This window comes from Winslowiella iniecta, assembly GCF_001267535.1.
GTDB classification, from domain to species: Bacteria; Pseudomonadota; Gammaproteobacteria; order Enterobacterales; family Enterobacteriaceae; genus Erwinia; species Erwinia iniecta.
Genome location: NZ_JRXE01000011.1, coordinates 86,456 through 127,519 on the forward strand (window position 1 = coordinate 86,456; position 41,064 = coordinate 127,519).

Below are 41,064 nucleotides of genomic sequence, written 5' to 3' on the forward strand. Positions count from 1 at the left end.
GTTTCCCAGCCCATTCCCCATTTCTCCAGCGTACCCGGCCGGAAATTTTCAATTAACACGTCCGCACTTTTTAGCAGCGACAGCGCAATCTGCTGGCCCTCTTCATCGCGCAGGTCGAGAGTAACCGAACGTTTGTTGCGCGACTGTGCGGCCCACCAGACAGAGTTATCATCATGCAGCATCCGCCATTTACGTAAGGGATCGCCCTTACCAGGAGGCTCGATTTTAATCACGTCGGCACCAAACTCCGCCAGCATTCTTCCCGCCATCGGACCGGCAATCAGTTGCCCCATCTCAATCACACGCAACCCTTCAAGTGGTAGTGGCATAACTCCTCCTTTCACATTTCTGTTACAGGAAGCATTACGCTGAACCGGGATAATGAGAATTTCATTTTTCTCACTAACCCTTTCCATTTGGGAAAGTCGCTCTCACACTCACGAAAGAGTTATGGGTAATAATTATTTTAAATTAGTCAGTTACATAAAACCCTGACTGTCAGGTGTAAAAATTCAGGAAAGTTCACCCGACGGCCTCGTGGTGAAAACTGAGGCATTCATCAAATAATCCAGTAACTTTTGGGCTTCTGGCTGGAGAGGATTTTTTGCATGAATGCCGAGGCGAAGCGTTCTTAAAGCCCAGTTGTCGTTAAGCGGTATGGCTTTTAACGATGAACCTAGTAATGCCGGCGTTATCGCTTTTAATGGCAGGATGCCAATACCTAATCCTGCCTGAATCATCCTGCACACCGCATCAAAGCTGGTGACCTGTATATTGATTTTCAGCACCCGGCCTGCGCTTAATGCAGCATCCGTGATACGCCTCAGCAGGGAACTTCCGTGATTAAGCGCAACGTAATCCCAAACCAGCGTGTCGGCAAAATCGATATTGTCCCTCTCCGCCACGGGATGCCCAAGTGGCACTAACAGCACCAACTGGTCTGTTCGCCAGGCAAAGGTGGTAAGCGCAGTGGCATCGACGTTATCGGCAAAAATCCCGATATCCACTCTTCCGGTATCCACTGACTCAATAATCGCTTCACTGAGCGCTTCTTCAAGACAGATTCGCAGGCGCGGATTTAACTGTAAAAAGTGCGCCAGCTCCTCCGGCAAGAACTGCGTGACGGCAGAAACATTGGCAGCTAAGCGGACGTGGCCCAGCGCCCCTTTTGCATAGTCACCCAATTCACTTGCCATGGTATTGACGTTATCGAGCACTTTACGCGCATGACGCAGCAGGCCGTGGCCCGCGGTGGTCAGCTCAAGCCCGCGAGGCAGGCGAATAAAAAGCGGGCAATTAAGGTTTCTCTCCAGTTCAGCAATCCGCTTACTGACAGCAGATAAGGTGATATTGGCGGCGGCGGCGGCCCGGGTCAGGCTTCCGCATTCAGCGGCAATGATAAAGATACGCAGGGTATTTAAATCGAAGTGGCTGATGCTCATCTTAAGAGTCCTTATGCATTTTCGTTCTCCGGATGGCTTTGTTAACCATAATGAATTTGAGTCGCGTCAACGCTGAGCGCAGCGGTTTATAGTGTATAATTACCGCCCCGCACATCAGTGCAACCCTTGCGCAAATCGCGTCACTTCCTGCGAGAAAGCGTTAATCATCGCCGCATAGTTGGGTTTCGGGTAACGGTGTGTCACCTGATAGCAGACGAAAGGCGGTGGCGGAGACTGAAGTGTATACCAGGCCAGATTCTGCTTATGCCGCAGCAAGCGGATACAACTCATGGGAACAATGCTCCAGCGCCCCGGCACATTCAGATAATGTTCGAGCATCGATCCGGTATTCACGCGCATCAGTGGTCGTTGATTAGCCCAGTAACGATCGTGCCAGATCTCAAAGTCGGCTCCCCAACGTATAAAAATCTCCTGCGCAGGCGACAGCTGTTCCGGTGACATTCCGTCATGAAAATCACTGTCAGCATGACACAACAAATACATCTCCTCACTGAATACCGGTGTTGAGGAGATATCCGGGTAACGCTTTATGCCAAACACAAAACCGATATCAATGGTGCGGTTCTCAAGCAGGCTGTAAATCTCTCCGGAATGATGAGTACGAATATCAAGACGTAGATGGGGAGAATTGACCAGCAGCTGTTGGTAAAACGGCACAAAGGTAGAGTTATTAATAATATCGACGCTGCCAACGGTTAAAACATGATAATCAGCTTTTTCCTTTAGCCGTTGCGTATCGCGCCACAGCGCAAGCCAGCGATGCGCGATCGGTAAAAACGCCTGACCGTATGCGGTCAGAGAAATATGTCTCAATCCACGCTGGCGCAGGAACAGACGATTTTCCAGCTCCTGCTCCAGCAGTTGCAACCTGTGACTGACGGTACTTTGGCCGAGATAGAGCTTCTGCGCCGCCAGTGAAATACTCTGATACTCAACCACTGCAAGAAACGTTTCTACCTGCTCCAGCCTCATGCTGTCCCACCTTAATATCTATGATCATGATTTTTCATATCGGTATATATCATTTTATGACATATCTTTACTGGGTTATATCTCGCTTATCACACTATCAGGAGAGATATGATGAAGTTCGACAATGAACGTTTTAACCGGGGTTATCAGGGTCATTTTCCGGAAGATTTTTTATGGGGTGGCGCGGTCGCGGCGAATCAATGTGAAGGCTCATGGCTGGCAGAGGGTAAAGGTCTCGATCTCGCCAGCTGCTTCCCTGACGGCATTCATCATCAGTACCGCGGTCATCCGCAGCCGGGCCGTTACTATGCACTGGAAAATGCCATCGACTTTTATCGGCGCTATAAAAGTGACATTCAGCTTTTCCGCGAAATGGGGTTTAAAGTCTTCCGCACCTCAATTAACTGGACACGCATTTTCCCGCAGGGCGATGAACAACAGCCGAATGAAGCCGGGCTGCAATTTTACGACGATCTGTTCGATGAATTACTGAAAAATGGTATTCAGCCGCTGATTACCCTCTCCCATTATGAAACGCCGATGGGACTGGTGGAAAAGTACGGTAGCTGGCGGAATCGCAAGTTAATTGAGTTTTACACCCGTTATTGTGAAGTGGTTTTTACCCGCTATCGTGAAAAGGTAAAGCTGTGGATCACATTCAATGAAATTAACAATATGCGAAGAAATCCGGATTATGTCGCCGGGATTCTCTTTCGTGAAGATGAGACCAATCGTGCACAGGTGGTCTATCAGGCCAATCACCATATGTTTGTGGCGAATGCGAAAGCGGTGCAGCTGTGTCGTGAAATCATCCCGGACGCAAAAATTGGCTGCATGCTGGCATCCAGTAACGTCTATCCCAACAACTGTGATCCCGTCGCGGTGTTTGAAACCCAGGATCTGCGTCGTCGTTCGCTCTATTTTGCTGATGTGATGCTGCGCGGTTACTATCCCGGCTATATTTATCGCCAGTGGCATGACAATCACTGCCATATTGAGATGGCTGAGGGTGATCTGCCGCTGATTAAGCAGTACACCAACGATTTTCTGGCATTCAGCTATTACAAAACCACCACTCACGAAGCCGGCCAGCCTTTCTTCGGCGACACCGGTGGCGATATTGGCACGCCGAATCCCTGGCTGAAAACCTCTGACTGGGGATGGCAAATCGACCCGCTGGGATTCCGGTATACCCTGAACGAGCTTTGGGATCGTTATCAGGTTCCCCTTTTCCCGGTAGAAAACGGTCTTGGTGCAGCAGATAAGGTTGAAGATGGCAAAATCCACGACCCTTACCGGGTCGACTATCTGCGTGCGCATCTGCAATGTCTTAAAGAAGCGATTCGTGACGGTGTGGAGGTGATGGGATATGCCTATTGGGGGCCGATAGATATCGTCAGTGCCGGAACCGGCGAAATGAAAAAACGTTACGGGTTTATTTATGTAGATAAAGACAATGCCGGACAGGGAACGCTTCAGCGCATCAAAAAAGATTCTTTTGAGTGGTATCGCCGGGTTATTGCCACCAACGGCGCAGAATTATAATAAAGGATAATAATAATGAATTATAAGAACATCGCCGATCAGATCGTTGCCGCCGCCGGCGGCAACGACAATATCACCTCTGTCACCCACTGCATGACACGCCTGCGTTTTGTGATTAAAAACAAGAGCAAAGTCGATGAACCAACCTTGCGCGCGGTGGAAGGCGTGCTGGGAGTGGTGGATGCCACGGGACAGCTGCAAATTGTACTGGGGAAAACGCTGCTGCCCATCTATTCAGAAGTGGAAAAAGCGCACCAGCGTAACAGCGGCGGCGTCAGTGACATGCCGACAGCAGATGAGGAAGAACCGGCAAAGAAATTCAGCATCATGGGCATGCTTAACGATGCCATCGGTTTTATCGCCAGCGCAGTCACCCCGGCGGTACCGGGCTTTATCGCTGGCGGTATGATAATGGTGGGATTACTGCTGGCGACGCTGATATGGCCGACGTTTAAGCAGAGCTCAACCTACACCATGCTGTTCTTCCTCTCGCAGTGCGCCTTCTATTTTATGCCCATTTATGTGGCCTATGGCGCTGCGAAAAAGTTGGGCAGCACGCCAATTTTTGCCATGGTCTCCGCTGCTGCGCTGATTTATCCCGGCTTTATTGAGCGGGTGGCCAGCGGTCACCCAACCACCCTGTTTGGCCTGCCGGTACTGCTGGATAATTATGCCAGTACTTTATTGCCCGCATTATTAATCGCCCTGGTCGCGGCAAAACTGGAAGTGTTCTTCAATAAAATTATTCCCGGCATTTTCAAAGCGGTATTTGTGGGTGCATTTACCGTTGCGTTAACAGGCACGCTGGGCTTTGTCGTTCTGGGCCCGCTCGGTACCTGGCTTGGGAACTATATTGTCGCATTTTTAGTGATGATTCACAGTACGATTGGTCCTTTCGCGCTGGCTGTACTGACCGGGGCAATGCCATTTTTAATTATTGCCGGTATACATCATCTGTTCAGCCCGATTATGTTGCAAAGCCTCTCTTCATCGGGATACGACAGCTTCTTCCGCCCGGCCTTAATCCTGCACAATATGGCTGAAGGGGGTGCCTGTTTTGGTGTGGCAATGCGTACCCAATATCGTGATTTACGCTCAGAAGCTTTCAGCTGTGGTATTGGCTGTATTTTCGCCGGTGTGACTGAGCCGGCCATCTACGGGATCACCATGCGCCTGAAACGACCGGTGTATGGCGTGATGGCAGGCGGTGCCGTCGGAGGGTTAGTTGCCGGATTAATGGGTGCCAAAGCGTTTATGATGGGTTATTCAAATTTACTGTCGATTCCGGTCTTCCAGGACACCCTTCTGGCGATAATCTCAGGCGTGGTGGCAACGATTGTAACCTCCTGTATGGTGACCCTGATTTTAGGTTTTGAAGATATTGAGCGGTAAATGCATTAATCCAGTTAACCGTTAACCATTCTGACCATTATCTCCCGAGATGGCATTCATCTGCCGTTCGGGAGATGAGAGAACCTGTAGGCTTATTTCGTCGCGTGTTACATCATCTGATAAGGCAGTAGCTTTAACTTCGCTACAGACTGGAATATTGGGAAAATAACACTGTCCCCTCTTTCACCACAACGACCGGCTCAGCATGACTTGCGCTATTGCCGACAGAATGAAAGGAAAAAAACAGCGCCAATGCTGCTGCAAATACCATTACGATGCCACCGAACCATTGGATATTTTTCATAGCCGACAAATCTCAGTAATTGAGTGATGAAAATTGACGATGCGGCGCGATGCCGTAACCTGGAGTGAAGTATAAAGAAGCGCTGGAACAGCGGATATCTGACTAGTCAGAAAAGCAATTCGTCACAGAAACTGGAGAATGGTTATTAATGTTTACCGCAAAGATGATAAGGGGTTTGAGGGTCAAAAATATATAAAAAACGCGCCGGGAGATAATTCATTTTTTCCCTGAAATTTATTTTTCTCAATTCTCCCTCATAATTTTCTCCGTTAACGTCGACGTATAATGCCCCAGCCTGATGGTCGCCAGGCGCTGTAATGGCTGGAGCAATTCCGTAGTAATCATACCAATACATCTTAGCTGACCAGATTAATGCGGCCCGCCGCTGAAATCGTCTTTTTGCTGCACAGCGTCATTATCAGCATGGTGATACTACTGCCCGTGAGCTCTGTCGCAAGCACGCCATTTCAGACGCCACGTCTTACATCTTGCGTAAGTACCACAACAGGAGTGATTTTAACGCAACTAAAATGGTTGACGGTAAAAGACGGTTACTGGTTACTGAGGTTAAAGGCAGTGTCATAGGGAGCTTTATATTGCCGCTTCCGCTCAGCTGTAAGGCAGGTGCTCAATTCGCCCCGATGATGAACAACAGTGAGTTTTCATTTTTTTGGTTTGGAAAATATGAGTCAGTCGCTGATGTCAGACCCTGCTGATATCCGCGATGATGTATCGTGACGTCGGGCTCATTCACCGCCCGCTGGACAATCTGGATGATCAGGTAAGGCACATTTCGCAATAAATCATCATGCTGGCCAGGCGTGATCGGCGTGGCCACATCCTGTAGCCCCCCGGATTAGCCCCAGCCATTTTGGATAGCCGTGGTTATTTCATCAACGAATACACGGGTTTTGGTGGGGGTAAGCTGTCCCGGTGGCATCACCGCATAAACTTCACCCTCGTCAGCCCCCTGCCATTCCTTCATCACGACCTCCAGCTTACCGTCTTTGATGGCAGAGCTGACAAGCCAGTCAGGTAATAACGCGATGCCGGCAGAATGGATGGCTGCGATCAGCAATGACTCTGAGTTGTCAGCGGCTAACTGTCCCTGAGGAGTGACCGTCGCTTTCTCCTTTTCCTTTTTTAAGATCCAGTCAGAAGACGAGTAGGTTCGCACGAAAGCCAGACAGGCGTGCCCTTCAAGGTCAGCTGGCGTTTCGGGTGTGCCGTGCGTGGCGAGATAGTTCGGAGAAGCCACGAGGATATTTTTGAAAGAGGCTATCTTTCGCGCCCGTAGCGTACTGTCACTTAGTTTTCCCACGCGAATAGCCATATCGAAACCTTCTGCCACAACATCGACAAATCGATCGATATATCTCGCGTCAAAACGCATTTGTGGGTATGCGGCCATGATAGACGGCAGCAAAGGAGCAACCCAAAGGCGACCAAAAGCAATCGGTACAGATATCCGCAGCAATCCCTGAGCACTGGCAGCAAAGTTGCTTGCTTCTCTGCTGGCACTGTCCAGTTCATCAAGTAAAGCCCTCACCCTGCGTGAATAAATCACACCGACTTCAGTTAATGAAACACGTCGCGTTGTTCTGGAAAGCAGCTGAACACCCAGCTGGCTCTCAAGATGGCTGACTCTGCGTGAAAGAATTGTCGCATCACGTCCAATCCGCAGCGCCGCATTTCTGAAGCTGCCGGTCTCGGCAACAGCAATAAACGCGGATAAATCATCGAAACTCATCCTGCCAATTGATTCGTGCATATTTCGCATCTCTGAATTGCTTTTTCGGTTAATTGTTTTCCCATAGTGCACTAATTAAAATTTCAGTGTCAAAAATATCAGAGGAACCAAAAATGAAAAATTTCCTGAGTATCGGTACCGGCCCCGGCATGGGTTATGAAACTGCCGCACGCTTCGCCCGTGAAGGTTTCCGTATCATTCTGAGCGCCCGTAACGCTGAAAAGAGTGAAGAACTGTCGCGTAAGCTCAAAGATCAAGGCTTCAGCGTTGAGTGTCGTCGTGTCGATGCAAGCAGCGCAGAAAGTATTGCTGACCTGATGTCAGAAGTGCAGCAACAGTTTGGCGACATTGACGTCATTCATTACAACGCTGCCGCCATGCGTCAGGACACGATTGACTCTCAACCGGCGAAAAGTTTCAACGAAGATTTAGCGGTAAATATTGGCGGAGCGCTCGCTGCAACAAAAATGGCAGCGGCTGAGATGAGCACGCGTAAAAACGGCACAATCCTCTTAACTGGCGGTGGATTTGCTCTGGCTCCCCATCCGGAGTTTATATCTTTAAGCATCGGTAAGGCCGGTATTCGCTCACTGGTTATGGGACTGTTTGAACCGCTGAAAAAAGACAACGTGCACATTGCCACTGTAACGGTATCAGCATCAGTCACTGCGGACTCGAAAGAAGCCAGGGATGTGGGTGAACTGTTCTGGCAGCTTCATAGTCAGCCAGCGGACCAATGGACATTTGAAATGAACTATTCTGCCTGAATATTGAGTTAAATAAAGCTGCTCATTTCTTTATTGGCAATTTAATTTACCGGAATTACTGGAAAAATATGAACGTTATTAAAGCTTATGCGGCGCAGTCACATGATGCGCCTTTACGTCCTTTTTCAATCCCTGCAAAAGAGGTTGGAAAAAGCGATGTTGCGATAGAAATTCTGTTCTGTGGTGTCTGCCACTCAGACTTACACGCCGCTCGTGGTGAATGGCCGGGCATTCGTTTTCCAATTGTGCCCGGACATGAAATTGTTGGTCGTGTAAAAGCGGTCGGCGAAGGCGTATCTGAACATAAAGTCGGTGATATCGTTGGTGTCGGCTGTATGGTTGGCAGCTGCCGCCATTGCGATTCGTGTGAAGATGGCCTTGAGCAATACTGCGAAGGCCCTCACGGCTGGCAGCAAACTTACAACGGTTGGCTTGATGGCACCGGCGAAAACACCTACGGTGGCTATGCAGCAGCTATCACCGTTGATGAGCATTTCGTACTGAAGATCTCTCATACTGAAAACCAGCTTGCAGCCGTCGCGCCCCTACTTTGTGCCGGTGTTACTACCTGGTCTCCGCTACGTCACTGGAACGTGGGCCCCGGTAAAAAAGTGGGTATCGTTGGTATCGGCGGACTGGGTCACATGGGGATTAAGCTGGCAAAAGCTCTGGGCGCACATGTGGTTGCTTTCACCACCTCGGAATCCAAAGTTCAGGCAGCAAAAGACCTGGGCGCTGATGAAGTGGTTATTTCCCGTCATCCTGACGAGATGGACGCTCACAATAAGTCTTTCGACTTTATCCTGAATACGGTCGCGGCTCCTCATAACCTTGATGCCTTCATGACGTTGCTGAAAAGAGATGGCGCGATGACGATGGTCGGTATTCCTGACAGTCCCCATCCATCACCTTCCGTCGGTAATCTGGTTTTCCAGCGCCGTTCACTGGGTGGATCCCTGATTGGAGGCATCGCCGAAACGCAGGAGATGCTCGACTTCTGTGCGGAAAAAGGCATTACTTCTGATATTGAAATGATTCAGATGGCCGAGATTGAAGTCGCGTTTGAACGCATGAAAAAAAGTGATGTTAAATATCGTTTCGTGATTGATATGGCAACTATTTAATATGTTTTGATTAGCATGGAAACACGTTAAAGCACTATCAATTTTAAGCGCGGCTTTTTGGTTGCGCTTATTTCATGGCATGGATTATGGCGTGCTGACTCAATCTTTCTTTAAATAAAGCCGGTCAAGCCGTTGTAAATTTTCACGTTTAATTCAGGCGCTTTAATAATCTGTGTACTGTAAACAAAACGTCCGCTTCACGCCCTGAGGCATTCGACAAGTTTTGTATGAATGGCTTTTATCTTTTGGGAATAGCGTAGCATTAACTCTAATGCTGACTCGGCATCTTGCGGGTGAAATTGTCAGCGCATTCACCGGAGGATGGAAACCTCCGCAACGTTAAGCCATCACTCTCCCACCTGATAAACCGTCCCTATCGCACACCGCTGAACGCCCTCCCGGGAGACAGCGGCGTCAGGACATATCCAATTTTATGTTGACACATTCCTTAGTGACCACTATAAATTGCAATTAAATAGTGATCACTACATATTTATCTTCACTGCTGACGGTTGACATGGCCACGATAAATGATTCACGGCAGGACAGGAACTGAATGGATCCAACAATCTCAGAGGAACTGATCGCCTGGCTACAGGCGATGGGGTCACTCGGGCCGGCTTTGTTTGCCGGTGTTTTTATCCTTGCCACGTTGTTGTTGTTTCCGGCTTCACCGCTGGCGATGTTGGCAGGGTATTTGTACGGTTCGCTGACCGGTTCGGTGGCAACTTCATTTGCCGGACTGACAGGGCCCTTAATCAGAAAGTAACCCGTAAATCATCATTCAGATGCGAGGATTTAAGCATGACCAAGCCAGTGTATGTAAAGGAATACAACGAGATCGTTAAGGTACTGAATCAGTACAATGAAGGTGGCAAACAAGCTGACAGCAGTATCATGAAACCGGCTTTCAGCAAGGAAGCAACCATTTACGGCGTTGACGGTGACGACAAACTGACCGGCGGGCCTATCCAGGGATTATTTGACACCATTGACTCAGCCTTCCGCCCATCGCCGAAAGCACAGGGCGTTATCGTAAACATCGATATTGTGGGTACCGCTGCCAGCGCGCGTATTGATACTAACGATATCTCTGGTTTCTGCTTTACCGACTTTTTCAATCTGCTCAAGGTCGATGGCAAATGGACGGTGATCAGCAAAATCTATCATACCCACGTTGCCCCCTGATTAACTGACCGTCGGGATCTCATCCCCTGATGCCTGCCCTCCAGCCTCGACTCAGGAGCGACAGGCATCGCTTTTTATTGTTCCGTCATCAGCCATCCCGTTGCGGCGGAAAACATCGCCCGGGCCATGCTTGATGCCGCGCTGGATCCTGTTCCGGGTAAGAATGTGGTGCAGTCGGAGCAGATGCTCTGAGTTCTCTGGCTGATGTTAACTTTGAAAAGAAATGAACTATGGCAACGGCAACTATTACCCCAGTTGATTTATCAAAGGCTTTTCGTCTGATAAACCACGGCCCCACGACGCTGGTATCGGCCCGGCATGAGGGTGTGGATAATGTGATGGCGGCATCATGGGTTTGCGCCCTGGATTATGCCCCGCCAAAGCTGACCGTGGTGCTGGACAAGATGGCTCGTACGCGCGAGCTTATTGAAAAAAGCGGACAATTTGTTATTCAGGTTCCGACTGTTGCACAGATAGCGTTGACACACCATGCAGGAACCCACAGCCTCCACACCGATCCGGAAAAAATGACGCATCCTGCCATCCGGGTGTTTAAAATGCCCGGTACGGATATGCCTTTTATTGAAGGCTGTGCCGGATGGCTCGCCTGCAAGGTTATCCCGGAGCCGCATAATCAAAGCACTTATGATCTGTTTATCGGAGAAATCACGGGAGCCTGGGCAGATTCGCGAATCTTCAGCAACGGCCGCTGGAAGTTTGATTCCGCTGATCCAGCCTGGCGAAGCCTGCACTACATTGCCGGAGGACAGTTTTATGCCACCGGTGAGGGAATGACTATTGGTGGTCAGGAAATGCCATGATTACCCCGCCCAGCCCGGGCGGGATCAAAGTGCCGGGTGTCTTATAATTGCGGCAGGAGCCGAACGGCCTGGGCTGCGATGCGCTTTAGTTCAGCCTGCGAGATACCATCCTGAGCGGGTATCGACATGCCTTCCAGCAGCGTATTCAACGTCAGGGCAAGGCCATCCACATCGGTATCAGCCGGCAAATGACCGGTCTGCTTACCCGCCTGCAAGCGTTCCCTGAAGTAAATCCTGCCTTCCTCTCGCAATGCCTTAACCGCATCGTAGACATCTTTTGAATCCGGTGAAACGTTGATGGCCGCCAGAACGACCAGGCAGCCACAGGGTGCCTCCTGACTGGTGAGAATCACGGCGGCTGCTGCAAAAAAGTTATGGATAGCGTCATACACGTTTTCTTCCTGACGCATTCTTTCCCATGGCTCATCCCAGAACGTTCTTTCGTAGTAGTCCACCGCCTCCAGAAAAAGCTCCGCCTTGCTGCCAAAGGCCGCGTACAAGCTGGGCGGATTGATATCCATCACCCGGCAAAGTTCACCGACAGAGGCGGGTTCGTATCCGCAGCGCCAGAAAACACCCAGTGCGCGAACCAGAGCCTTGTCCCGGTCAAAATTACGGGGACGCCCTCTTCGTGAGGGAGTACTGTGCGTCAAATCTGTCATATTCCTGCCTGATGAAAAAGTAAAAATGATGACTCACTATACAAGATTTTGAGCTCATGTGTCGTCGATGGGCCGTGTTAACCCCGCCCACTCAGTCCCCTCCTTCAGCGAGGAGAAGGCACGCAGCGCGTTATAACCGCTCCGGATCATCTGACACAGCAGCGCCTCATTTTCAGCGTCCTTTCCCGACTCCCGGGCGTCAAGCCGTCGCAGTCCAGGATAACCCGCAATAGCGACAACACTACCTCCTGAATCAGCAGCGATGGTCAGGGAAAGCAAAAAATATGCTTGCCTTTTTATTTAGTGGTCGCTATAAATATCAGTATATATTTAGTGACTACTACATAAATATAGCATCAAGAATATGACACAGGAAACAGAATGAACCCGAAATTTGCACCTTTATTTGAACCCTATGCGCTTAATAATGGCGTCATCATTAAAAACCGTTTTACCGTTGCGCCAATGACACATTTTGCCTCCCACGAAGACGGCAGCATCAGTGATGAAGAGCGTAACTTTCTGACCAATCGCTTTGACGGATTTGGCCTTTTTATCGCTGCTGCAACTCTGGTTTCCCCGGAAGGTAAGGCGTTTGTCGGCCAGCCAGAAGCTATTGGTGAGAAAGACTTACCCAGCCTGCGTGAAGTCGTGCGAATTGCTAAAAAACAGAGCGCCACGGCCATTCTTCAGATCCACCACGGTGGTCACCTTAGCATCCCTGAACTGTTAAACGGCCGGGATAGGGTGGCTCCTTCCGCAGATGAGCAATCGGGAGCCCGGGCTCTCACCGGCCAGGAAATTCACGATCTGATTGCAGCATTTGCTAATGCGGCGCATTTGGCCATTCAGGCAGGGTTTGATGGCGTTGAGATACACGGAGCCAATAACTATCTGATCCAGCAGTTTGTATCAGGAGAAAGCAACCGTCGTACCGATGAATGGGGCGGCACCATTGAGCAGCGTCTACGGTTCCCGCTAGCTATTGTTGATGCAGTCATGGAAGTGAAGCAAAAGTATGCCAGCGAAAAATTTATCGTCGGTTATCGTTTCTCTCCGGAAGAACCGGGTGCGCATGGTCTGACGATGAAAGACACTTTTGCCCTGATTGATGCACTGGTACAGAAACCCCTGCAGTATCTGCACGTTTCGCTGTGGGACTTCTACAAGAATGCTCGTCGCGGTGCAGATACCTCACTGACCCGTATGCAGCTTTTGCACCAACGTATTAACGGCAAACTGCCGCTGATTGGCGTCGGTAACCTCTTTACTGCAGACCAGATCCTCGAAGCCTACATGACGGGGTGGGCAGAATTTATTGCTCTGGGTAAAACCGTAATGATGAACCCGGATCTTATCAGCCTGATCACGTCAGGTCAGGAAGACCGGATTGTGACGGCTATCAATCCGCATAAGGAAGACCGTTACCGCATTCCGGATAATCTGTGGAACCAGAATATGCAGCGTCTTTCCTACCTGCCTCCGGTGAAAGACGACACGAACTGGCAGTCGCCGGATATTTAACCCACGGGTAATAAAGGAAAAGTTTTCCTTTTATTCGCATGACTTCCGCAGCTGACATGTGCGTCAGCTAAAATGCCCAAACAGAAATACAACATGAATCACATTCAGAACAAAACCGCCGTTGTGACAGGAGCTTCCTCAGGTATTGGTGCCGCCACGGTAAAAGCACTGCTCGATAAAAACGTTAATGTGGTCGCGGTCGCGCAAAATATCGAACGTCTTAATGCGTTCGTGGAGCCCCTGAAGCAGGCTGGGCATAATATTTCTGGCTATGCTGCCAGCGTGGCGGAGCTGGATTCAATGAAATCCGTTGCTGACTTTGCGGTGAAAACCTATGGCTCGGTTGATATTCTGGTGAACAACGCCGGTCTGATGCTGTTCTCATACTGGGAAGACGTGGCCATTGATGACTGGAACAAGATGGTTGACGTCAATATCAAGGGTTACCTGAACGGGATTGCCGCCGTGCTGCCGCAGATGATAAAGCAGAAGTCAGGCCACATCCTGAATATGGCCTCCGTAGCCGGCCACCAGGTTGACGCCGCTGCGGGTGTCTACAGCGCCACCAAGTTCTTTGTTCAGGCGATGACTGAATCCATGCGTAAGGATCTTGGCGTCAATCATGGCATCCGCGCCAATACCGTGAGTCCGGGCGTAATCAATACCGGCTGGGCGGATAAAGTCAGCGATCCTGAAGGTCGCAAGGCTGCTCAGGAACTGAACAAGATTGCCATCAGTTCAGAAGATGTGGCCAATGCCGTGATTTATGCGCTGAACCAGCCGGATAACGTCACAGTAAACGATCTGATCATTTCTCCTACCCGTCAGAACTGGTAATAATTCTGCATTATCACTGCGTTATTGAAAATGCCCTGGCTTACCGAAAGGTAGAAAATGCTGAGGCATTTTTTTTGTACAACCTGAAGTGCCAGTGATAACCCGAAAGTTGAAGAAACCCTCTTTCTGATTACGCCAGGGATTTTCAAACGTTATGTAAAAGAAACCACGGGTGAAACTGATGAAAAATGGAAGCAGGTTCACAAGAAATTTCAGAAACTGACGGCACGAATCGTAACCTTCTGTAATCCATGCGTGAAATTGCTGCCTGCGTTCCCTTGCTTGTGACAGTGATATAGAAGGATAATCGCCTGTACTGAGTTTGGTATCTGTAAGCAATGTGTACACAAAAGCGACAAATTAATGCTATTCATACTAAGCCACCCTTAAGCGTGATAAAAAGCAGTTTAAACTCAAGGCATTGATATGAATAAAATAGTTGAAGAGAACTCAACCATCTTAAATGGTTATCCAGTGACAGCCTATGCCATCCGATAATATTTACGCAGAGAAGCGTCTGCCAAGCCCATTCCGCCATACCTGGCGGCTGTTCTATCGCGATACCACCGCGATGATCGGCTTTTATGGCTTTATCGCCCTGCTGCTGCTGTGTGTATTGGGCGGACTGCTGGCACCTTACGGTCTCGATCAACAGTTTCTTGGCTATCAGTTACTGCCGCCGTCATGGTCGCGTTATGGCGATGTCTCCTTCTTTCTTGGTACCGATGATTTAGGGCGTGATGTATTAAGCCGCCTGTTAAGCGGTGCCGCGCCGACCGTCGGTTCCGCCATACTGGTCACGGTGTTTGCCGCACTGTGCGCCATGGTGCTTGGGGTGCTGGCCGGATTAACCCACGGACTGCGCTCAGCGGTAATGAACCACGTGCTCGACACCCTGCTGTCAATTCCCTCCCTGTTACTGGCGATTGTGGTGGTGGCATTTTTAGGGCCACGGCTGGAACATGCCCTGCTGGCAGTCTGGCTGGCGGTGTTGCCGCGTCTGGTTCGCGCCATTTACAGCGCGGTCCATGACGAGCTGGAAAAAGATTACGTGATTGCGGCGCGCCTTGATGGTGCCAGCAGTTTCAATATTCTGCGCCACGCGATTCTGCCCAATATTTTATCGATTCTGGTTACCGAATTTACCCGCGCACTGTCGATGGCGATACTGGATATCGCAGCGCTCGGTTTCCTCGACCTCGGCGCACAGTTGCCCTCGCCGGAATGGGGCGCGATGCTGGGTGACTCGCTGGAGCTGATCTATGTTGCCCCGTGGACCGTAATGCTGCCGGGTGCGGCAATTATGATTAGCGTATTGATCATTAACCTGCTGGGCGACGGTATCCGCCGCGCCATTGAAGCGGGAGTGGAATAATGCCGTTACTCGATATTCGCAATCTGACAATTGAATTTATGACCGCCGATGGCCCGGTTAAAGCGGTCGATCGCGTCAGTATTACCATGAGCGCCGGTGAAGTTCGTGGGCTGGTTGGCGAGTCAGGCTCGGGTAAAAGCCTGATTGCAAAAGCGATTTGTGGCGTCACTAAAGACAACTGGCGCGTCACCGCCGACCGTATGCGTTTTGATGATGTCGATCTGCTGCAACTTTCGCCACGCGAGCGCCGCCGTATCGTCGGCCATAACGTGTCGATGATTTTTCAGGAACCGCAATCCTGTCTCGACCCGTCGGAAAGTATTGGCCGGCAAATTATGCAGGCGATTCCGGGCTGGACCTATAAAGGTCGCTGGTATCAGCGTTTTCGCTGGCGTCACCGCCGCGCCATTGAGCTGCTGCACCGCGTCGGCATCAAAGATCACCGCGATATTATGCGCAGCTTCCCCTATGAGCTGACCGATGGCGAGTGTCAGAAGGTGATGATCGCCATTGCGCTGGCTAATCAGCCGCGCCTGTTGATCGCAGATGAACCGACCAACGCCATGGAGCCGACCACCCAGGCGCAAATCTTCCGCCTGCTGTCGCGACTGAATCAGAACAATAACACCACCATTCTGCTGATCAGTCATGACCTGCAAATGATGAGCCACTGGGCTGACCGAATTAATGTGATGTACTGCGGTCAGACGGTGGAAACTGCCCAAAGTGAGGATCTGATCTCTTCTCCACATCATCCTTATACTCAGGCGTTAATTCGCGCGATGCCCGATTTTGGTCGCGCACTGCCGCATAAAAGCCGTCTGAATACCTTGCCCGGTGCCATTCCGTCGCTGGAGCATCTGCCGGTCGGCTGCCGACTTGGGCCGCGCTGCCCGTATGCGCAGAAAAAGTGCATTGATACGCCGCGTCTGACCGGCACCCGATCGCATCTGTATGCCTGTCATTTCCCGCTCAATATGGAGGGGCAGTGATGGTCGAGACGCTGCTTGAAGTGCGTAACCTGAGTAAAACCTACCGCTATCGCACCGGATTGTTTCGCCGTCAGCACGTTGAGGCGGTGAAAGATGTCAGCTTCACCCTGCGCGAAAAGCAGACGCTGGCGATTATTGGCGAGAATGGTTCGGGAAAATCGACGCTGGCTAAGATGCTCAGCGGCATGATCGCGCCCACCGCCGGTGAGATGCTGATTGACGATCATCCATTGCAGTATGGTGATTATGGCTATCGCAGCCAGCGCATCCGCATGATTTTTCAGGATCCCTCCACGTCACTGAACCCGCGTAAGCGCATTGGTCAGATGCTGGATTTTCCGCTACGACTGAACACCGATCTTGACGCCGCCGCGCGTGAAAAGCGCATTATTGCCACGCTGCGTCAGGTTGGCTTGCTGCGCGATCATGCAGCTTACTATCCGCATATGCTGGCTCCCGGTCAGAAGCAGCGTATCGGTCTGGCACGCGCGCTGATCCTGCAACCGAAAGTGATTGTCGCCGATGAAGCGCTGGCGTCGCTGGATATGTCGATGCGCTCACAGCTGATTAACCTGATGCTTGAACTGCAGGAGAAACACGGTATCTCTTATATTTATGTGACCCAGCACCTCGGCATGATGAAACATATCAGCGATCAGGTGATGGTAATGCATCAGGGTGAAGTGGTAGAGCGCGGCAGCACCGCCGAGGTGCTGGCCTGTCCGCTGAATGATTTGACCAAACGACTGATTACCAGTCATTTCGGCGAAGCATTAACCGCCGATGCCTGGCGACGCGATCGCTAAGCCACAGAACTTGACGGGCCACAGGCATGCGACTCTACGCTAGTGTAAAGACTCGTGCTAGAATGCCGGGTCGATTCACGTCGGTCGCTCATTTATTGTCCAAAGCGGCCGCCAACAACAATGACCATAAGGATTACAGCTATGGGTTTTCTTTCCGGTAAGCGCATTCTGATTACTGGCGTTGCCAGTAAACTCTCTATCGCATACGGTATTGCGCAAGCGATGCACAAACAGGGCGCTGAACTGGCTTTCACCTACCAAAACGACAAATTGAAAGGTCGTGTGGAGGAGTTTGCTAAAGATCTGGGCTCTGACATCGTTCTGCCTTGTGACGTTGCTGAAGATGAGAGCATCAAAGCGCTGTTTACTGAACTGGCAAAAACCTGGCCAAAATTTGATGGATTCGTTCACTCCATCGGCTTCGCGCCTGCTGACCAGCTGGATGGCGACTATGTTAACGCTGTGACCCGCGAAGGCTTTAAAATCGCGCACGACATCAGCGCATACAGCTTCGTGGCAATGGCCAAAGAGTGCCGCGCGATGCTGAACCCGAACGCCGCCCTGCTGACCCTGTCTTACCTGGGTGCCGAGCGCGCAATCCCTAACTACAACGTGATGGGTCTGGCTAAAGCGTCTCTGGAAGCGAACGTGCGCTATATGGCGAACGCGATGGGCCCGGACAGCGTCCGTGTGAACGCCATCTCTGCCGGTCCAATCCGTACGCTGGCCGCATCCGGCATCAAAGATTTCCGTAAAATGCTGTCCCACTGCGAAGCGGTCACCCCGATTCGTCGCACTGTGACCACTGAAGACGTGGGTAACTCTGCGGCCTTCCTGTGCTCCGATCTCTCTGCCGGTGTGACCGGTGAAGTTCTGCACGTTGACGGCGGCTTCAGCATCGCTGCCATGAACGAGCTGGAACTGAAATAAGTTCGACGGGCGAGGCTTGCCTCGCCCTGCTGTTCCCGTCAATCGTCCCGCTCCCTTTCTGTTATACCTTTCTGATATTAATTATCACCCAACAATCTTTTGTGCATTCCGCGGCTTACGCCAGGATAGTTATGCCATCCAGGCCCGACGTAACCGCATTTTTCTCTCCCTTAACCAGTCGAACGTCCGGGTCAGTTAACTTGAAAAGGAATGACCATGGAGCAACGCCGTTATTCCGGCAACAATCACTGGTATCACGAAACGCAATCCAGTGTGGGTGCTGAGCAGGAGTCTCCGCTGGTGCCTGAAGCCGCGGAAGTGGAAGATCGTTTCCTGCTGGGTCTGACGCAACAAGCGAGCGCTACGTTGCTGTCGACATTAAACTGCCAGCATGACGCGTTACAGGCCGCACGTCATATTAGTGTGATCCTGCTACCGGAGGCGCTGAATACTTCGCTGACCCATACATTAACCCTGTATGACCGCCTCTGTACCGCGCTGACCGTCGCGCAAGTGACCGGCCTTCAGCGCCTGTGTAATCACTATGCTGCACGACTGAATCCGCTGCCAGGGCCAGACTCTTCGCGGGAAAGTAATAATCGTCTGACGCAAATCACCCAATATTCACGCCAGCTGGCCAGCCAGCCGACGCTGATTGACCGCGCCGCGCTGCGCCGGCTGGAAGAGGTCGGCCTGACCGAACCGGATATTATTACCTTCAGTCAGCTGATTGGTTACGTCAGTTATCAGGCACGCGTGGTCGCCGGGATTCAGGCAATGATGGCGCTGCCGGTGCGCTGGATTCCGGGCATCACCACCCCGCCGGATGCCGACAGCACCCGCTTCAGCCAGCAAACTGAGTGGCAACCGCAACTGCCGTCGGTTGAGCTGCGCTACGCCAGTGCTGAACAGCTGGAAGCGCTGACCTTTTGTCAGCCGCAGCAGACATTGCAGCACAGTGCCTGGCTGTTAGCGCACGACGCTAAAGCGCTGTACGGCTGGGCGCAGCTGCTCAACGCGCAGCAGGAGCAACAGAGCGAGCATGATGCGCTGGCCAGCGCGGTCAGTGCGCGAATTAATGGCAGCAACAGCTGCTTTTATCGCTATCAGGGAGAGTGGCGGGAAGCGTTAATTCAGGGTATTGATGACGCGCTGACGGCAAGTAAGACGCAACCCGCCGCGCAGGCGGTCATGCAGGCGGCAGCCCAGCTCACCCGCTCACCGGAGCGCTTCAGCGCGGCGCATTTACAACCGTTAGTGGCAAACGGTTTCTCAACCACCGCGCTGTTTAAGCTGATTCAGAGTGTGGCGCTGGCTAACTGGAATAACCGCCTGATGCAGACGCTGGGCGGCTGAGCGACTCTTCACTTAACCAGCGACGAACCTCGTCAAAAAAGTGCTGAGCCAGCGGCGTAGCGCGTCCCGGCTCGGCGATCACCACTGCCGCGTGACGCGTCATCGGCGCGATTAACAACTGACGACTTTTCAGTTCCGGCGTCATCGCCGGTAGTAAATGACCGCCGGGCGTAATCAGGCAACCCAGACCGACCTGCACTGCCTGTAACAGCTGGAACACCGACGTGGTTTCCATAATCACCCGTAGCGGCAAGCCTGCTTCGCGGAAATGGCCGTCAATGTAGCGACGAAAATAACGGGTTGGCTCCGCCAGACACAGCGGCAGTGCCGCAATCTGGCTGAGCGTCAGCGGCTCACTGTCGTCAAGCTGTGGAAAATGTTGCGGGTGGTACAGCAATTCAACGCCGTTGTCCGCCAGCGGTTCCGCCTGAAAATGCAGCTCGCGCAGCGTGGCCAGTTCAAAGAACCCAATACCGACATCCACCGTATGACTGTTTAACGCATCCAGCAGTTGATCGGCGCTCAGCACCGCCACCCGATAATCCAGCTGCGGATAACGGTCGCTGATCGCTTTCAGCATCAGCGGCAACGAGATGCTGCACTGCGGTACCACGCCAATCCGCAGCGTACCGGTAACGCCATGCTTAAGTGATTCGACTTCCAGCTTCAATCCCTGGTAAACAGAGACAATTTCCCGCGCCCACGCCAGCACGCGCTCGCCTTCAGCGGTAAAACCGGCGAAGTTATTGCTGCGATTGATCAGTGACAGTCCCAGTTCGCGCTCAAGATTTTTCAGCCGCATCGACAGCGTTGGCTGGCTGACAAAACTGGCCTCCGCCGCACGACCAAAATGACGCTCACGTTCGAGATTGCACAGATAAATAAGTTGCTTTATATCCATTATTCTTATATTTCAATTATTTACATTAAATTTAGCTGAAGCTAAACATTAAGCTGACCGCGTATTCTCAGCGGGCATCACAGTGTCAGAGTGGCATTCCGGCAAATGTCCCACGTTTCTTTGACGCGGTAAACTGGCAACCGATTGCGCCACGCTATTTTTTACAGCGCAGCCAGCCGGCGCGTCAGATGCCTGTTTTTCGTCACAAATTCAGTCACTTTTACGCCATTTCTGCGAGAGTTCTCGACAACATCGCCCTGGATTCTGGTAAGGTATGCGGCTCAAGTGCGAAAATTCTGGAACACTCTATGTTGTCAACAATCCTCTATCGCAGCCACCTTTCTGATGATGTTGCAGAAATTACTCTGGCAGAGCTGGCAGATAAAGCAAACAAAGTTAACAATGCGTTTGATGTCACGGGTATTTTGCTGTTTAACGGCACCCATTTCTTTCAGCTGCTTGAAGGCCCTGAGGATGCGGTTAATACCATTTATCAGCGTATCTGCCGCGATGCCCGCCACCATAATGTGGTCGAGCTGCTGCGCGATTATGCACCGTCACGCCGCTTCGGTAACGCCGGAATGGAACTCTTTGACCTGCGCGAATATGGTCAGGCGACGGTTTTGCAGGCGGTGCTTGATAAAGGAACCACAAAATATCAGTTGACCTATGATGATCGGGCGTTGCAGTTTCTGCGTACTTTTGTCGAGGCCAGAGAACGGGAAAACTATTTTGAAATCCCGCCGGCTGACTACTGGGATTTTGTGGTCGACGAAACGGCAACCACAGCAGAGTGTTCCCTCCCCGCTTTCGGGCCGTACCATTTTGCCTTTCAGCCGGTTATCGACCCCTTTGGTCGAAGCATTGTTTCGCTTGAGGCGCTGATTCGCAGTGCGGACGGCGGTTCGTCGCAGCACTATTTCTCGCAGTTAGCGCGGGAAGATATTTACCGCGCCGACCTTGAATCGAAGAAACAGGCTTTTGCTATGGCAAAACAGCTGGGTATCCACCAGCAAACTCTGTCCGTCAACCTGTTACCGATGTCGCTGGTAGTCATTCCTGAAGCAGTGGATTTCCTGCTGCGCGAGATAAACGCCAACCAGCTGGTGCCTGAACAGATCGTGGTGGAAGTTACGGAAAATGAAGTTATCTCCCGCCTTGACGAGTTTCAGGCCGCGATTAAGCAGTTAAAAGCCGCAGGAATCAGCTTCGCCATTAATGATTTTGGTGCCGGGTTTGCCGGACTTTCATTACTGGCGCGATTCCAGCCTGACAGAATTAAAATTGACCGTAACATCATTCGTGATGTGCATAAAAGTGGCCCAAAACAGGCAATTGTGCAGGCCATCGTCAAATGCTGTTCGGCACTTGAGATCGCGGTAATTGCTGCTGGCGTCGAGAAGGCCGAAGAGTGGATGTGGCTGGAAGCCGCCGGAATCTTTCATTTCCAGGGCGCGTTATTTGCCAAAGCTACCCTTAATGCCATCCCGCCGGTGGCGTGGCCTGAACAAAAATAAGCCTCCAGGTTCAGCCAGCTGCGAATAGCGCTTATTGCGCTGGCTGAATTGCACCGTGCGTGCGCACCAGGTTGAGAACGATATTATTGTAAGAGATAATTATTTTCATTTACCTGGAAAGCGGGATGTCAGATTACTTATTACTGTTTGTTGGAACCGTTTTAGTTAACAATTTTGTGCTGGTGCAGTTCCTCGGCCTCTGCCCGTTTATGGGGTCCTCGAAGAAAATTGAGATGGCCATCGGCATGGGGCTGGCAACCACCTTTGTCCTGACCTTAGTGGCAGTACTGGCGTGGGTTGCCAATCATCTGATCCTGGCTCCGCTGGATATGGGCTATCTGCGCATTCTGGTGTATATCACCGCCAGCGCGGTCGTGGTGCAGTTCACCGAAATGGTGATCCGTAAAACCAGTCCGTCGCTGTACCGTTTACTGGGCATCTTCCTGCCGTTAATTACCACCAACTGTGCCGTGCTGGCGGTCCCGCTGTTAAGTACGAATCGCAGCCATGGTTTTTTCGAAGCCGCATTCTATGGTTTCAGTGCCGCGGTTGGCTTCTCGGTGGTGATGGTGCTGTTTGCTGCCATGCGCGAAAGACTGGATCTGGCTAAGGTTCCGCTGCCGTTTAAAGGCTCACCGATTTCCCTGATCACCGCCGGACTGATGTCGTTATCATTTATGGGCTTTATCGGTCTGACTGAGGCATGAGCCGCTGCCGGACGGCGCTTTAGCTAATTCCCAGCGCCGTTTTCACCTCATTGGCAATTTTTTCCACCTGCGGGCCATAAATCACCTGCACATCATGCTCGTTAACCCGGTTAACGCCGTTGGCACCGGTGGTCATCAGCGTCTGATCGACCACTTCTTTCATATCTTTCACCCGCACTCGCAAACGGGTAAAGCAGCAATCGACATCCTCTATATTGCTCTCGCCGCCCAGCCCGCTGATGATCACTTTCGTGCGCTCATCGGCGGCCACCGGTGCAGCCGTGTCAACCTCTGCAGATTCACGCCCCGGCGTTTCCACCTGCATGCGTCGGATAATAAAGCGGAAGCTGTAATAATAGAGTGGTGCATACACCGCGCCCAGCGCGATACTCCACCACCACTGGGTTTTACTGCCGCCAAGAATACCAAACACCACCAGGTCGATCGCCCCACCCTGCACATTGCCAATCATCAGCTGCATCACCGACATCAGCATAAATGACAGCCCGCTCAGCAACGCATGGAGGATATACAGCAGCGGTGAGACAAAGATAAAGCAGAACTCCAGCGGCTCGGTAATGCCGGTGGTAAATGAGGTCAGCGCACCCGCCAGCACCAGCGCTTTCACCCGCTGTTTATGCTCCGGCCGCGCGCAGTGGTAAATCGCCAACGCGGCCGCCGGTAAACCAAACATCATTACCGGTATTTTACCCTGCGCGAGAAAGCGCGTGGCGCTGCGCACGATATCATCAGGAATCGATCCGGGATGCGTCAGCGCCGCATTAAAGATATTCAGCGCGCCGACAATACTCTGGTTATCAACGGTGGCAATGCCGCCAATCGGCGTAAAGCGCACGGTTTCATTAAGTATATGGTGCAGCCCGGTGGGGATCAGAATGCGCTCAAAGGTGCCATACAGAAACGCACCGTACTGGCCGCTTTTGCCAATCAGTTCGCCGACCCAGGCGATGCCCGCGCCAATGGTTGGCCAGAGGGTTGCCAGCAGCACACCGACCAGCGGCAAGACCACTACCGTGACGATCGGCACAAAACGTCGCCCGCCAAAGAAGCTGATCGCCGTCGGCAGTTGCTGAGTATAGAAACGGTTATGCAGCGCCACGGTGATCAGACCGGCAATCACCCCGCCGAGTACGCTCATATTGTAAGTAAAAATGCCGAGCATCGGGATATATTCGGCAGACGTCATCATCGCCGTGGTCTGATCCATACCGGCTTTCTGCAACGCGTCAGCGGTGGTGGTCGCCGCCGTCAACCCTTTCGCTGCCAGCGTCGCACTGACGCCGACATGCATGGCGATAAAGCCAATCACCGCAGCAAACGCGGCGGTCGGTTTCTCCGCCTTTGCCAGCCCGATAGCGCTGGCGACAGCAAAAAACAGCGGCAAATTAGCAAACAGCGCCGCCGCAATCTGACGAATAAATCCGATAATCAACTGCGGTGTTTTCAGTTGGGCAAAGGCTTCGCCGGTAATCGCCGGATTTTGCATCGCGGCGGCCACGCCTAAAAATATCCCGGCGGCGGCAATTACCGAAATCGGCATCATCAGCGCTTTCCCGAAGGCGTGAACTTTACTGCCAAAATCTTTCATAATCCGCCCCTGTGTTAGCCTGTTAAAGATTCATTATTAGCCAACAAATTAATAAACACGCTGAATTGATGATTTAATCGCCAGTAAAATTTGACCAGTATCACAGTTTTTGCCGCTGCGCGATAAACCGCAGCTATCGCACCATTAAGTCAATCAATTAGACAAAAATCAGAGTGAGTCGCAAACTTTCCCGCCATAAGAAGCAATACTTTTCTAACAACTCATAAACATAAAAGCCTGCATTCATTATGAAATTTAAATCAGAGATTAAGCCCTATCGTGCCGCGGCTGGCGGCTGGGGTTCACTGGAAGCGACCACCCGTTTCGTTTTCGACAGCAAACAAGTACTGAAAAATATGCGCAACCTGATGCGCATGAACAAAGCGAAAGGCTTTGACTGTCCGGGCTGCGCCTGGGGCGATGACAATAAAAGCACCTTCAGTTTTTGCGAAAACGGTGCCAAAGCGGTGACCTGGGAAGCGACGCGCCGTTTCGTTGATGCCGAATTCTTCGCCGCGCACAGTGTGTCTGCGCTCTACCAGCAAAGCGATTATTTCCTGGAATACCAGGGTCGCCTGACTCAACCGTTGCGCTATAACCGCGCCACCGATCACTATGAACCGATCGGCTGGGATGACGCCTTTGCGTTAATCGCCCGCCATTTGCAGGCAATGGACAACCCTGATCAGCTGGAACTGTATACCTCCGGTCGTGCCAGCAACGAAGCCTCGTGGTTGTATCAGCTGTTTGGCCGCATGTTCGGCACCAATAACTTCCCTGACTGCTCCAATATGTGCCACGAAGCCAGCGGTACCGGCCTGAAGCGCAGTATCGGCGTGGGTAAAGGCACTATCCGTCTGGACGATTTCGACCAGGCCAACGCGATTTTTGTTTTTGGTCAGAATCCGGGCACCAACCACCCACGCATGCTGCACAGCCTGCGTCACGCTGCCGATCACGGCGCTAAAATTGTCACCTTTAACACCCTGCGTGAGCGTGGGCTGGAGCGTTTTGCCGATCCGCAAAAACCGCTGGAAGTGGTGACCTCGAAAGCGGGCACCATCAGTTCTACCTATTACCAGCCAAACCTTGGCGGCGATATGGCGGCGGTGCGTGGTATGGTGAAGGTGTTAAGCGAAACCCACCAGGCGCGCATCGCTGCCGGTGAAAAAGGTCTGTTTGATGAAGCCTTTATCCAGGCCAATACCGAAGGTGTTGACGCGTATCTGGCACAGGTTGCCGCTACTGAATGGGCGCAGATTGAACAGCAGTCCGGTCTGACTGAGCAGCAGATTCGTGAGGCGGCGGCGATCTATCAGAGCGCAGAGCGCGTTATTTGCACCTGGGCGATGGGTATCACCCAGCATAAACACTCGGTTGATACCGTGCGTGAAATCGTTAACCTGCAACTGCTGTTTGGTCAGCTGGGTAAACCAGGCGCGGGCCTGTGTCCGGTGCGTGGCCACAGTAACGTGCAGGGTAACCGCACCATGGGTATCGATGAGAAACCGACCAAGGCGTTCCTCGACAGCATGGCAAACCATTTTGGTTTCGAACCCCCGCGCAATATTGGTCACAACACCGTTGAAGCGCTGGAAGCGATGCTGCGCGATGAAATTAAAGTGCTGATCGCCCTCGGCGGTAACCTCGCTGCGGCGGCACCTGACAGCCCGCGCACCGAAGAAGCTCTCAGCCGTTGTGAGCTGACGGTGCAGATCAGTACCAAGCTCAACCGCAGCCACCTGGTTCCGGGCAAACAGGATGCATTGATTCTGCCGACCCTCGGCCGCACCGAGCAGGATATTCAGGCCAGCGGCCCGCAGTTTATTACCGTTGAAGACTCTTTCAGCATGGTTCACGCCTCGGAAGGCGTCGGTAAACCGATTGCCGATACTCAGCGATCTGAGACCTGGATTGTCGCCGGTATCGCCAATGCAGTACTGGGCAGTGAAAAACTCGACTGGCTGGCGCTGGCAGGTAATTATGACCTGATTCGCGATCATATCGCCGCCACCATTCCAGGCTTTAAAGATTTCAACCAGCAGTGTGAACTGCCGGGTGGCTTCTGGCTGGGTAACGCCGCTGCCGAACTGCGCTTTAATACCCTGAATAATAAAGCCCAGTTTAGTGCCGCAGCCCTGCCCGACTCGCTGTTCCCGCAGCTGGGCGACACTAAGGTGCCGTTTACCCTGCAAACCCTGCGTTCCCATGACCAGTACAACACCACCATTTACGGCCTCGATGACCGCTATCGGGGTGTGTATGGCCAGCGTGAAGTGCTGTTTATCCACCCGGATGATATGGCGGAACTGGGCCTGCAGGCAGGTGAAAATGTCGATATTGAAACGCTGTGGAACGACGGTATCATCCGTAAAGTAAGCGGTTTCAAACTGGTGCCTTACGCCATTCCACGCGGTAACCTGGCGGCTTATTATCCGGAAACGAACCCGCTGGTTCCGCTCTCCAGCTTTGGCGATGGCAGCGGTACACCGACCTCAAAATCCGTGCCGGTGAAAATATCGCTGTCACCGGTCGTTGCCAGTCAACGTATCGCCTGACCCGCATTCTGGCGGCCACAGCAGCAGGTCAGGCTTGCCTGACCTGCTCTGAAAAGCTCAATTGACCCTTGCCCGCAGACGGTTAATCGCGTAAAACTGTCAGCCGCTCTTAGGCCACGAAAATAACTTATTATGTTCCAGGATAACCCGCTGCTCGCGCAGCTTAAAGAGAAGCTCCACTCCCAGACGCCGCGTGTTGAGGGTGTGGTTAAAGGCACTGAAAAAGGATTCGGCTTTTTAGAAGTCGATGCACAGAAAAGCTACTTCATTCCGCCACCGCAGATGAAGAAAGTGATGCACGGTGACCGTATCATCGCTGTGGTGCAGACTGACAAGGATCGTGAAATTGCCGAGCCGGAAAAACTGGTAGAGCCTTTCCTGACGCGCTTCGTTGGACGCGTGCAAAGAAAAGACGATCGCTTATCGATTGTTCCCGATCATCCACTGTTAAAAGACGCTATCCCGTGTCGCCCGGATCGTCATGTGCAGCACGATTTCCAGGCCGGTGACTGGGCGGTAGCTGAAATGCGTCGCCATCCGCTGAAAGGCGACCGCAGCTTTTACGCTGAGCTGACCCATTTTATCACCACCGCTGATGACCATCTGGCTCCGTGGTGGGTAACACTGTCGCGCCACAACCTTGAGCGTGAAGCGCCGGATGTCGCGGCACCGACCGAGATGCTCGACGAGCAGCTGGAGCGCGACGATCTGACCGCGCTGGAGTTTGTCACTATCGACAGCGCCAGCACCGAAGATATGGACGATGCGCTGTATGTCGAAGAAGCAGCCGATGGCGCATTGCGCCTGACCATCGCCATTGCCGATCCCACCGCGTATGTGCAACCGGGCAGCAAGCTGGATGCCATCGCCGCGGAACGTGCATTCACCAACTATCTGCCGGGCTTCAATATCCCGATGCTGCCGCGTCAGCTGTCGGATGATATCTGTTCGCTGCGCCCGAACGAACGTCGTCCGGTGCTGGCTTGCCGCGTCACCGTTGCCGCAGACGGTACTCTGTCTGATGACATTCACTTCTTTGCCGCCTGGATTGAGTCGAAAGCCAAACTGGTTTACGACAACGTTTCTGACTGGCTGGAGAATAGCGGTGAATGGCAGCCTGAATCTGAGGCGATTGCCAATCAGATCCGTCTGTTGCACCGTCTGTGCCTGGCACGTGGCGAATGGCGTCAGAATCATGCGCTGGTCTTTAAAGACCGTCCTGACTACCGCTTCCTGCTGGGTGAAAAAGGCGAAGTTCTCGATATCATCGCCGAACCACGCCGCATTGCTAACCGCATTGTCGAAGAAGCGATGATCACCGCCAATATCTGTGCTGCCGTGGTACTGCGTGAGAAACTGGGCTTTGGCGTGTATAACGTCCACCTCGGTTTTGACAGCACCAATGCTGAACAGGCAGCGGCTATTCTGGCGGCTAATGGCGTTACCGTTGATCCGGCCGCGATTATCACGCTGGAAGGTTTCCGTGCGCTGCGCCGTGAGCTGGATTCGCATCCGACTCAGTTCCTCGACAGCCGTATCCGTCGTTTCCAGTCGTTTGCTGAGATCAGCACCGAGCCAGGTCCGCACTTTGGCCTTGGTCTGGAAGCTTATGCCACCTGGACCTCACCGATCCGTAAGTTCGGCGATATGATCAACCATCGCCTGCTGAAAGCGATTATCAAGGGCGAAGAGATTGCGCGCCCGGTTGATGATGTGACGGTGAAAATGGGTGAACGTCGTCGTCAGAACCGCATGGCCGAACGTGATGTCGGTGACTGGCTCTACTCGCGTTACCTTGAGAAATCGGCTGGCACCGACACCCGTTTCAGCGCCGAGATTATTGATATCTCGCGCGGCGGTATGCGCGTACGTCTGCTGGATATCGGCGCAGTTGCCTTTATTCCTGCACCGTTCCTGCATGCGGTACGTGACGAAATGGTGTGTAGCCAGGAAAGCGGTACCGTGCAGATTAAGGGCGAAGTGGTTTATCGCGTGACGGATGTGATTGATGTCACCATCGCCGAAGTTCGCATGGAAACACGCAGCGTTGTCGCCCGTCCGGCAGCTTAAGCCGTCGTTTTCATTATAAGGGTGGCGTAAGGTTTATCCCTTAGGGGCGGCGTTCTTGCCGCCCGCGCCGAGGGTTAACCCCCCGTATGCCATCAGTACGGGAGCCGAAAACGGCTCCCCTACATCTTCCCGCCTGAATAATTACTTTCGCTTCAGCTCACACTTTTACCCCGATTCACTTTCATTAACAAATCATTACATTACTTTTAACTTGTTGCTTAGCCTGATCCTTTCCCTCTGGACTCAACAAGGAGTTGTGTAATGAAAAAAGTCAAAACCGGAGTTATCTGGTTAGTGGTGGCGTTAATTGGTGCCTTTGCTTTTGGCATGCTGGCTATCAGCCGCGGCGAGCATGTAAATGCCGTCTGGCTGGTAATCGCCGCCGTTGCCTGTTACAGCATTGCCTACCGCTTTTACAGTCTGTTTATTGCCCGTAATATTTTCGAGCTTGACGATCGTCGCCGCACCCCTGCCGAACGCTTAAATGACGGGCTGGATTATGTGCCGACCAATAAATGGGTGCTGTTTGGCCATCACTTTGCCGCCATCGCCGGCGCCGGTCCGCTGGTCGGGCCGATCCTCGCCGCACAAATGGGTTTCCTGCCGGGCACCATCTGGATTCTGGTCGGCGTAATGCTGGCGGGCGCGGTACAGGATTTCCTGATCCTGTTTATCTCTACCCGTCGTGACGGCCGTTCGCTGGGGGAAATGGCGAAGCAGGAACTGGGGGCGTTTGCCGGGGTCATCACCATGCTCGGCGCGCTCGGCGTGATGATTATTATCCTCTCGGCGCTGGCGCTGGTGGTGGTAAAAGCGCTGGCCGACAGTCCGTGGGGGCTGTTTACCATTGCGGCAACCATTCCCATCGCACTGTTTATGGGCGTTTATATGCGCTTCCTGCGGCCCGGTAAAATTGCTGAAGTGTCGATTATCGGTTTCGTGCTGATGATGGCGGCGATTATCTACGGCGGTGATATCGCACAGCATCCTTACTGGGGGCCGTTCTTTACCCTGAAAGGCACGTCACTCACTTGGGTATTGGTGATCTACGGTTTTATCGCCTCGGTATTACCGGTGTGGCTGCTGCTGGCTCCGCGTGACTATCTGTCGACATTCCTTAAAATTGGCGTCATTGTCGGCCTGGCCGTCGGCATTGTGTTTGCCATGCCGGAAATGAAGATGCCTGCGGTCTCGCGCTTTATCGACGGCAGCGGCCCGGTGTTCTCCGGCGCGCTGTTCCCGTTCCTGTTTATTACCATTGCCTGTGGCGCGATCTCCGGTTTCCACGCGCTGGTCTCCAGCGGCACCACACCGAAACTGGTGGAACGTGAAAGCCATATCCGCTTTATCGGTTATGGCGCGATGCTGATGGAGTCGTTTGTCGCCATTATGGCGCTGATTTGCGCATCCGTTATCGATCCGGGCGTCTACTTCGCGATGAACTCACCGGCAGCACTGATCGGTACCACAGTGGAAAGTGCCTCGCAGGTGATCAACAGCTGGGGCTTTGTGGTCACGCCGGAAATGTTGAGCGGCATTGCCCGCGACGTCGGCGAAAGCAGCGTTCTGTCGCGCGCCGGGGGGGCTCCGACCTTTGCTGTCGGTATGGCACATATCATTACCGAGGTATTTAACAGCCGCGCGATGATGGCCTTCTGGTATCACTTTGCCATTCTGTTTGAAGCGCTGTTTATCCTGACGGCGGTCGATGCCGGTACCCGCGCCTGTCGTTTTATGGTGCAGGATTTGGTCGGTACCGTCGTGCCGTCACTGGCGAATAACCGTTCGTGGCTGGGCAACCTCTCAGGAACCACCGTGGCGGTGGCGGGCTGGGGTTTCTTTGTCTATCAGGGCGTGGTCGACCCACTCGGCGGTATCAACACCCTGTGGCCGCTGTTTGGTATCGGTAACCAGATGCTGGCGTCAATGGCGCTGATCCTCGGCACGGTCGTTCTGTTTAAAATGAAGAAACAGCGCTACGCCTGGGTAACCATTCTGCCGACCATCTGGCTGTTTATCACCTCGATGACCGCTGGCTGGCAGAAAATTTTCCATGAAAAACCCAGTATTGGTTTCCTCGCACAGGCGAAGAAATTCTCCAAAGGCATTGAGGATGGCGTGATGATTGCGCCAGCCAAAACCGTGGCGGATATGCAGACCATCGTGCTGAGCAATCAGATTAACGCCGTGTTGTGTGCCTTCTTTATGCTGGTGGCCGTCACCATGCTGGTTTCTGCTTTCTTTGTGATTCGCCGGGCGCTGAACAGCAGCGTACCGACCACCCACGAAGCGGAGATTTCACTGCGTAAGGAGGGACATCGTGTCTGATGCTATCCATGCACGCCGGGCGCTAAGCGGCGTTCCCCGGCTCATTTGTTGCCATCCGTTACATGTGGCAGAAGATTCACCGCAGCGATTAACGCTGCGGCTGATTTTCAAACGACTGGCACAAAGCTTTCGTTTAATGGTCGGCGTACAGGATTATCAAAATTATCTGCGCCATATGCAGGCACATCATCCACTGTCGTCTCCCATGAGTGAACGCGACTTTCACCGTTATTGCCTGGAAGCGCGTTTCCCCAGCAAAGGCGGAAAACTGGGTAAGTGCCCTTGCTAATTGTCAGCCCCCTCTGCCAGAGGGGGCTTTATCTCTGTCTAAATCACTCCGGCAGGCGGACAAATAATGCCGTTGAATCGTCGCTCCCCCACCAACAGCACCAGCCCAAAGCGGGTATCCGCGTCATATTCCAGCGAAGTCAGGTTAACCGTCTGCCAGCCCGGTTGCTGCCCGATGATTTGGTTATTGTTGCCAAGCGCTTTGCCGTCACTGCTGATCATCATGGCATGAACCATTTCATGCTTACCGTCTGCGCGACCTGGCGGCTTTTCGGTCAATACCAGCAGGGAACCGGCAGGAGCATTGACTAATTCCTGTAAACTTCTTGCCATCTGCGGCGCATGACCAAGAAATGCCTGATATTCGTCGGGGCGAGTATTATCCAATAGCTCCCGCAATCTTGACGGGTTAATCGCACCAACCTGCTCGTACAACCTGATAATCGACACCCATGATAACTCGTCCGTTCCGCTGTTTTTCTCCTGTCGGATCGTTGGCCGTGAGGTATAATACTGGGCAAGTTCCAGCGCTCGCTGGGTATTCAGGTTAATGACGGGTTTGCTTTCAGGCTCAGTTGGGGTTAACTGACTCGGTGATTGCTGAATGGCAAGGCTAAGTTTTTGCCCGTTGACGTCCAGCACAAAACCCAGTTTTTCATCCTGAATCCAGTTAAGCGTACCCAGCCAGATTTTTTCCCAGCTCTCCTGCCCACCAATAACCTGATTATTTGCACCGATGGCCGCCCCATCACTTACCATCATCATGGCATGTGACATCGGTGGTTTGCCCGGCCCAACCCCGAGAGCAAAAATAGCGATACGCGCCCCGGCTTCCGCGTCAAGAATATCGTTGAGGCTGGTCACCGGCTTGAATTCATCACCGATAAAATCGCGGTAGTTATCGCGTCGGGTCTGTTGCCGCAATAATTGCGCCGTAGCCTCAGGGATAAACTGGCAACTGGCCTGTAGGTTGATAATCGGCATCCAGGGTTGCTGCTCATACCCCTTAAACGCCTGCAGAGCACTGTCATCCCCGGGAAAGAAAGCATAGCTGTCTGCCAGTTTTAGGGTTTTCTGTAATGATACTGAATCTTCAATTAATAAGGATCTGACCGGTATCGGCGTTTTTCGTAGCGTCAGCAAAATATCCGCTATCGCACTGTTTAAATTATCCGGTGCCATCACAAACCCAATATCCTCAGCAGAAATGGTGTTACTGACCGAATGAGACTTTCCTGCTTCCGCCCCACCGTTTAACGGCTGATTGACGGCGATAATCAGCGGAACGCGAAAGTCATTACTGCGCTGCCCGAGCCATTCAGAGCTTTTTTTCAACCCGGCATAACGCTTTTTCGGCAAGGAGATCTGCGTATCAGGTTCCTGATACATTATCAGTTCATCGATTCGGGATGCATATAAACTACTGTTGGCGGCCGCCTGCCCCGCTTCAACGATTTCGCCAGGTGGATAGGCATAAGTCTGGTCACTCAGTAATAGTGAAGCCGGTTCAGAAAAATTGATCATGGTGACATTGCCATGGTTATCACTACTCAAACCACGCAATTCAGTACTGATCAACAAATAATTCCCTTCTGGTAAAGCCACAACCTGTTTACCGATCGGTTTAGTTAATAAAATATTTACTTTTTTACTCAATGCATCAAATGCTGGCAGCGTGCCTTGCGTGAAAAGCACGCCAAGCTTCAGACTTAACGTATCCCGGCGTAAATCATTTAAATCAGGCAACGCTATTTCATTTTCTATTTTATAAATTTCCTCCAGCATGACTGCTTGCTGGGTCTCAATATCGAGCAACGCTCTACGCTTCAGCGCATAGGTATACCACTCCGGCCTGACTTCCATGACTTCAGTAAAGTGGACAATATTCATTCGGTTACTTTTTGCCATTTTTTTATATTTATCAATCGCTAGCTGGGGATTATCAAACCATTCAACACTAATAGCCTTATCTTTATTATGCGGCAAATTTTCAAAGGTATTCAGCCATTTTTCTTCGCCACTGAGCACTTCACCTTTCGCCTCGTGCTGAGCAACTCGCCCACGGCTAAAATCAATAATAATATCTTCGGTTTCTGAGAAGCCCGAGCTAATATCAGGGGTTGCCGACTTGAGCCGTACAATATAGTGAACTACCGGACTGGGATCAATAAGACTGCTCCAGCGCGCCACACCACCAAATAACACCTGAAAACCTTTGTTTTGAAAGTAAAGGTAGACGATTTCCGGCATTTTGGCAGGGTCGTTAAATAAATCCATTATATTAGGCATCTTCGCGGCCTGCGCCTTGAGAAAATTAGTGAAATTGTTAAGTTCGCCCGCAACTTCTCTTACCGGTGCGGGTGCTTTGATATCAATAAAGGGTAAATTATACTGCTCACCGACTCTCGGACTGGCAGACAATAATTCTGGAATATGTAATATGTCATTTCTGTAGTGTGAAAAGAAACTATTCTTATGATGCAATATGCGAGAAACCACGGCACCCGGCAGCTGGTTTAACGTAATTTTCACGAATTTGTTACCCTGTCTGAAGAGGCCAATGAACAGCCTGAGGCCATATTCACTCATCAACTGGCCAGCGCCTTCTCCCATCAGGCTTAATAAAACATCAGTATAGGCTTTTGCCACATCATCTGGCCGATCAGCCGTTTTAGCTTTCACCAGACCAGGAAATATAGAGAACGTCGACGCCGCTGCTAAACTGCTCTTCCAGCTGGTAACCGAAGTGAACAGTTTAGTCGCCATATAACCAGTACCGGTCGAAGTGGTAATGGCTACGGGAATGGAAAACAGGCCGATAAGAGTACCGATGGTATTGAGCACCTCTATCGCCGTGTCACGTGCATATTCCCCCGGTGACTTGACCAGATAATTCATATCTGCTTTAAGCACCGCCACAAAATTAGTTAACAAATCCTTTTCTATCCATTCGCTTTTCTTCAGCCTCATTATTGATCTTTCTGCAACAGGCATCTCCCAGTACTTCTTAATAAAGACCTTCCCTTGAAACTCAACGACATACTTTCCGGATGGATTTATTTCAAGCTGATTATCAATAATATTGGCAGCATTTGAGTTAACCCGTATAGCAATTGAGATACTTTTATTGATAACTTCCAGCATCTTCTTTGCCTCGCCATCACCATAAAATGAGATGGTACTCAGGGGGTCTATTGAAACTACCCAACCTTTATCATCCCATATCGATACAATAATGCCCTGACTTTCATTTTCTGCAGGAATAAATACCAGATTGTGCATCTTGCAGCCATTCCACTCCAGCTGATAAAAATCCCCCCGTGCAGCTGATGCCCTCAGAGTATCGACATTTATCGGGACATTTTTAACAGAATTAGATTTTAAAAAATTATCAACTGTTTTCTCCAGTACGGTTCTGAATAGCATCAGCATACCAACTTTCACATCACCTTCAGAGAGAGTTTGACCAAGTTCATTGATATAATCTGATTGTAAGTTTGATGTCTTAATTTCATTCTGCAATGCCTGGCTTATTTCAACCGGAAACTTTAACACCAGGCTTCCTTGATTAAACTGGTGATCTTTGCGTAAATACTCGCGGGTGAAAATATCTCGCAGCGTATATTTCCCCACCTGCTGCCAGCTACCATCAAACCCTGGATGCAGCATAGGCATATGGTAGACACCGTGATTGGATGGCAGTAATACCCCCGCTAACACGGTAGTATTCTCATTAAATTTATGGGTATCAACACCATGCTGCTGCAGCACGAAATTAATTTTCGTTTTTATCCACTCATTGACATCCCAGACTGGCGAGGTCATCTTATTGATAATATCGACAACTTGCTCAATTCCCTTATTTGCCAGACCTTTTCCTATTAACCAGGCTGCCTGCTTATTATCCGGGCTATCCCACTCCATTGGTTTATTCATATCGAAATTATTGACAAACTTTCCTAAAATAAAATCTCTCACATCAATATTGAAGGAGTGACTCCATTCAGGATTTGGATTCAGCGATAACTTCATGCCACTTTCCGTTTCCTGCATCAGACTCAGCGCGGCTTCTAATGTCATCTCTTTATCCATGACGTCTGCTGTCTGATTTATCGACATCGTTACTTTTGGAGATTGGTCCAGTTGCTGCGGGTATTTGAAATGCATTGAGTCAATAAATGCCTCAAGTGGAACTGCGCCGGCTACCCCCTGTTGCGGAAGTAAGATTGCTGATGAAGGCTTAACCGGACTGCCTTGTACCCCAGCAAATGGCCATGCAGAAACCGGCTCTGCGGAGGAGGGATACACCGATTCTCTCTGCTGAATGCCTCTGTGGAGTAAATGATTAAATAATCCCCGGCTGAGTGGCATCTCCACCTGCATTTCTCCAGGACGCATTAACAGCGAATCATAAGGCTTTTCCCCGGTCCTGGAATTGTTTAATGGTGCCACAGCGACCGGCTCCACTTTCAGCGGTTGCCCGCTAAAGCGCAGTGGGGAACTCAGCAGATCGAGGCTGCGGTTCAGCACCGAAAACACCAGCCGCTGCCGTTCTTGCTCCGGCAAACTCATTTCACTGTCCGGGAATGACATCAACCTGTCACCGGCTTCGGCGAGCGGATCCGTCGCCAGCGGCCGCCTCTGCTCGCCCGAAATCGCCGCGCCGGAAAGAGAAAACGGCAACTCCCCGCTTTCAATTTGCAGACGTGAATGCAGTTCGCCCACGGGATCCCTCACCAGCGAGCGACTAAACTGCACCGCACGAAAGTCGGGTTGTACCATGGTGCTGTTCTCACTGCGCACAGCACAGGCGACGGCAAAATTAGCCGGCTGCATCTCCCGCTTCAGCAGCTCGTAACAGGTGCGGACTTTCATCAACAGACTGGCGCTTTGTTCGGCCGGGCTGTTCAGCACACTGTTGTGGCGCCAGCCTTCGGCAGAGAGACTAAATGCCGGCCTGGCGGTTAAGGGCAGTAACACACCGACGGATGAGGGGCGAACTTCAGGGTGTGCCACTGTCGCACTGCGGGCCGCTTCCACTAGCGGTTGCGCACCGTCACTACCGCGCAGATCGTTTAGCCGCTGTTCTACCCAGCGATCGATACAGTGCCAGAGACTTTTGTCCGACAGCGGCAAGCTGGCGGTTTCCGGGCTGGCCCGCCTACCGTCCAGCGCCGTGAGCCACTGGTGTAAATGCATTTTTAATTCTCCATCCAGCGCCTTTACCATGCCCTGCTGACGGATTTGCCACAATAGCTGTACCGCCCAGACTATCGTCGGTAATAAAGGATGGAAACCTTGCAGCGTTTCATTGACAACTTTTAGCCGTAATAACTCAGGCAGCATTTTTCCGGCGGTGCCAGCTCTGCTCTCCGCCGTCGCCCTATTGATTTCATCGACCAGCAGGTTATTCAGCGCCGGTAACGACCGTTCCAGCCTGGCAATGAGATTCTCCCGTTCGAACCGATCTGGCGGCACTCCCAGCGCCAGGCCGATCAGCTGGCGTTGCCGATCGACACTGAGCAGCGGCTGGGGTATAGCGGGTAACCAGCGATACAGGCTTTCAAACGATTCACTGTCTGCTTCGGCCTGCATCAGGGCCAATGCTTGCGGCAGTTTTAAGCGATTTCTGATACCCGTAATAAATTCGCCGGTTGTCTGTTCGGGTAAAGCCAACAATTGCCCTGCCTCGGCCAGGGCGCGCGGAAAATCGTGCGCCGGCAGCGGGCTAAACAGTTCTGAGGAGCAATTGGAGATCGCTTTCAGTAAGCTGGTGAGCATTGGGCGGAAGCCAGAAACCACAGATGGCGTGGCGGCCAGCGGCGCAATCCGCGCCGATTGAGAGATGGTCAGCGTCACAATTATCTTCCATGTTAAGTAGTTACATCCTTGTCAGCGACAAGCGTTCTGTTAATCAGTCGCCAGGCGCAACCCGCTAAGTATTGCAGCAAAAAGCGTAGTCGTTGCTGGCTAATCGTCCAGCCGCGTGATTTTCAAAATCCGCCCTTAAATAGCAACCTGTTATTTAGCGTGTTCATCACTTTTCCTGCATATTTTCAGCGCAAGAGAGATCGTCTGATAAAAATAACTTCAGTTTGTGGCTGATGCCGGTACATGCCGCACAATAGTGTTGCTAAAATAATGAGATACTGCCTGCAGGGCACTCCCCGGAGGAAGTTTCCATGACCGATGAACAAGGGCAAATATTGCTGTACACGCTGTTTGGTAGCAGCAGCCCTCATTGGCATCTCACTTCAGACAGCGATGCGCTGAACTTTGCCGAAAATGAGCATGCCGATATTAATATGGCCGTCGCGCTTCTTCCGGCACAGGCCAGCCTGATTCGCGCGATGACAGTGATCACCTCCAGCATTAACCTCAGTATTGCTTTGCATGGCACGCTGGTGGCGATGCATCTGGTGGGACGCAAGATCAACCAGTCAACCTGGGCAGGAACCGCATCGGCCTGGGGCGATACCTCATCGGTCGCGCGTGACCTGACGCTCGGCTTGTCGTTTGCTGAACAGGTGGTATCTGAAGCCAATTCGGTGATTGTGATTCTCGATCAGCAAGGCAATATCCAGCGTTTTAACCGGCTGAGTGAAGAGTACACCGGGCTGAAAGAGCAGGAAGTGATTGGCCGCAATGTGTTTCAACTGTTTATGACCAAACAGGAAGCCGCCGCTTCGCGCCGCAATATCAGCGGTTTTTTCCGTGACGGCAGTTCTTACGAAGTAGAACGCTGGATCAAAACCCAAAAAGGCCAGCGCCTGTTTCTGTTCCGCAATAAGTTTGTCCACAGCGGCAGCGGCAAGAACGAAATTTTTCTGATTTGCTCGGGCACCGATATCACCGAGGAGCGACGCGCGCAGGAACGCCTGCAACTGCTGGCCAATACCGATACCATTACCGGCCTGCCAAACCGTAACGCCATTAATCAACTGATTAGCCAGACGCTGGAGCAGCGCGGTGACCGTCAGCCTGGCGTGGTGTATCTCGACCTTGATAATTTCAAAAAGGTTAACGATGCTTACGGCCATATGTTTGGCGATCAGTTGTTAGAGGCGGTGTCGCTGGCAATCCTCAGCTGCCTTGAACCAGACCAGACGCTGGCCCGGCTGGGTGGCGATGAGTTTGTTATTCTGGCAGAAGACAGCAGCCAGGCCGTGCTGGAAGCCATGTCATCACGCATTCTGGAACGCCTGAAACAGCCATTCCGCATTGGCCTGATTGAAGTCTATACCGGCTGCTCGATTGGCATTGCCCTCGCTCTGCTGCACGGCGACGATCGTGAAAGCCTGATTCGTAATGCCGATACCGCTATGTACAACGCGAAAGAGAGCGGCCGCGGCAAGTTCTGCGTTTTTTCTGCCGAAATGAATCAGCGAGTATTTGAATATTTATGGCTGGATACTAACCTGCGCAAAGCGCTGGAAAATCAGAATTTGGTTATCCATTACCAACCGCAGGTTGACGTCGAGGGACACGTAACCGCAGTAGAAGCGCTGGTGCGCTGGCAATCAACCGAGCGCGGGCTGATTCCGCCGAAAGACTTTATCGCTTACGCTGAAGAGTCGGGACTGATAGTCCCGCTCGGGCGCTGGGTGATGTTATCGGTGCTGGCGCAGATTATTGCCTGGCGCGAGCAAGGGATTACGCTGCGGGTGGCGGTCAATGTCTCGGCCCGACAATTAATCGATCAAGGCATCTACAGCGATCTGAAACAGGCGCTGCAACAGGCCGGGATTGAGGGTTGCCCGATTGATATTGAACTTACCGAGAGCTGTCTGATTGATAATGAAGAACAGGCACTGTCACTGATGAAACAGTTTCAGCAACTGGGAGCAGAGGTGCATCTGGATGATTTTGGTACCGGCTATTCTTCACTGTCTCAGCTGGCGCGGATACCGGTAAACGCCATCAAACTCGATCAAAGTTTTGTTCGCGGGGTCGACAGCCAGCCGGTGTCGCAGTCACTGGTACGCGCAATTGTGGCGGTGGCGAAAGCGCTGGAATTGCGGGTGATTGCCGAAGGTATTGAAACCGAGGCCGAAGAGCAATTTGTGATTGCCAGCGGGGTCGATTCGCGTCAGGGATTCTATTATGCCAAACCAATGCCCGCCGACCAACTCGGGCACTGGCTTAGACATTATAGCGCTAAAAAATAGTTATCCGGCCTTACGCAGTTGCGCACTGTGACGATTTTGCAACTGCACCAGCCGTTCCATATAAGCCAGGTCTTTCGGCTCCAGCGTAAAGGCAAAATCGACCCAATCCTCGGTGATATCCATCAGTTCGGCCCGCGTCAGCTGTAACACACGCTGACGCGCTTTCAGCATCGCCCTCACGCCATTAAGCTTCGGTTTTAAGCTATCGATAAAGGTGCGGGTGCAGCGATACGCTTCGCCCGGTTGAAACAGGCGGTCGGTCAGCCCGCGCTGTTCAAACCATTCGGCAGTATGCGACTCCCCTTCACAAATCAGCTCCTCGGCCAGCCGCATTCCGGCGCGACGCGCCACCAGAGAATAACCGCCCATTCCCGGAAACAGATTAAACGCGATTTCCGGAAACCCCATCCGCGCATTGTTTTGCGCCAGAATAAAGTGGTGCGCCAGTGCGGCTTCAAAGCCGCCACCGAGCGCACTGCCCTCAATCATCGCAATGCTGACCGCACCGGTACCGAAGCCTTTGGCTGCCGCATGGATGCAGTCAACGCAGGCACGCGCATACGCACGCAGCGTCTCACGACGTCCGTTTTTAATCGATTCGACAAAGAAACGTAAGTCGCCGCCGGTATTAAACATCGACGGCACCAGCGAACCGGTAACCCAAAAATCAATGGCTAAACCGGACTTCTGCGCGGCATAACTCAGATTCATAATCTCTTCAATCAACAGATGGTTGAAACATGGTCGTGGTTCTGCCTTGAGTAACATCCATAGCGTGCGCCGCTCTTCCTCATAATAGGCGGCAAGCTGAGTGGTGTGACCGGCTTCGGTGAACAGCCTGCAGGTAGCTTGATTAATTACTGACATTGTTTGATCCTCGGATTATTAGATGCGTTCTACGCCTCTCCAGCGTAATCCAGAGTCAGTCAGCGCTAAATTAAAGACTGATTTTTAACATAAAAATAAGTTTTTTCTCTCGCAGGTTGGGTATCCGGAAAAATATAAGCATGGCTTTAGTTTAAGAGCGGAAAATATCGTTTAATTCGTGCGCAGGTGGGGTTAAATAACAGAGGCGGGGTTTCGGCTATTGCTGATCGTTTAAGGAAAAAT

General features: G+C 51.9%; 32 protein-coding genes and 1 pseudogene (1 of these 33 running past the window's edge). 21 read left to right on the plus strand and 12 right to left on the minus strand.

Annotated features, from left to right (window positions below; translation table 11 throughout):
• The 3 genes from NG42_RS09515 to NG42_RS09525 all read right to left on the minus strand — a co-directional run.
• Positions 1–329, minus strand: partial view of a CaiB/BaiF CoA transferase family protein gene (locus NG42_RS09515; protein ID WP_052899065.1) — the 5' portion only. It extends 859 nt beyond the left edge of the window; only the first 329 of its 1,188 coding nucleotides appear in the window; its start codon is at positions 327–329; the stop codon falls past the left edge of the window.
• Positions 330–512: 183 nt separating this feature from the next.
• Positions 513–1,442: a LysR family transcriptional regulator gene (locus NG42_RS09520; protein WP_052899066.1), complete on the minus strand. Its 930-nt coding sequence runs from the start codon at positions 1,440–1,442 to the stop codon at positions 513–515.
• 114 nt (positions 1,443–1,556) lie between these two features.
• Positions 1,557–2,435 carry a LysR family transcriptional regulator gene (locus NG42_RS09525; RefSeq protein ID WP_052899067.1) on the minus strand — a complete coding sequence of 293 codons (879 nt, stop codon included), beginning with the start codon at positions 2,433–2,435 and terminating at the stop codon, positions 1,557–1,559.
• A 108-nt stretch (positions 2,436–2,543) separates the two neighbouring features.
• On the opposite strand from NG42_RS09525, the gene NG42_RS09530 reads away from it, so the two are divergent.
• Positions 2,544–3,980 carry a glycoside hydrolase family 1 protein gene (locus NG42_RS09530; RefSeq protein WP_277619511.1) on the plus strand — a complete coding sequence of 479 codons (1,437 nt, stop codon included), beginning with the start codon at positions 2,544–2,546 and terminating at the stop codon, positions 3,978–3,980.
• A 15-nt stretch (positions 3,981–3,995) separates the two neighbouring features.
• The gene (locus tag NG42_RS09535) at positions 3,996–5,372 is read left to right on the plus strand and encodes a PTS transporter subunit EIIC (RefSeq protein WP_052899068.1); all 1,377 of its coding nucleotides are present in this window, start codon (positions 3,996–3,998) and stop codon (positions 5,370–5,372) included.
• Between the two features lie 142 nt (positions 5,373–5,514).
• On the opposite strand, the gene NG42_RS22650 is transcribed toward NG42_RS09535, so the two are convergent.
• The 3 genes from NG42_RS22650 to NG42_RS09545 all read right to left on the minus strand — a co-directional run bounded on the left by NG42_RS22650 (position 5,515) and on the right by NG42_RS09545 (position 7,447).
• Positions 5,515–5,676, minus strand: coding sequence for a hypothetical protein (locus NG42_RS22650; protein WP_156322008.1), 162 nt, complete (start codon positions 5,674–5,676; stop codon positions 5,515–5,517).
• A gap of 628 nt (positions 5,677–6,304) precedes the next feature.
• Positions 6,305–6,514, minus strand: coding sequence for a hypothetical protein (locus tag NG42_RS23445; RefSeq protein ID WP_052899069.1), 210 nt, complete (start codon positions 6,512–6,514; stop codon positions 6,305–6,307).
• 18 nt (positions 6,515–6,532) lie between these two features.
• Positions 6,533–7,447, minus strand: coding sequence for a LysR family transcriptional regulator (locus NG42_RS09545; RefSeq protein ID WP_241488334.1), 915 nt, complete (start codon positions 7,445–7,447; stop codon positions 6,533–6,535).
• 92 nt (positions 7,448–7,539) lie between these two features.
• Between NG42_RS09545 and NG42_RS09550 the strand changes: the two genes are divergently transcribed.
• From NG42_RS09550 to NG42_RS09570, 5 genes are all read left to right on the plus strand, one after another.
• On the plus strand, positions 7,540–8,193 hold the full coding sequence (locus NG42_RS09550; protein WP_052899071.1) for an SDR family NAD(P)-dependent oxidoreductase: 654 nt from the start codon (positions 7,540–7,542) through the stop codon (positions 8,191–8,193).
• A 68-nt stretch (positions 8,194–8,261) separates the two neighbouring features.
• Positions 8,262–9,317 (plus strand): NAD(P)-dependent alcohol dehydrogenase, encoded by a 1,056-nt coding sequence (locus tag NG42_RS09555; RefSeq protein ID WP_052899072.1) that lies wholly within the window; start codon positions 8,262–8,264, stop codon positions 9,315–9,317.
• A 556-nt stretch (positions 9,318–9,873) separates the two neighbouring features.
• Complete coding sequence (locus tag NG42_RS09560) at positions 9,874–10,086, plus strand: TVP38/TMEM64 family protein (protein WP_052899073.1); 213 nt, start codon at positions 9,874–9,876, stop codon at positions 10,084–10,086.
• Between the two features lie 35 nt (positions 10,087–10,121).
• The gene (locus tag NG42_RS09565; RefSeq protein ID WP_052899074.1) at positions 10,122–10,505 is read left to right on the plus strand and encodes a nuclear transport factor 2 family protein; all 384 of its coding nucleotides are present in this window, start codon (positions 10,122–10,124) and stop codon (positions 10,503–10,505) included.
• A 230-nt stretch (positions 10,506–10,735) separates the two neighbouring features.
• Positions 10,736–11,326 (plus strand): flavin reductase family protein, encoded by a 591-nt coding sequence (locus NG42_RS09570; RefSeq protein WP_052899075.1) that lies wholly within the window; start codon positions 10,736–10,738, stop codon positions 11,324–11,326.
• A 41-nt stretch (positions 11,327–11,367) separates the two neighbouring features.
• Here NG42_RS09570 and NG42_RS09575 read toward each other — a convergent pair whose 3' ends face one another.
• Entirely contained in the window at positions 11,368–11,988 is a 621-nt protein-coding gene (locus NG42_RS09575) for a TetR/AcrR family transcriptional regulator (protein WP_052899076.1), read from the minus strand.
• Positions 11,989–12,369: 381 nt separating this feature from the next.
• On the opposite strand from NG42_RS09575, the gene NG42_RS09585 reads away from it, so the two are divergent.
• Positions 12,370–13,512 carry an NADH-dependent flavin oxidoreductase gene (locus tag NG42_RS09585; protein ID WP_052899078.1) on the plus strand — a complete coding sequence of 381 codons (1,143 nt, stop codon included), beginning with the start codon at positions 12,370–12,372 and terminating at the stop codon, positions 13,510–13,512.
• A 93-nt stretch (positions 13,513–13,605) separates the two neighbouring features.
• Positions 13,606–14,349 (plus strand): SDR family oxidoreductase, encoded by a 744-nt coding sequence (locus NG42_RS09590; RefSeq protein WP_052899079.1) that lies wholly within the window; start codon positions 13,606–13,608, stop codon positions 14,347–14,349.
• 219 nt (positions 14,350–14,568) lie between these two features.
• Here the strand turns inward: NG42_RS09590 and NG42_RS23455 are convergent.
• Positions 14,569–14,673, minus strand: a pseudogene (locus NG42_RS23455) (integrase arm-type DNA-binding domain-containing protein); the annotation flags it as partial.
• 160 nt (positions 14,674–14,833) lie between these two features.
• On the opposite strand from NG42_RS23455, the gene sapC reads away from it, so the two are divergent.
• From sapC to NG42_RS09615, 5 genes are all read left to right on the plus strand, one after another.
• Positions 14,834–15,724 carry a putrescine export ABC transporter permease SapC gene (sapC, locus tag NG42_RS09595; protein ID WP_052899080.1) on the plus strand — a complete coding sequence of 297 codons (891 nt, stop codon included), beginning with the start codon at positions 14,834–14,836 and terminating at the stop codon, positions 15,722–15,724.
• On the plus strand, positions 15,724–16,716 hold the full coding sequence (sapD, locus tag NG42_RS09600; protein ID WP_052899081.1) for a putrescine export ABC transporter ATP-binding protein SapD: 993 nt from the start codon (positions 15,724–15,726) through the stop codon (positions 16,714–16,716). Before sapC ends, sapD begins: the two co-directional genes overlap by 1 nt.
• Positions 16,716–17,522: a putrescine export ABC transporter ATP-binding protein SapF gene (gene sapF / locus NG42_RS09605; protein ID WP_052899082.1), complete on the plus strand. Its 807-nt coding sequence runs from the start codon at positions 16,716–16,718 to the stop codon at positions 17,520–17,522. The genes sapD and sapF overlap by 1 nt, the downstream gene beginning before the upstream one ends.
• A 141-nt stretch (positions 17,523–17,663) precedes the next feature.
• Positions 17,664–18,452, plus strand: a complete 789-nt coding sequence (fabI, locus tag NG42_RS09610) for an enoyl-ACP reductase FabI (RefSeq protein WP_052899083.1) — start codon at positions 17,664–17,666, stop codon at positions 18,450–18,452.
• A gap of 216 nt (positions 18,453–18,668) precedes the next feature.
• Positions 18,669–19,808, plus strand: coding sequence for a CMD domain-containing protein (locus tag NG42_RS09615; protein WP_052899084.1), 1,140 nt, complete (start codon positions 18,669–18,671; stop codon positions 19,806–19,808).
• Here NG42_RS09615 and NG42_RS09620 read toward each other — a convergent pair.
• Positions 19,768–20,709, minus strand: coding sequence for a LysR family transcriptional regulator (locus NG42_RS09620; RefSeq protein WP_052899085.1), 942 nt, complete (start codon positions 20,707–20,709; stop codon positions 19,768–19,770). The two genes, NG42_RS09615 and NG42_RS09620, sit on opposite strands and share 41 nt — an antisense overlap.
• Positions 20,710–21,017: 308 nt before the next feature.
• On the opposite strand from NG42_RS09620, the gene NG42_RS09625 reads away from it, so the two are divergent.
• Together NG42_RS09625 and rsxA are read left to right on the plus strand one after the other, a co-directional pair.
• Positions 21,018–22,226: a diguanylate phosphodiesterase gene (locus NG42_RS09625; RefSeq protein ID WP_052899086.1), complete on the plus strand. Its 1,209-nt coding sequence runs from the start codon at positions 21,018–21,020 to the stop codon at positions 22,224–22,226.
• A gap of 125 nt (positions 22,227–22,351) precedes the next feature.
• Positions 22,352–22,933, plus strand: coding sequence for an electron transport complex subunit RsxA (gene rsxA, locus NG42_RS09630; protein WP_052899087.1), 582 nt, complete (start codon positions 22,352–22,354; stop codon positions 22,931–22,933).
• A gap of 19 nt (positions 22,934–22,952) precedes the next feature.
• Here the strand turns inward: rsxA and NG42_RS09635 are convergent, their stop codons facing one another.
• On the minus strand, positions 22,953–24,542 hold the full coding sequence (locus NG42_RS09635; protein ID WP_052899088.1) for a PTS transporter subunit EIIC: 1,590 nt from the start codon (positions 24,540–24,542) through the stop codon (positions 22,953–22,955).
• Positions 24,543–24,790: 248 nt separating this feature from the next.
• Here NG42_RS09635 and NG42_RS09640 point away from each other — a divergent pair, with 248 nt between their 5' ends.
• The 4 genes from NG42_RS09640 to NG42_RS09655 all read left to right on the plus strand — a co-directional run bounded on the left by NG42_RS09640 (position 24,791) and on the right by NG42_RS09655 (position 31,787).
• Positions 24,791–27,100 carry an FdhF/YdeP family oxidoreductase gene (locus NG42_RS09640; protein WP_052899089.1) on the plus strand — a complete coding sequence of 770 codons (2,310 nt, stop codon included), beginning with the start codon at positions 24,791–24,793 and terminating at the stop codon, positions 27,098–27,100.
• A gap of 132 nt (positions 27,101–27,232) precedes the next feature.
• The gene (locus NG42_RS09645; RefSeq protein ID WP_052899090.1) at positions 27,233–29,170 is read left to right on the plus strand and encodes an exoribonuclease II; all 1,938 of its coding nucleotides are present in this window, start codon (positions 27,233–27,235) and stop codon (positions 29,168–29,170) included.
• Positions 29,171–29,431: 261 nt separating this feature from the next.
• Positions 29,432–31,498, plus strand: coding sequence for a carbon starvation CstA family protein (locus NG42_RS09650; RefSeq protein WP_052899091.1), 2,067 nt, complete (start codon positions 29,432–29,434; stop codon positions 31,496–31,498).
• Positions 31,488–31,787 (plus strand): YbdD/YjiX family protein, encoded by a 300-nt coding sequence (locus NG42_RS09655; protein WP_052899092.1) that lies wholly within the window; start codon positions 31,488–31,490, stop codon positions 31,785–31,787. The genes NG42_RS09650 and NG42_RS09655 overlap by 11 nt, the downstream gene beginning before the upstream one ends.
• Positions 31,788–31,825: 38 nt before the next feature.
• Here NG42_RS09655 and NG42_RS09660 read toward each other — a convergent pair whose 3' ends face one another.
• On the minus strand, positions 31,826–37,645 hold the full coding sequence (locus NG42_RS09660) for a hypothetical protein (protein ID WP_052899093.1): 5,820 nt from the start codon (positions 37,643–37,645) through the stop codon (positions 31,826–31,828).
• A gap of 323 nt (positions 37,646–37,968) precedes the next feature.
• Here NG42_RS09660 and pdeR point away from each other — a divergent pair, with 323 nt between their 5' ends.
• Positions 37,969–39,954 carry a cyclic di-GMP phosphodiesterase gene (gene pdeR, locus NG42_RS09665; RefSeq protein WP_052899094.1) on the plus strand — a complete coding sequence of 662 codons (1,986 nt, stop codon included), beginning with the start codon at positions 37,969–37,971 and terminating at the stop codon, positions 39,952–39,954.
• Here the strand turns inward: pdeR and NG42_RS09670 are convergent, their stop codons facing one another.
• On the minus strand, positions 39,955–40,821 hold the full coding sequence (locus NG42_RS09670) for a crotonase/enoyl-CoA hydratase family protein (protein ID WP_052899095.1): 867 nt from the start codon (positions 40,819–40,821) through the stop codon (positions 39,955–39,957). It lies immediately after the preceding gene.
• Between the last annotated feature and the right edge of the window lie 243 nt (positions 40,822–41,064).

Coding starts and splice junctions, on each gene's coding strand:
- NG42_RS09520 (WP_052899066.1), bottom strand. CDS start 1,442: ATGAGCATCAGCCACTTCGATTTAAATACCCTGCGTATCTTTATCATT.
- NG42_RS09525 (WP_052899067.1), bottom strand. CDS start 2,435: ATGAGGCTGGAGCAGGTAGAAACGTTTCTTGCAGTGGTTGAGTATCAG.
- NG42_RS09530 (WP_277619511.1), top strand. CDS start 2,544: ATGATGAAGTTCGACAATGAACGTTTTAACCGGGGTTATCAGGGTCAT.
- NG42_RS09535 (WP_052899068.1), top strand. CDS start 3,996: ATGAATTATAAGAACATCGCCGATCAGATCGTTGCCGCCGCCGGCGGC.
- NG42_RS22650 (WP_156322008.1), bottom strand. CDS start 5,676: ATGAAAAATATCCAATGGTTCGGTGGCATCGTAATGGTATTTGCAGCA.
- NG42_RS09545 (WP_241488334.1), bottom strand. CDS start 7,447: ATGCACGAATCAATTGGCAGGATGAGTTTCGATGATTTATCCGCGTTT.
- NG42_RS09550 (WP_052899071.1), top strand. CDS start 7,540: ATGAAAAATTTCCTGAGTATCGGTACCGGCCCCGGCATGGGTTATGAA.
- NG42_RS09555 (WP_052899072.1), top strand. CDS start 8,262: ATGAACGTTATTAAAGCTTATGCGGCGCAGTCACATGATGCGCCTTTA.
- NG42_RS09560 (WP_052899073.1), top strand. CDS start 9,874: ATGGATCCAACAATCTCAGAGGAACTGATCGCCTGGCTACAGGCGATG.
- NG42_RS09565 (WP_052899074.1), top strand. CDS start 10,122: ATGACCAAGCCAGTGTATGTAAAGGAATACAACGAGATCGTTAAGGTA.
- NG42_RS09570 (WP_052899075.1), top strand. CDS start 10,736: ATGGCAACGGCAACTATTACCCCAGTTGATTTATCAAAGGCTTTTCGT.
- NG42_RS09575 (WP_052899076.1), bottom strand. CDS start 11,988: ATGACAGATTTGACGCACAGTACTCCCTCACGAAGAGGGCGTCCCCGT.
- NG42_RS09585 (WP_052899078.1), top strand. CDS start 12,370: ATGAACCCGAAATTTGCACCTTTATTTGAACCCTATGCGCTTAATAAT.
- NG42_RS09590 (WP_052899079.1), top strand. CDS start 13,606: ATGAATCACATTCAGAACAAAACCGCCGTTGTGACAGGAGCTTCCTCA.
- sapC (WP_052899080.1), top strand. CDS start 14,834: ATGCCATCCGATAATATTTACGCAGAGAAGCGTCTGCCAAGCCCATTC.
- sapD (WP_052899081.1), top strand. CDS start 15,724: ATGCCGTTACTCGATATTCGCAATCTGACAATTGAATTTATGACCGCC.
- sapF (WP_052899082.1), top strand. CDS start 16,716: ATGGTCGAGACGCTGCTTGAAGTGCGTAACCTGAGTAAAACCTACCGC.
- fabI (WP_052899083.1), top strand. CDS start 17,664: ATGGGTTTTCTTTCCGGTAAGCGCATTCTGATTACTGGCGTTGCCAGT.
- NG42_RS09615 (WP_052899084.1), top strand. CDS start 18,669: ATGGAGCAACGCCGTTATTCCGGCAACAATCACTGGTATCACGAAACG.
- NG42_RS09620 (WP_052899085.1), bottom strand. CDS start 20,709: ATGGATATAAAGCAACTTATTTATCTGTGCAATCTCGAACGTGAGCGT.
- NG42_RS09625 (WP_052899086.1), top strand. CDS start 21,018: ATGTTGTCAACAATCCTCTATCGCAGCCACCTTTCTGATGATGTTGCA.
- rsxA (WP_052899087.1), top strand. CDS start 22,352: ATGTCAGATTACTTATTACTGTTTGTTGGAACCGTTTTAGTTAACAAT.
- NG42_RS09635 (WP_052899088.1), bottom strand. CDS start 24,542: ATGAAAGATTTTGGCAGTAAAGTTCACGCCTTCGGGAAAGCGCTGATG.
- NG42_RS09640 (WP_052899089.1), top strand. CDS start 24,791: ATGAAATTTAAATCAGAGATTAAGCCCTATCGTGCCGCGGCTGGCGGC.
- NG42_RS09645 (WP_052899090.1), top strand. CDS start 27,233: ATGTTCCAGGATAACCCGCTGCTCGCGCAGCTTAAAGAGAAGCTCCAC.
- NG42_RS09650 (WP_052899091.1), top strand. CDS start 29,432: ATGAAAAAAGTCAAAACCGGAGTTATCTGGTTAGTGGTGGCGTTAATT.
- pdeR (WP_052899094.1), top strand. CDS start 37,969: ATGACCGATGAACAAGGGCAAATATTGCTGTACACGCTGTTTGGTAGC.
- NG42_RS09670 (WP_052899095.1), bottom strand. CDS start 40,821: ATGTCAGTAATTAATCAAGCTACCTGCAGGCTGTTCACCGAAGCCGGT.